The sequence below is a fragment of the Methylobacterium isbiliense genome (genome assembly GCF_022179325.1).
In the GTDB taxonomy this organism is placed as follows: Bacteria; Pseudomonadota; Alphaproteobacteria; order Rhizobiales; family Beijerinckiaceae; genus Methylobacterium; species Methylobacterium isbiliense.
Genome location: NZ_BPQQ01000058.1, coordinates 57672 through 115342, shown reverse-complemented (window position 1 = coordinate 115342; position 57671 = coordinate 57672). Strand labels below are relative to the sequence as shown.

Sequence of the window (57671 nt, the reverse complement as noted above, 5' to 3'; positions counted from 1 at the left end):
CCACGCTCGACGTGGCGACGAGCCGCCCGAAGGCGTCGCCCGCCGCCGCCCGTTCCGCCATGTGGCGGGCCGCCGCCTGGAAGGCGTGCACCACGCCGTCGAGGTTGATCGCGAAGGTGTGCCGCCACTCCTCGGGCTCGCGCTCCAGGAAGGAGCGGCGCCCGCCCCCCGCCACGCCCGCATTGGCGAACAGCCCGTCGACCCGCCCGAACCGGGCCAGCACCGCGTCGAAGGCGGCCTGCACCGCCGCCGCGTCCGCCACGTCGCAGACCCGGGTGTCCACCGCGGCGCCGGTCCCGGCGAGGCGGGCCGCCGCGGCGGCGTTCTTGTCCGGATCGCGCCCCCAGAGCGAGACCGCGCAGCCCGCCCGCGCCAGCCCCTCCGCCATCCCCAGCCCGATGCCGCCGTTGCCGCCCGTCACCACCGCGACCCGGCCGCTGAGATCGAACGCCTGCGCCATGCTGCCTCCCCGGGGCGCCCGTTCCCCCTCGTGCCGGGCGGGCGCGCGGCCACCCTCGGCCAAAGCCGCACGGGCCACAAGGGGACCGCGTTCGACGGTCCGGAATGGTCTTTGCGCCGGGGCCGAGGCGCGTCGGTCGAGCATCGGGTACGGCCTTGGAGCGTCGACGCGCGCCGTGCGCGCATGCCACACATGGCACCCGCGCGCTTGCACCGCGGCGCCCGCGACCGGATCTATGCACGCACAGGGGGAGCACCCGACCGCATCCAGGAGTCCCGGCCATGCCGCCACTCTCCGTCCTCGACCTCGCGCCCGTTCCGCAGGGGGCGACGCCCGGCGACGCGTTGCGCAACGCGCTCGACCTCGCGCAACACGCCGACCGCTGGGGCTTCACCCGCTACTGGGTGGCCGAGCACCACAACATGGTGGGCATCGCCAGCGCCGCGACCGCCGTGGTGATCGGCTACATCGCGGGCGGCACGCACCGCATCGGGGTGGGGGCGGGCGGCATCATGCTGCCGAACCATGCGCCGCTGGTGATCGCCGAGCAGTTCGGCACGCTGGCCTCGCTCTATCCCGGCCGCATCGACCTCGGCCTCGGGCGCGCGCCCGGCACCGACCAGCGCACCCTGCGGGCCCTGCGCCGCGATCCCGCCGCCGCCGACACCTTCCCGCAGGACGTGCTCGAACTGCAGACCCTGCTCGGTCCGCTGGAGCCCGGCCGCACCGTGCAGGCGGTGCCCGGCACCGGCACCGCGGTGCCGCTCTGGATCCTCGGCTCCAGCCTGTTCGGGGCGCAGCTCGCCGCGGTGCTGGGATTGCCCTACGCCTTCGCGTCGCACTTCGCGCCCGACGCCCTGATGCAGGCCCTGGAGGTCTACCGCGCGCGCTTCCAGCCCTCGGCGCAGTGCCCGCGGCCTTACGCGATGATCGGCGCCAACGTGATCGCGGCCGAGACGGAGACGGAGGCGCGGCGCCTGTTCACCTCGGCCCAGCAGAGCTTCACCAACATCTTCCGCGGTACCCGCGGGCTGCTCCCGCCCCCCATCGACGACATCGAGACCTACTGGTCGGGCCACGAGAAGGTGCAGGCGTCCGCCATGCTGGCCTGCTCGGTGGTGGGCTCCCCCGAGACCGTGCGCCAGGGCCTCGCCGCGCTTGCCGCCCGCACCCAGGCCGACGAGATCATGGTCGCGGCGGCGATCCACGACCACCGCGCGCGCCTGCGCTCCTACGAGATCCTGGCGGAGATCCAGCGGGCGCAGGCGCCGCGCGAGCCCGTCCCGGCCTGACGCCCGCGCGTTGACCCGGCTTTGCGCGCCCCATAGGGTGCGCGCCTCGTTCTCCTCAAGCCAGGACAGCCGCGCGCCCCGCGCGCCCCGCCGCGTTCATGCCCGCACTCCGCACCGACCCCACCCTCCTCGACGCCGCCGCGACCTCCGCGGCGTGGCCCTTCGAGGAGGCGCGCAAGATCGTCGCCCGGCTGGAGCGGAGCCCGAAACCCGAGGTGCTGTTCGAGACCGGCTACGGGCCGTCGGGCCTGCCGCATATCGGCACCTTCGGGGAGGTGGCGCGCACCTCGATGGTGCGCCACGCCTTCCGGGTGCTCACGGACGACGCGGTGCCGACCCGGCTCATCGCCTTCTCGGACGACATGGACGGCCTGCGCAAGGTGCCGGACAACGTGCCGAACCGCGAGAGGCTGGCCCGCGCCCTCAACCTGCCGCTGACCCGGGTGCCGGACCCGTTCGGCACCCACGACAGCTTCGGGGCGCACAACAACGCGGAGCTGCGCCGCTTCCTCGATTCCTTCGGCTTCGACTACGAGTTCCGCTCGGCGACCGAGTGCTACCGCGCCGGGCTGTTCGACGCGACGCTCCTGCGGGTGCTGGAGCGCTACGACGCCGTGATGGCGGTGATGCTGCCCTCGCTGCGGGCGGAGCGCTCGGCCTCCTACTCGCCGTTCCTGCCGCTCCACCCGGTCACCGGCCACGTCATGCAGGTGCCGATCGACGAGGTGAAGGTGGCCTCCGGCACGATCGTCTGGCGCGATCCCGCCACGGGCGAGCGCTACGAGACGCCGGTCACGGGCGGCCACGCCAAGCTGCAGTGGAAGCCCGACTGGGCGATGCGCTGGGTGGCGCTCGGCGTCGATTACGAGATGGCCGGCAAGGACCTGATCGATTCGGTCAAGCTCTCGGGGCAGATCGCCCGCGTGCTCGGGGCCGAGCCGCCGGAGGGCTTCAACTACGAGCTCTTCCTCGACGAGAAGGGCCAGAAGATCTCGAAGTCGAAGGGCAACGGGCTCACCATCGACGAGTGGCTGGCCTACGGCACGCCCGAGAGCCTCGCGCTGTTCATGTACACCAAGCCGCGCGAGGCCAAGCGCCTGCACTTCGACGTGATCCCCCGCCACGTGGACGACTACCTGTCGTTCCTGGAGAAGTTTCCCGGCCAGGAGCCGAAGCTGCAGCTCGGCAACCCGGTCTGGCACATCCATGCGGGCGCGCCGCCCGCGCCGGAGCGCGCGGCGGGCGGGGGGGCGATCACCTTCGGGATGCTGCTCAACCTCGTGGCGGTGGCCAATACCGAGGATCCGGACGTGCTCTGGGGCTTCATCCGCCGCTACGCGCCGGAGGCCTCGCCGCAGACGCAGCCGCGCCTCGACCGGCTGGTGCACCACGCCGTGCGCTACTTCCGCGACTTCGTGCGCCCGGCCAAGACCTACCAGGCCCCGGACGCGGCCGCCGCCGCGGCGCTGGCGGACCTCTCCGACACCCTCGCCCCCGTCGAGGGCTCGACGGACCCGGAGGCGCTGCAGGCCGTCGTCTACGAGGTCGGCCGGCGGCACTACCCGGACCTGTCCGGCAAGGCCAAGAGCCCGGACGGGCGCCCCGGCGTGGCGCAGACGTGGTTCACGACCCTCTACGCCACCCTGCTCGGCGAGGCCCGCGGCCCCCGCTTCGGCTCCTTCGTGGCGCTCTACGGCGTGGCCGAGACCCGGGCGCTGATCGCCCGGGCGCTCTCGGGCGCGCTCGCCCAGGAGCACGCCGCCTTCCTGGCCGGCCGCGAGCGGAGCGCGGCCGAGTAGGGGCGGCGCGCCGGCGCCGTCAGGCGGCCTTGCGGCGCGCGGCGAGCTTGGCGAGGTCGCGCAGGATCGCGGTCGTCTCCTTCAGCCGCTCGGCCACCGTGTCGAGGGCGCGGATGAACACCACGCTCATGTCCGGGCGCACCTTGGCGAAGGAGCGCTGCTCGGCGATGTAGGCGGCGAGCTTGCCCGGGTTGGCGAAGGCGCGGTCGCGGAAGTGCAGCACGATGCCCTTCGGCCCGGCCTCGACCTTCTCGACGTTGGTCTCCCGGCACAGGATCTTGATCGTCACGATCTTGAGGAGCTGCTCCACCTCCGGCGGCAGCGGACCGAAGCGGTCGATCAGCTCCGCCCCGAAGCTCTCCAGCTCCGCGTCGCTGTCGAGGGTGGCCAGCCGCCGGTAGAGGCCGAGCCGCACCGAGAGGTCGGAGACGTAGGCCTCCGGCATGGTCACGGGAGCGCCGAGCGCGATGGTGGGCGACCATTGCTCGTCGGCCGGCACCTCCTGGCCCGCCTTGAGGGCGGCGACCGCGTCCTCCAGCATCTGCTGGTAGAGTTCGTACCCGACCTCCCTGATGTGGCCGGACTGCTCCTCGCCGAGCAGGTTGCCGGCGCCGCGGATGTCGAGGTCGTGGCTGGCGAGCTGGAAGCCGGCGCCCAGCGTGTCGAGGGATTGCAGCACCTTGAGGCGCCGCTCCGCCTGGACCGTGAGGGTCTTGTTCTCCGGCGTCGTGAACAGCGCGTAGGCGCGGGCCTTGGAGCGGCCGACGCGCCCGCGCAGCTGGTAGAGCTGGGCGAGCCCGAACATGTCGGCCCGGTGCACGATCAGGGTGTTGGCGGTGGGGATGTCGAGGCCCGATTCCACGATCGTCGTCGAGAGCAGGATGTCGAACTTGCCCTCGTAGAAGGCCGTCATCACGTCCTCGAGCTGGCCCGCCGCCATCTGGCCGTGGGCGATGCCGACCTTGGCCTCCGGCATCTCGCGGTCGAGGAAGCGCTTGACCTCGTCGAGATGCTCGATGCGGGGCACGACGTAGAAGGCCTGTCCGCCGCGGTAGCGCTCGCGCAGCAGCGCCTCGCGGATCAGCAGCGGATCGAACGGGGTCACGAAGGTGCGCACCGCCAGCCGGTCCACCGGGGGCGTGGCGATGATCGAGAGTTCGCGCACCCCCGTCATGGCGAGCTGCAGGGTTCGCGGGATCGGCGTCGCCGAGAGGGTGAGCACGTGCACCTCCGCGCGCAGCGCCTTCAGGCGCTCCTTGTGGGCGACGCCGAAATGCTGCTCCTCGTCGATGATGATGAGGCCGAGATCCTTGAAGGAGATGGCTTTCGCCAGCAGCGCGTGCGTGCCGACCACGATGTCGATCGTGCCGTGGCTAAGCCCCTCGCGCACCTTCTTCAGGTCGGCGTTCGAGACGAAGCGGCTCGCCTGCGCGACGTTGACGGGCAGCCCTTTGAAGCGCTCGGCGAAGGTGCGGTAGTGCTGGCGGGCCAGCAGCGTGGTGGGCACCACCACCGCCACCTGCCGCCCCGAGATCGCCGTCACGAAGGCGGCGCGCAGCGCCACCTCGGTCTTGCCGAAGCCGACGTCGCCGCAGATCAGCCGGTCCATCGGCCGCCCGGCCGTGAGGTCGCCCAGCGTCGCCGCGATGGCCGCCTCCTGGTCCTCCGTCTCCTCGTAGGGGAAGCGGGCCGCGAACTCGCCGTAGGTGCCCTCCGGCGGCTCCATCCGGGGGGCGGCCCTGAGGAAGCGCTCGGCCGCGACCTTGATGAGGGCGCCCGCCATCTCGAGGATGCGCCGCTTGAGCTTCGCCTTGCGGGCCTGCCACGCCCCGCCGCCGAGCTTGTCGAGGGGGACCTCGGCATCCTCCGAGCCGTAGCGGGTGAGGAGTTCGATGTTCTCCACCGGCAGCAGGAGCAGGCCGCCGGCGTACTGGATCTCCAGGCAATCGTGCGGGGCGCCCGCCGCCGTCACGGTCTTGAGGCCGAGGAAGCGCCCGATGCCGTGGTCGGCATGGACCACGAGGTCGCCGGGTTCGAGGGCCTGCACCTCCAGGATCACGTCCTGGGGCCGCTTGGCCTTGCGCTTGGGCCGCACCAGCCGGTCGCCCAGGATGTCGCCCTCGGCGATCACCGCGAGGCGGTCGATGGTGAAGCCGGCCTCCAGGCCCCACACCGCCACCGCCACGTCCGTCCCGCGCTTGAGCGCCAGGGCGTCCGACAGGCGGGTGATGGATTTGGGCTTGGGCAGGCCGTGGTCGGTCAGCACGCTGCAGAGCCGGTCGCGCGAGCCGTCCGACCACGCGGCCAGGATCACGTGGTGGCCAGCGGCCTGCAGGTCGCGGACGTGCTGCACGGCGGCATCGAACACGTTGACGCCCTCCTGCGCCCGCTCGGGCGCGAAGGAGCGCGCGGGCTCCGCCGCGGCATCGACCACGGGGCGCCCGGCGCCCTCGGGCACCGCGAAGGGGGTGAGGCGCACGACCGTCGCGCCCTCGATGCGCTTCGCCCATTCGGCGGGCGAGAGGTAGAGCGCGTCGGGCTTGAGCGGCTTGTAGGGCGCCACGCCGGCCTGGGGATGCTTCAGCGCCTCGCACCGGGCGTCGTAGTAGTCCTGCACCTGTCCCAGGCGCTCGCCCGCCGCGTCGTCGGCGTCGCGGTCGAAGACCAGGGGCACGCCCGCGAGGTAGTCGAACAGCGTGTCGAGCCGGTCGTAGAACAGGGGCATCCAGTGTTCGAGCCCGGCGGCGCGGCGGCCCTCGCTCACCGCCTCGTAGAGCCGGTCGTCGCGGGTGGCCGCGCCGAAGGCCGTGACGTAGCCCTGGCGGAAGCGCCGGATGGTCTCGGTGGTGAGCTGCACCTCGCTCATCGGCACGAGGTCGAGGGAGCGCAACTGCCCGATCGTGCGCTGCGTCTCGGGGTCGAAGCTGCGGATCGACTCGAGGGTGTCGCCGAAGAAGTCTAGGCGCACCGGGTTGGCTAAGCCGGGCGGCGACAGGTCGATGATGCCGCCGCGCACCGCGTACTCGCCGGTGTCGCGCACGGTGCCGGTGCGCAGGAAGCCGTTGGCCTCCAGCCACGCCACGATCTTGTCGGTGTCGAGCGCGTTGCCCACCGCCGCCGAAAACGTCTCGACCGCGATGCGCTCGCGCGCCGGCACCCGCTGCACCAGGGCGTTCACCGTGGTGAGGACGACGCGCGGGCGCTCCTCAGAGGAGCGCGAGCGGGCCAGCCGCGACAGGGCCGTCATGCGCTGGGCCGCGACGGCGGCGTTCGGCGAGACCCGGTCGTAGGGCTGGCAATCCCAGGCGGGAATGCTCAGGACCTCGACCTCGGGCGCCACGAAGGCGAGCGCGCCCGCGAAGGCCGCCGAGCGGGTGCCGTCGCGGGCCACGTGGACCAGCACCGCCGGCCCCTGGGCGGTCTGGCCGAGCGCGCGGGCGAGATCGGCCACCACCAGGGCGTCGAAGCCGTCCGGCACGCGCGCCAGCGTCGGGCTGTCGCCCCGCCGCAGCGCCTCGACGGCCCGGGTGAGGGCGGCGGATTTGGGAAGCGCGAACCGGGCGACCGGCGGCTTGGAATGGGTTGCCATCGACTGCGATCGAGAATCCGGGGGGCGGGGCCTCAAGGCCCGGCGGGGTTCGGGGCGGAGCCCCATGAAGCGGGGGCTTTTCCTCGCCGGAGGCGAGGCAGCCCCCGCGCCCTGCGCCGGAGGGCCTGCAGGCCCTCCGGACTCCCCTCAGGTGTGGATGGGGGCGCCGTGCTGGTGGAAGTCCTTCAGGCGGCGGTAGACGGGGGTGTCGTAGTTCGCGGGCGCCTCCTCCTCGCCGCTGATCCAGCGGAAGAGGTCGCGGTCCGGCACCTCGATCAGGCGCTCGAACGCGTCCAGCTCCTCCTCGGTGAGGGTTCCGATCTCGGCATCGGCGAAGCGGCCCATGATCAGGTCCATCTCGCGGATGCCCCGGTGCCAGGAGCGGAAGAGGGTGCGGCGGCGGCGCGGGTCGAGGTCGGCGCTGCTGCGGGTGGTGCCGGTCATCTCGCGTCTCGATGCAGGAGAGGGGCGTCACGCGCATGTAGGGCCCTCGCGCCCCGCGCGAAAGCCCGCGTACGGGCTTTCGCCCACCCTCAGGCGGCGTTCACGATCCGCAGGAACGAGGTCACCTCCTCGTCGACGCCCGACAGATCCCGGGCGAGCCCGCGGCTCGCCGCCAGCATGCCCGCCGCGGCGTCCTGCGTCTCCTGCGCTTCGCGGCGGACCAGCGTGATGCCGGACGCGACCACGCCGATGCTCTGGGCGGTCCCCCGCATGCTGCCGGTGATGTCCCGGGCCGTCACGCCCTGGCGCGTCGTGGCGGCGGCGATCCCCTGCGTGATCTCGTTCATCTCGACGATCACCCGCGTGATCGCCGCGAGGGCGGTCGCCGCCTCGCGGGTCTCGGCCTGCACCCGGGAGATCTGGCCCTCGATCTCCTCGGTGGCCCGGGCGGTCTGGGTCGCCAGCTCCTTGACCTCGGCGGCGACGACGGCGAAGCCGCGTCCCGCCTCGCCGGCTCGCGACGCCTCGATCGTGGCGTTCAGCGCCAGCAGGTTCGTTTGACCCGCAATGGCGTGGATCAGCCCCACCGTGCTGCCGATCTGCTCCGTGCGCGACAACAGGCCCCGCACGATGCCGTCGGCACGGTCCGATCCCGCGACGGCCTCTCGGGCGATGTCCGAGGAGCGGCCGACCTGCCCGGCGATCCCGTCCATGGACGCCGACAGACCTTCGGCCGCCGCGGCCGCGTCCCGGACGGCGGCACTCGTCCGGTCGACCACCTCGGCCGCGCTTCCGGATTGGCCGCAGGATCGCGTTGCGCCTTCGCTCACGCCCAGGGCCATCGCCTCGATCCGGCTCGCCGATTCCGCGAACCGGCAGAGCAGCGTGGCGATGCGGCCGCGGAAGGCCGCGACGGCCTCCTCAAGCTGGCTGCCGCGGCGCAGGCGCGCCTCGGCCCGTTCCGCATTCTCGGCGAGGAAGCGCTCGCGGGCCGCCAGAGCCTCTCTGAACACGCCGAGTGCGGCTTCCATGGCTTTCACCTCGGCGATGTCCGACGAGATCGCCAGGGATCCGTCCAGACGGCCCGCTGCGAGGTCGCTCATCCGGGCCGTCATCGCGGCGAGCGGAGCCCCGATGCCCCGCTGCAGGCGCCAAGCGGCCGCGAGCGCGACGATGAGCAGGGCGAGGAGCCCCGCGCCGCCCACCGCCGTCGCCCAGGTTTCGATCTCGTCGATCGGCGTGCGGTCGACCGCCATCGCGACGGCGCCGATCTCCTGGCCGGAGAAGTCGCGCAGCGGCGCGAGCTTCATGGCCCAGTGGCGCCCCTCGAAGGTGGCATCGCGCGGTCCCGCCCGATCCTCGGGGGCCGGCAGGGCCTCGGCCGGCAGGCTCGACGCGAACGGTTTCAAGGCCCCGCCCGGGTCCCGGAGCAGGATCGCGAGCCGTGCTCCCGTCCGGGCCGTGAACGCGTCCACGAAGGGCTGCCCGACGCTCACGCCCACCTCGACCGATCCGATCGAGGCGCCCTCGCGCAGGATCGGGACCACGCCCCGGATCCCGATCCCGGCCACCCCCACTTCCAGGCCCGACACCGGAGCCCGGTCCCGGTTCGCCTGCACCACCGTCCGGCGAAAGGAGGAGAGATCGTCGCCGAACTTCGCCGGGCTGTGCACGCGCAGGAACGAGGTCGCGGGCGGGAGATGGAACTGGAACTGGTCGATGCCCTCGCTCTTCAGGGTCTCGAAGACCGGCCGCATGAGGGCGAGAAGGCGCCCGCGATCCTGCGCCTGGAGGGCGTCCACCGCGCCCGGAACCGCCGCGGCCATGCGCGCGAGACTGAGCGCCCGCCGCGCCTCGCCGTCGATCGATCCAGCCACCTCCTGCGCCGCATCGCCCAGGCGCCCGTCGAGGTGATGCGCGATCAGCCGGCCGACGACGCTCCCGGCCAGCGCAGCCGACAGCATCCCCGTGCCCAGAACCGCCCCGACCATCCAGATCGAGAGTTTCGATTTCAGTCGCATGCCGATCGCCCGCGTCAGTACAGCCGCATTCCGCGGATCTTCGGACGATATCATTTTGATATTTAATACAATCTTACTTTGCGTCAATGCGCGAAGCCCAGCTCGGCATAACCCATAAGGCCTAGGCATCAACCCGACGCAACTTGCGTCAGCTACGCGGCGGGTTTGCACCCTATCGTTGAGGAAACGCGAGCGTGTATCCCATGCGCTTCAATCGAACGTGACAGGCGAGTTTACGTTCAGACAGTTCATGAGAGCTCTGAGGAAGAAAACGCGGCACGCAGACCCGCCGCTGCCTCGTGCCGCGCTGCAGCGGAGCCCCGCTGGTGTATACGGCGGCGGTCGCGTTCCTCACCCGCCCCGGCATGTCGCTGCGTCCCTCGCTCCTCGATCCGCTGTTCGCCCCCGCCGCCGTGCTCCCCGGGGCCGGGCCGAAGATGGCCGCGCTGCTCGACCGGCTGCTGGGCACGCCCGAGACGCCGGCGCGGGTGGTCGACCTGCTGTTCCACCTGCCGCACGGGGGCGTGGCGCGGGCGCTCAAGGGTTCGATCGCCGAGGCGCCGACCGGCGAGCCGGTGACGCTCGCCGTGCAGGTCGTGGCCCACCGGCCGCCGCAGGCGGTCGGCGGGCGGCGTCCCTACCGGGTGCTGGTGGAGGACGGGAGCGGCGACATCAGCCTCGTGTTCTTCAACATGCCCCGCGCGCGCCTGGAGAAGATGCTGCCGGTGGGCGCCCGCCGCTACGTCTCGGGCCGGATCGAGCTGTGGGACGGCTTCCGCCAGATGGTGCATCCGGCGCGCATCCTCGACGACAAGGGGTTTTCGGAGCTGCCCGCCGTCGAGCCGCTCTACGGGGCGACCGAGGGCCTGACCTCGCGGGCGATCGGCAGGCTCGCCCAGGGCGCGCTGGAGCGCCTGCCCGACCTGCCCGAATGGCAGGACCCCGCGTGGCTGGCGCAGAACCGCTGGCCCGCCTTCGCCGAGGCCCTGCGGGCCGAGCACCGGCCGGACAAGCCGCCCCCGGCCGAGGGCGAGCCGCCCCCCGGCACCCGCCGCCGCCTCGCCTACGACGAACTCCTGGCCTCGCAGCTCGCGCTCGCGCTGGTGCGCAGCCGGATGCGCCGGGCGCCGGGGCGGATCAACGCGGGCGACGGCGAGATGTCCCGCCGGATCGAGGCGGCGCTGCCGTTCCGGCTCACCGGGGCGCAGATCCGCGCGCTGGCGGAGATCCGCGGCGACCTGCGCTCCGACCGGCGGATGCTGCGCCTGCTCCAGGGCGATGTCGGCTCGGGAAAAACCGCGGTGGCGCTGCTCGCCATGGCGTCGGCCATCGAGGCGGGGCGCCAAGCCGCCCTGATGGCGCCCACCGAGATCCTGGCCCGCCAGCACGCCGAGCGCCTGCGCCCGCTCGCGGCCGCGGCAGGCCTCACCCTGGCGCTGCTCACCGGCCGCGACCGCACGGCCGAGCGCCGGGCGACGCGGGCCAGCCTCCTCGACGGCACGATCCCGATCGCGGTGGGCACCCATGCGCTGTTCCAGGAGGAGGTGGCCTTCCGCGACCTCGGCCTCGCGGTGGTGGACGAGCAGCACCGCTTCGGCGTGCACCAGCGCCTCGCGCTCGGATCGAAGGGGGAGGCGGTGGACATCCTGGTGATGACCGCGACCCCGATCCCGCGCACCCTGGCGCTGACCTGCTTCGGCGACATGGAGGTCTCGGTCCTCGACGAGAAGCCGGCCGGGCGCCAGCCCATCGCCACGCGCCTCGTCTCCAGCGAGCGGCTCGACGAGGTGGTGGCGGGGCTGGAGCGGGCGCTCGCCCGCGGCGACCGGGCCTACTGGATCTGCCCGCTGGTGGCCGAATCCGAGTTCATCGACCTCGCGGCGGCCGAGGAGCGCTGCGCGGATCTCCGGCAGCATTTCGGCGACGCGGTCGGCCTCGTCCACGGCAAGATGCCGGGGCGGGACAAGGACGAGGCGATGGAGCGCTTCGCCGCCGGCACCACCCGCATCCTCGTCTCGACCACCGTGGTGGAGGTGGGCGTCGACGTGCCGGAGGCGACCATCATGGTGATCGAGCATGCCGAGCGCTTCGGGCTCGCCCAGCTCCACCAGCTGCGCGGCCGGGTCGGGCGCGGGACGGGGGCCTCGACCTGCCTGCTCGTCTATCGCGGCCCGCTCGGCCAGGTGGCGCGGGCGCGGCTGGAGATGATGCGCGAGACCGAGGACGGCTTCCGCATCGCCGAGGAGGATCTGCGCCTCAGGGGCGAGGGGGAGGTGCTGGGCACCCGCCAGTCGGGGCTGGCGGCCTTCCGGCTCGCCCGGCCGGAGGCGGACGGCGACCTGCTGCGGGCCGCCCGCGACGACGCCCGCCTGATCGTCGAGCGCGACCCGGCGCTCAGGAGCGAGCGGGGCCGGGCGCTGCGCATCCTGCTCTACCTGTTCGAGCGCGACGCCGCCGTGAAGCTGCTCGGGGCGGGGTAGGGCCGTCACGGCTCTAACCTGCTCCGCTCCCTCGTGATGACCAGCATTGCGCCTCACTTAACGTCAAGTCATCTCGCGATTAAGGGACGATCAACCAGAGCTGCGTAGGCTTAAGCCCATGCTGTTCCGTGCTCGTCCTTCGGCCAGCCCGCAGATCGCGGTCGAGGCCGTTCCCGCTCCCGTCCCGGCGGCGCCCGCCCGGATAGATTCCGGCATCGTCGACGTGATCGAGACCGACGTGCTCTCGGCGATCGACGCGGTCGAGCGCTCGATCGCGGCCGCCCGCGCCGAGGTCTCGGCCATGCAGGCGGCCCTGGCGGAGATCCGCGCCCAGACGACCCGGCTCGCCGCCACCGCCGAATCCGCCGCGGGGGCGAGCGCGGGCTTGGCGGCGCGCACCGACGGCCTGTCGGCGACGACGGGCCGGATCGAGGCGGCGATGCAGGAGGCGGGGCGGCACGTGGACCAGGCGAGCGCCCGCGGCGCGCAGGCCGCCTCCCTGGTCTCGACGCTGGCCGAGGCCGGCAGCGAGATCGCCGGCATCGTCGACACCATCGCGGCGGTGGCCCGGCAGACGAACCTGCTGGCGCTCAACGCCACCATCGAGGCGGCCCGGGCCGGGGCGGCCGGCCGGGGCTTCGCGGTGGTCGCCAGCGAGGTCAAGGCCCTCTCGGTCCAGACCGCGCAGGCGGTCGAGGATGTGCGGACGCGGGTGACGCGCCTGCGGGAGGGCGCGTCGGCCTCCGGGGCGGCGATCGGCGCCGTGGCGGAGGCCATCGACGCGGTGCGGCCCTCCTTCGCCCTGGTGCGCAGCCTCGCCGAGGCGCAGGCCGGGACCGTGGCGGGCATCGTCGGGGAGGCGGCCCGGACCTCCGAGCAGGTCGCCGCCGCCCACGGCGAGGCCGAGGCGGCGAGCCGCGCGACCCTCCGGGTCGACGACCAGGCCGGCGCGATGGAGCGGGCCGCCGCCGCGGCCGGGGACGAGGCCGCGCGCCTCTCCCGGCGCTTCGTGGCGGTGATCCGCCAGAGCGAGGCCGGGGACCGGCGCCGGCTCGACCGCTTCCCGGTCGAACTGCCCGCACGGCTCCCGGACGGGCGGCGCACCCGCACGGTGGACCTCAGCGAGGGCGGGGTGCTGCTCGCCGCGCCCGAGGGGGATCCGATCCCGGCCGGTCGGGTTCTCCGGCTCACGCTCGAGACCGTGGGCGAGACCGAGGCCCGGCTCGTCGCGACGAGCCCGATGGGCCTGCACTGCGCCTTCGCCGGCATGGAGGCGCCCGTGCGCGAGCGGCTGCTCGCCATCCTGGCCGCCACCCGGGCCGAGTACGCGCCGCTGATCGCCCGCGCGCAGAGCGTGGCCGCCCGGATCGAAGCCCTGTTCGAGGCGGAGATCGCCGCCGGCTCGCTCAGCGAGGCCGTCCTGTTCGACACCCGCTACGAGCCGGTGCCCGGCAGCAACCCGGCGCAGTTCCGAACCGCCGCGGTGGCGCCCCTGGAGCGGCTGCTCCCGCCGATCCTCGAAGCCCCGCTCGTCGAGGACAACCGGATGCTGTTCTGCATCGTCACCGACCGCAACGGCTTCCTGCCGGTGCACAACCGCCGCTACTCGGCCCCGCAGCGGCCCGGCGACCCGGTCTGGAACAACGCGAACGCGCGCAACCTGCGCATCTTCGACGACCGCACCGGCATCACGGCGGCCCGCTCGACCCGGCCGGCCCTCGTGCAGGCCTACCGGCGGGAGGTGGGCCGGGAGATCGTCCTGGTGCGGGAGGTCGACGCCCCGATCCGGGTCCGCGGCCGCCACTGGGGCGCCTGCCGCACCGCCTACACGCTCTGACGCCGGCCGCCGCCTCGCCCGGAGGTCCGGGCGCGGCCGCCCCATTCGGGTCAGGGCGTGGGCGCACGATCCCGCGTCTCCGCGCAGGCCGCCAGCACCTCCTCCCCGAGGGCGCCGGGGCCGACGCCGCGCGCGACGATCACCGCGCCCACCATCGTGGCGAGCCGCCGGATCGCCGCCGCCCGCGCCGCCGCGGCGTCCGTCCCGGGCGGCGCGGCCGACACGAAGCGCGCGATCGTCTCCTCGACGCCGCGGGCGAAGGCGGCGCACACCTCCGCGGAGCCGCGGCCCGCCTCCGCCCCGAGCGCGGCGACGGGGCAGCCCCGGTCCGGACGGGCGACGTGCTCGGGCGAGAGGTACTCCTCCACGTAGGCGCGCAGCGCGTCCTGCGCCCCCTGCGCCGCCCGGCGCTCCGCGAACCGCTCCGCATGACCCGCGAAGGCCGCCCCCAGGGCCGCCGCGACGAGGTCGTCCTTGGAGCCGAAATGCCGGTAGAAGCCGCCATGCGTCAGGCCGGCCGCCGCCATCACGTCGGCGATGCTCGTCGCCTCGATCCCGCGCTCGCGCAGCAGGCGCGAGGCCGCCGCGACGATGCGGGCCCGGCTCGCCGCCGCCGCCTCCTTGGATACGCGCATCGCCTCCCTCCGTCGTCGCGGCACCCCGTTGACATTTAGATGACGAGCGACATCATCGCAATTGGATGTCGAGCGACATCTAAAATGCCGGTGAGGTAGGCTCCCGATGAGGTTGGCTCCCATGTCACGCGCCGTTTCCCCGCAGGGGGGCTCCTCCGCGCTGCGCGACCGCTACGGACCCGCAGCCCTCGTGACCGGCGCGTCGGACGGGATCGGGCGCGCCTTCGCGCGCCGGCTCGCCGGAGCGGGTCTCGACCTCGTTCTCGTGGCGCGCCGGGAGGCGGTGCTCGCCGACCTGGCGCGCGAGCTGCAGGACCGGCACGGGATCGCGGCGCGGGTGCTGGCGGCCGACCTCTCCGATGCGGCGCAGGTGGAGTGCGTCGTCCGGGCCTCGGCGGATCTCGAGATCGGCCTGCTCGTCGCCGCGGCCGGGTTCGGTACGTCCGGGCCGTTCGTGGAGGGCGATCCGGGCACGGAACTCGCCATGATCGACGTCAATTGCCGCGCGCTGGCGCAGCTGACCCACACCTTCGCGCGCCGCTTCGTCGCGCGCGGGCGCGGCGGCATCGTCCTGATGAGTTCGCTCGTGGCCTTCCAGGGGGTTGCGCGCGCGGCCAACTACGCCGCCACCAAGGCCTACGTGCAGACCCTGGCGGAGGGGCTGCACGCCGAGTTGCGGCCGCGCGGCATCGACGTGCTGGCCTCGGCCCCCGGGCCGGTCCTGAGCGGCTTCGGCCAGCGGGCGGCGATGCGGATCACCTCGGGGGCGACGCCCGAGGAGGTCGCGGCGGCGACGCTGCGGGCGCTCGGCCGCAGCGCGACGGTGCGCCCGGGCCTGCTCGCCAAGGCGCTGGAGCTGTCCCTCAAGCCGCTGCCGCGCAGCGGCCGGGTGCATATGATGGGCCGGGTCATGGCCGGAATGACCGCGCGATGAGCCCCGACCCGGGGCCGCGGCGGGGTCGTGCCCGCTGCCGCAGGCGCGGCCTTCGGAACGCTCAGAATTCCGGCTCGTTGAGGACGCGGGTGCCGATGCGGCTCTGCAGGTCGATAGGGCTGCCGCTCTGGATATCGGCCCCGTCCACGACGATCACCGGCACGCCGGCGATCCGCATCTGCTCGCGCAGGCGCTCGGCCAGCATCCGGAAGGCGCTGTTCTCGCGGGGCGGCACATGCAGCAGGACGGCGGCGGGGCGCGGCATCATCGCCAGCACGTCGTCGGCGGCTTCGAGGGACGCCGTGACGCTGGCATAGCCGAGCTCGGCGAGCTCGGCCGACAGAGCCCGGTCGACGGCGCGATGGCCGTCATCGACGACGAGAACTTTTTGCAGCGCACCCATGATGCAGCGTTAGCCCATCGCGAGCCTTTCGTGAAGGCACCGCAGCAACAACGCCGATAGCCGCCGAAGGTTCACTTTGCGCGGCCGTGCGGGCGGGCAGGCGGGGTGAGGCGCCGGATCAAGAAAGGGCCGGAAGGGCTTGCCGCACCAGTACTTGTCGCGCAGGCGAGACGCCGCCGGTCAGGCCTCGGCGAGGGCGGTGGCGACGCCCGCGAACAGCGTCGCCCGGTAGCGGGAGGGCCGCCACTCATCCTGAATTTCCAGGGGGGCGATACCGCGGCGCAACGGATCGGCCGCGCTCGCCGGCCCCCGGAAGGCGATCCGGCCGTCCGGCTCGCGGCGCACCTGCATCAGGCCGCCGGTCCCGGCCCGCTCCGGCGCGGCCAGCACCAGGGCGACGTCGCCCGCGTCGCGCCGTCCGGCCACCAGCGCCAGCTCGTCGAAGGCGACCACGTCCACGGTGCCGACCCGCCCGGGCGCGCGCCCGGAGAGGCGGCCCGGCGCCTTGTGCACGTAGGTGACGCTGCGCAGGCGCGCGGTGAGCCCGGTGCGGGCGAGTCCCGCCTCCATCCAGGCCGGGGCGACGAGATGGGTCGGCCCCGGCCGCGCCAGGGCGGCCTCCAGGGCGTCGGCGCGGAAGACCGGATGCGATTCGAGGGCCGCCCCGGCGAGCAGGGCGGCGGCGAGCCCGGTGACGAGACCCTTGAGGTCGCTCTGCGGCAGCAGGGTGAGGATGCGGTCGCCCGGGTCGATCCGGGTCGGCACGAGGCAATGCGCCGCCGCCGCCGCGAGTGCGTCCGCGCTGCGGTGGACCGGCAGGAGCGCGCCGCCCTGGTCCGCGAAGGTGACGAGCCCCGCCGCCTCGCCGGACTCCCGGGGTTCGCCCCGGTGATCGAGGACGATGCGGTCGAGGCCGATGACGCCGTCCGGCACGTGCGGGCCGAAGGCGGCGACGAAGCGCAGCGGGAAGTAGCGCGCCGCGACGCGGCAGAGCCGCTCGGCGAGGCGCTCGGCGCCGAGCTGGCCGTGCGTGAGCACCGCCTGCACCTGCGCGGCCTCGACGGCCTGCAGCAGGCGCGCCTCGTCCCAGGCGGGGTGCAGGAGGCAGGGCAGGTGCCCGGCCTGTTCGACGGCGAGGAGCGCGAGGTGGCTCTCTGCCATGCTGGCCATGCAGATCCCGACCGTGCTGCGCGCCGGCAGGGGAAGCGAGGCGAGCCCCTGCGCCAGCCGCGCCGCGATCTCGCGGGCCGCCGCGAAGGTCCAGGTGATGGCCGGGCGCCCGCACCATTCGGGCTTGTCGGACTGGTCCACGAAGGCGATGCGCTCGGGAAAGCGGTCGGCGGTCGCGCCGAGGAGCGCGGCGAGGCCGAGCGTCCGCGCGGGCTCCGCGCCCGTCCCGGGCACCGCCCCGTCCCGTCTCGCCAGAAGAGCCGCCACCGCACACCCCATCCCCGCGAGCGCGATCCTCGGCCGACATGGTTAAGGGATTCTGAAGATCGGCCTCGCCAGGCAGGCGGTTCCTGGGCTATGGGGCCGCGTCCGGAGGTCATGTCTTCGCCTCAATCCGCGGGGAAGCAGGCGGCCGGAGGTCGAGCCAGGTCGCCGGCCGCGCTCCCCGCACTACGCCCAACCGCCGCATGCGCGGCCGAGGCTTCAAGAACCAAGCCGTTTCGAGGGGTTCCACCTGATGTTCTTCGCTGCTCGCTCCGCGCGCCCGCACCAGGCCGCCGCCTGCCTCGCCCTGGCCGGGCTCGGGCTCGGCCTCGCGGCCGGGCCGGTCTTCGCCCAGCCCAAGAAGCCGGCCGCTCCGGCCCAGCAGCCGGCCCAGCCCGCCCCGGCCCAGCCGGCCCCGAACGCGGCCGCTCAGCAGAACGGGCCGCAGGTGGTGCAGGTGAAGTCCGAGCCCTCCCAGGCCGAGTGGACCAAGGTCTGCGGCAAGGACCAGGCGACCAGTTCCGAGGTCTGCTACACCACCCGCGACTTCGTCTCCGAGCAGGGCCAGCCGGTCCTCGCCGCCGCGGTCTACGACCTCAAGGGCCCGCAGGGCAGCACCAAGATCGTGCGCTTCCTGCTGCCCCTCGGCCTGCTGCTGCAGCCCGGCATCCGCTTCACGGTGGACCAGGGCCAGGCGATGCCCGGCCGCTACGCGGTCTGCTTCCCCAACGGCTGCTTCGCCGAAGTGCCCGGCCTCAAGGACGACATGGTGGCGGCCATGAAGAAGGGCACCACCATGAACGTGAGCGTGCAGAACCAGGCGCAGCGCGAGGTCACCTTCGCGGTGCCGCTCGCCGGCTTCGGCAAGGCCTTCGACGGCGCCCCGATCGACCCGAAGGTGCTGGAGGAGCAGCAGAAGAAGCTCCAGGCCGAGCTGGAGAAGCGCAGCGAGGAGATGCGCAAGCAGCTCGAGGCGCAGAAGGGAGGCGCGCCCGCCCCGGCCGCCAACGCGGCGCCGAAGTAAGGACGGGTCCTCAAGCGGGATCGGGGGCCGGGCGGCGACGCCCGGCCCTTCTCGTCTGCGCGGCCGCTCGGCGCGGCTGTACCGCGGCTCGACGCGGCGGGCCGGCGCTCAGTTGGCGCTCTCGCCCCGCATCCGGTAGGCCCCGGTGGCGTCGCGCACGAAGAGTTCGGGGATGCGCGCGTGGCGCAGGGCCTCGCCCGATGTGTCCGGCAGGAGGTTCTGCTCGGACACGTAGGCGACGTACTCGGTCTCCTGGTTCTCGGCGAGCAGGTGGTAGAAGGGCTGGTCCTTGGCGGGCCGCACCTCCTCGGGGATCGCCAGCCACCATTCCTCGGTGTTGGCGAAGACCGGGTCCACGTCGAAGATGATGCCGCGGAACGGATAGACGCGGTGACGCACCACCGCGCCGATGTTGAACTTGGCGCTGCGGATCGCGACGGGCCCGGACGGGACGGTCGGGGGATTGGCGGTCGAGGGCATGGCGGTCGAACCGGCAGACGGGCGGGATTCCATCGCGCTCACATAATCCCGGCGGCGCGGGAATGCACGCCGCCCAGGCGCCGCAGGCATAATCGAGAGAGCCGCAGGCAAACAGAGAGCCGCGGCATAGAGCAGGCGAAGTGCGAGAGCCGCAGGCGGCGCGGGATGCCTGCGGCGCCCGCGCCGCGCCGCGGATCAGCCGAGCCCGTAGGTGCGGGCGAGGTCCGGGTCCTTGGCGGCGACGAGCTTGGCGAGGTTCACGATCACGCTCGCCTGCTTCCAGGTGGCGTCGTCCTGCATCTTGCCGTCGAGCATCACCGCGCCGGTGCCGTCCGGCATCGCCTCTAGGATGCGCTTGGCGAAGGCGACCTCGGCCGGATCGGGGGCGAAGACCGTCTTGGCGATCGCGACCTGGCTCGGATGCAGCGTCCAGGCGCCCGCGCAGCCCATCAGGAAGGCGTTGCGGAACTGCGCCTCGCAGGCCGCCGCGTCCGAGAAGTCGCCGAAGGGGCCGTAGAACGCCTTGATGCCGTTGGCCTGGCAGGCATCGACCATCTTGGCGATGGTGTAGTGCCAGAGGTCCTGCTGCACGCTCGCCCGCTCGGCCACCCCCTCGACCGGGTCGGCGATGACCCGGTAGTCCGGATGGCCGCCGCCGACCCGGGTGGTCTTCATGCCGCGCGAGGCCGCGAGATCGGCCGGCCCCAGGCTCATGCCGTGCATGCGCGGGGAGGCGCTGGCGATCGCGTCGACGTTGGCCACGCCCTCGGCGGTCTCCAGGATCGCGTGGACGAGGATCGGCTTGCCCACGCCCGCCCGGGCTTCGAGCTGGGCGAGGAGTTGGTCGATGTAGTGGATGTCCCACGGCCCCTCGACCTTGGGCACCATCACCACGTCGAGCCTGTCCCCGACCGCGCCGACGATCTCGATGAGGTCGTCGAGGATCCAGGGGCTGTTGAGCGCATTGATGCGCGTCCACAGGCCGGTCCCGGCCGCCGCGAAGTCGGTGGCCTGGGCCATCGCGATGAAGCCCTTGCGGGCCGCGAGCTTCTGGTCGGCCGGGACCGCGTCCTCCAGGTTGCCCAGCACCACGTCGACCTGGCTGGCGAGATCCGGCACCCGGGCGCGGACCTTGTCGTTGTGCGGCGGCACGAAGTGGATCATCCGCTCCAGGCGCACCGGCAGGTCCCGGAAGGGGGCGGGCGCGCCCGTGGCGAGCGGCTGGAAGAAGCGGCGCGGCAGTTTCATGGCGGGACCTCCGGAGGGGGCGGCGGCGCGAGCCCTGCGCCGCGCGGGGCGGGGAGGCGCGCACGCCGCCCTGGCACGGGCACGAGGGTTAGTGCAATGGCCACGCCAGCGTAAAGACGCCGCCGGTCCGCCAATGGTCGAGACCCGGCGGGCGAGGGGGCGGCGAGCGCGTGGAACTCCAGGGCCTGTTCGATCTTCTCAGCCCCTTCTTCGGGCTCATCGCGGTCGGCTGGGCGGCCGGGCGGCTGTTTCCGCGGCCGGAGGGCGCGGCGGGCTTCGCGTGGCTGCAATTCTACGTCATCTACGTGGCGTTGCCCTGCCTGTTCTTCCGCCTCGTCGCCGGCAAGCCCCTCGACGAGGTGATGAACGGCCGCTTCGTCGCCGCCACGACGCTCGCCACCGCGCTCGCCTTCGGGCTGGCGCTGATGGTGGGCCTGCGGGCGAGCCGCGGCGCCCTGGCGGAGGCCACGCTCCAGGGCATGGCCGGCGCCTACGCCAATGTCGGCTACATGGGACCGCCTCTGGTGCTGGCGGCGCTGGGGCCCGCCGCGGGCGCCCCGGTGGCGCTCGTCTTCGTGTTCGACAACCTGTTCCTGTTCACCCTCGTGCCTCTGCTGATGGCGCTCGCGGGCGCCGAGCGGCGGGGCTTCGCGGCGGCCGTCCGCACGGTCGCGATCCGGATCGTCACCCACCCGTTCAACCTCGCGGCGCTGGCGGGCCTCGCGGCGGGGGGCCTTCACCTGCGGCTGCCGACCGTCCTCGACAGGATCTCGGACTCGCTCGCCCAGACCGCGGCCCCGACCGCGCTGTTCATGCTCGGGCTGACGGTGGCGCTGCGGCCCGCCCGCCTGCCGCCGCCGGAGGTGGCGGCGCTCGTGGTCATCAAGCTCCTCGTCCACCCGCTGCTGGCGCTCGGCGTCCTCACGGCGTTCGGGGGCCTGCCCCCGGTCTGGATCGCCGCCGGCGTGCTGATGGCGGCCCTGCCGCCGGCCCTCAACATCTTCGTGGTCTCCTCCCAGTACGGGCTCGGCACCGAACGCGCCTCCGCCTGCCTGCTCGCCGGCACGCTGGCCTCGATCCTGACGCTCACCGCCTTCGTCTTCGCGGTGCGGGCCGGGTGGCTGGTGGCGGGGCTCTGAGCATCATCCGCCGAAGGGGCAGCCGGTTCGGTGGTGCCGCGAGAGCGGAGGCCTCGTTACGGTCAGGACCGACGAGGATGCGGGCCTTCGCGGCCGGCGAAGTGCGGCTGGCGCAATCACGCATGTCGGCCGCGCGGGCGCCATGCGAATCTCCGCAGGACCCGCCGGCCGGATCGCCCGCGGATATCGGGAGATCCCCATCCATGGGACCGGCTCCGGGCGGCCTGCTGCTGCCGGCTCTCGTCGCGGGGGCGACGATTCTGCTCTGGGCGAGCGCGCGCCTGCCCGAATACCTCACCGCGCTCCTGTTCTTCGCCGCCGCGATGGTGCTGCAGGCGAGCCCGCCCGAGGCGGTGTTCGCCGGGTTCCAGTCGGCGGCCTTCTGGCTGGTGCTGAGCGGCTTCGTCATCGGCACGGCGATCCGTAAGGTCGGGCTCGCGGAACGCGCCGCGCGCCTCCTCGCGCCGCGCCTCTCGGGCTCCTGGCCGCGCCTCGTCGGCGGCACCGTGGCGCTCACCTACGCGCTCGCCTTCGTGATGCCCTCCAACATGGGCCGCATCGCCCTGCTGATGCCGGTGGTGCTGGCGCTCGCCGACGCCTGCGGCCTCTCGGAGCGCGGGCGGGTCGCGCTGGCGCTGGCGGTCGGCTTCGGCACCTTCCAGCTCTCGGCCAGCATCCTGCCGGCGAACGTGCCGAACCTCGTCATGACGGGGGCGGCGGAGAGCGCCTACCACCTGCGCGTCTCCTATCTGTCCTACCTCCTCCTGCACGCGCCCATCCTCGGCTTGGCCAAGGGGGCGGTGCTGGCGGGCTGCCTCTGCGTGCTGTTCCGCGACACGCCCCGCCCGGTCGCGGCGGAGCCCCTGCGGCCCGTGACGGCGCAGGAGCGCCGCCTCGGGCTCCTGCTCGCCGCGACCCTGGCGCTGTGGGCGAGCGATGCGCTCCACGGCATCCAGCCGGCCTGGATCGGGCTCGCCGGGGCCTGCCTGTGCCTGCTGCCGCGGATCGGCTTCCTGACCGGCGAGGACTTCGCCGCAGGCGTCAACATCCGCACCTGCCTGTACATCGCGGGCGTGCTGGGGCTCGCCGCGGTGGTCGCCCGCTCGGGCCTCGGCGATGCGATCGGGCGGGGCCTGATCGCGGTGCTGCCGCTCGACCCGGCCCGGCCGGCCCTCGGCTTCGCCTCCCTCATCGGCGTCGCCCTGGCGCTGAGCGCCGTCGTCACCGGCAGCGCCGCCCCGGCCCTGTTCACCCCGCTCGCCCGCGTGCTGGCGGAGGGGACGGGCCTCCCGCTGGCGACCGTGGTGATGACGCAGGTGATCGGCTACGCGACGCCGCTGCTGCCCTACCAAGCCGCCCCGATCGTGGTGGCGATGGGCATGGCCGGCGTGCCGGCCCGCGACGGGCTGCGCCTCTGCCTCGCGGTCGCCGCCGTGACCCTCCTCGTCCTGGCGCCCCTCGACTTCGCGTGGTTCCGCCTGCTCGGCTGGATCGGCCCGGCCGCGCCCTGAACCCCCGGGCGGTCAGCCGGCTCAAAGTTTTCGTCAAGACCCCCGCAAGAGTTGAAGTCCGCCCCTGCGGCCGGTTGATTTGACCGCCACCGCAGCGTATCGTCGATGACTGCGCGGAAACTGGATTCATCGACGCCAGGACCAGACCAATCGGCCGTCAGAGGGGCTGGCGGGTGCGTTTTCGCACCTGCGAACGGGGTCGGCGGAACGGCGCGGGGGACCCGACGTTGACGCAGTGAGGCGGGCGGCGGAGGACTACGACGATGTCGGGATCGTTCCGGCGGCGGGGAATGCCCTGCGCCGCAACCCTTCTGGCCGGCCTGTTCCTGATCCATCCGGCGCTCGCCGGCCCGGCGCCGGACCGCGCGCGGAGCACGGCCCGGGTGGAGTTCACGGCGGCCGACCTCGCCGCCGCCAAGCCCGAGGGACTGCCCGCGAGCGTGCGCCTGGCCGGCGACGACCCGCAGGCCTACCGCGCCTTCCTGGCGGCGGCCCCGCAGGCGGGCGCGGCGCCCTGGCTCGCCCTCTCGGGCGGGGGCGAGAACGGCGCCTTCGCGGCGGGCCTGCTCAAGGGCTGGTCGCAGGCCGGGACCCGGCCGGACTTCGGGGTCGTCACGGGCGTGTCCACCGGCGCGCTGATCGCGCCGTTCGCCTTCGCCGGCCGCCGCTACGACGCCGCCCTGCAGCAGGCCTACACCGAGGTGAGCGCCGCGGACGTGTTCGAGTTCGGCGGCAGCGGCGAGAGCCTCACCGACACCTGGCCGCTCAAGCGCCAGATCGAGCGCAGCGTCACGCCGGCGCTCCTCGCCGACGTGGCGGGCGAGCACCGCAAGGGCCGCCGCCTCCTCGTGGTCACGACCGAGATCGACAGCGGCCGCCCGGTGCTGTGGGACATGGGGGCCATCGCGGCCGCGGGCGGACCGTCCGCCCTCAAGCTCTTCCGCGAGGTGATGCTCGCCTCCGCGGCGATCCCGGGGGTGTTTCCGCCGGTCATGATCGACGCGGAGGGTCCCGGGGGCAAGCGCTTCCAGGAGATGCACGCGGACGGCGGCACCACGGCCCCGTTCTTCGTCGCTCCCGGCCGCGCCATCCTGGGGCAGGATCCCGAGGCCGGAGGGCTGCCCGCGCCCGAGCTCTACGTCGTGGTCAACAACGGGCTCACCCCCGACTTCCAGGTCACCTCGCGCACGATGCTGAGCATCCTCGGCCGCTCGCTCTCGGCCGCGATCCGGGCGCAGACCGCCGGGGCCATCGCCCTGACCAAGGGCTACGCCGCCCGGACGGGGCTGCCGCTGCACGTCGCCTTCATCGACCAGCGCTTCGGCCGCACCTCCAAGGCGCCCTTCGACCGCGACTTCATGCGGGCACTCTTCGCCCACGGCGAGCGCGTGGGGCAGGCCGGCACCGCCTTCGACTGGAGCGCCGACGCGATCACCACCAGCACCGTGCGGGCCGAGGCCGAGGGCCGCCGCGCCGCCATGCGCTGAGCGGGACCGCCGCCAGCGCGGCCGTTTGACAGGCGACCGGCGCCCGCCCAAGACCCCCGGGAACCGGAGCGGGGCAGAGGATGGCGCCTGACACCGAACGCGCCGAGGGCGTCGCCGACGTCCTCGCGGACAAGCTCGCCGGGCGCCGCGCCCTGATCGGCATCGTCGGTCTCGGCTATGTCGGCCTGCCGCTCGCGCTCGCGGCCGTGCGGGCCGGTTTCCCGGTGCTCGGCTTCGACACCAACCCGGAGCGCGTGGCGGCGCTCAACCGGGGCGAGGGGGCCTTCCACCACATCCCGGGCGAGGCGCTGGGTGCGGCCCTGCGGGCGGGGGCCTTCGCGGCGACAGGGGATCTCGCCCGCCTCGATGAGCCCGACGCGGTGCTGATCTGCGTGCCGACCCCGCTCACCCGCCACCGCGAGCCCGACCTCTCCTACGTCGAGGCGACCGCGGGGGCGGTGGCGGAGCGCCTGCGGCCGGGCCAGCTCGTGGTGCTCGAATCCACCACCTATCCGGGCACCACCGCGGAGGTGATGCGCCCGCGCCTGGAGGCGGGGGGCCTGCGCGTCGGGCGCGACGTCTTCCTGGCCTATTCGCCGGAGCGCGAGGACCCGGGCAATCCGGACTTCGCCACCAGCCAGATCCCCAAGGTGGTGGGGGCGGACGATCCTGCCTCGCGGCGCCTCGCCGGGGCGCTCTACGGGGCGCTCACGGTCGAGACCGTGCCGGTCTCGACCGCGGCGACGGCGGAGGCGGTCAAGCTCACCGAGAACATCTTCCGCTCCGTCAACATCGCCCTCGTGAACGAGCTGAAGCTCGTCTACGACGCGATGGGCATCGACGTCTGGGAGGTGATCGCGGCGGCCGCCACCAAGCCCTTCGGCTTCATGCCGTTCTATCCCGGACCGGGCCTGGGGGGGCACTGCATCCCGATCGATCCGTTCTACCTCGCCTGGAAGGCGCGGGAATTCGACGTGCCGGCCCGCTTCGTCGAACTCGCCGGCGAGGTGAACACCCGGATGCCCCACCACGTGGTCGAGCGCCTCGCCGCCGCCATCGACCGCACCGGCCGGCCCGTGTCGGGCGCCCGCATCCTGGTGCTGGGGCTCGCCTACAAGCGCAACATCGAGGACACCCGCGAGAGCCCCTCGTTGCGCCTGATGCGCCTGATCGAGGCGCGGGGCGCGACCGCGCTCTACCACGACCCCCTGGTGCCGGTGCTCCCCGCCACCCGCGAGCATCCGGAACTGGCCGGCCGCCGCTCGCAGCCGCTCACGGCCGAGACGCTGGCCGGGGCGGATGCGGTGCTGATCGCCACCGACCACGACGGGGTCGACTACGCGCTGGTGGCGCGCCACGCGCGGCTCGTGGTGGACACCCGCAACGTCATGGCCCGGAACGGACTGGCGGGGCCGACGATCGTGAAGGCGTGAGGCCCGCGGCCCTCATTCGCTCGTGCGGGTGGTCCAGGTGGCGTGCCGCACGCCGGGCTCGCTCCCGAGCTTGGCCACCACCGCGTCGATCTCCTCCGGCTCCACCGCGGTGCTGACCAGCGTCGCCACGAGTTCCACCTCGCCCTCGCCGCGCTCCTCCACCTCGACCTCGCGCACGGGATAGTGGGCGGCCTCCAGCTGGTCGGTCAGCCGGTCGCGCGCGGTGCCGAGGCGGTCCGCCTCGGTGGTCAGGCGCACCTCGTAGGTCGCCTCCGCGGCGCGCTCGTCGATCGGGATGCGGTTGATGGCGTTGACGAGCGGACGCAGCAGCGTGTTGCCGGCCAGCACGGCGAGCGCGACCAGAACGGCCTCGCCGAGAAGGTCGGCCCCCGCGAAGGCCCCGGTCGCGGCCGATCCCCACAGGGTCGCGGCGGTGTTGAGGCCGCGCACGTTCATGCCCTCCTTCATGATCACGCCCGCGCCGAGGAAGCCGACGCCCGAGACCACGTAGGCGGTGATGCTGACCGCGCCCGGATTGCCGTTCAGCCGCATGCCGAGGTCCACGAAGGCGGCGGCGCCCACCGCCACCAGCACCGCCGTGCGCAGGCCCGCCGTGCGCTGGCGGTACTGCCGCTCCGCCCCGATCAGGGTGCCGAGCGCGAAGGCGACGAGGAGGCTCAGGCCGGTGTCGAGGAACGGGCCGGGCTGGAACGCCTGGAGGGCCGTCATGCGGGCGATCCCGGTTGGCTCTGGGGAAGCGGGGCGAAGCGCGACCGGTCTTAAGCATCATTCGCCGCCGCGTTCCAGCGCCCGACAAGACGACCGGCCGATCAGCTCCGGCCGAGGGGCGCTTCGCCTTGCGACACTCCCCCCGAAAGGGATCGATTCCCGGACAAGTCCCCGCAAAGTTATCCCCAGCGCTGGTCAAGCCCGGCCGCGCCGTGGCAAAAGGCCCTGGCGTGCGGGCAGGGGGCGTTCACATGGGCCGTCTGGGGGTCTTTCCGTTCTTCAAGGACGCGGGCGTCGACCTCGCGCCCTACGAGACCCGCTGCATCTGGCGGCGCTTCGAGCCGAACGAGGTTCTGGTCGACTTCGACGATGCCTCGACCGACGTCTACTTCCTGGCCGCGGGCGAGGTGCGCATCCTCAACCGCACGCAGTCGGGCAAGGAGGTGATCCTCGGCGAGATGCGCGGCGGGGAGTTCTTCGGCGAACTCGCCGCCATCGACGGCGTCAGCCGCTCCGCCAACGTCACGGCGCTCACCCGGGGCGAACTCTGCGTGGTGCCGGCCGCGGTCTTCCGCCAGATCGTCTTCGCGGCCCCCGCCATCGGCGACCGGCTGCTGCGGCTCCTCGCCAAGCGGGTGCGCGCCCTCAACGGCCGCCTGATGGAGCACGCCGTCCTCGACCTGCGCCACCGGCTCTACGCGGAGTTGCTGCGCCTGTCCTCGCCGCGGGCGGGCTCGGACGGCGAGCGGGTCGTCACCCCGCCGCCCTACCACCACGTGCTCGCCGCCCGCATCGGCTGCCGCCGCGAGCAGGTGACGCGCGAGTTCACCGTGATGGCGAGCGAGGGCCTCGTGGACCGCACCCGCGGCGCCCTGATCCTGCGCCGCCCGGACCTGCTGGAGGCCCGCGTGGCGGAGGCGCTGCGCGAGGACGGCTGAGGTGGCCGCTCGAAGGGCCGTCCATCCGGCCTGACCGGGCCGATCGGCCTCGACGGCGGGCGGACCGCCCGCCTGCGGCGCCCCTGATCCGCATCCGCGGCCGTGGCGTTGTGCGCGTTCTCACCGTCCCGGCCTCGTCCGCCGCCTATCCTGCACGAGGCCTGACTCATGGGCTTTGCCTCTCAAGGAGGAGCAGAGATGCAGATGGCGAAGGACGGCCGGACCGCTCGGATGGACGAGCACGCCCAGGGCGAGCTTGCGGATGCCGAGCTCGATCGCGTCTCGGGCGGCGTGGTCAACATCCAGTTCAGCTTTCCCGGCATCGTCTTCCGGGTCGGCAAGGATGCCAACGGCACGAGCTTCATCTCGGCTCACACCGACACGAAGGGCGTGACGGTGCGGGGGAGCGACTAAGCAGGTTCCGCCAGAGTGGGTGCCGGTTTCGCGACAGCAATCCGCGACACGACAAGGGTCTGAGCGGACCAAGCGTTGGCCTGCCAGCGCTTGGTCCGCTTGGAGCATCGTCCGACGAAGCGGACACCGGTTGCGCGTCGGGCCTAGATCCCGACGCCGCCTGGGGATCGGGCCGGGATCGTCGCGGCACGGCCGGATCGGCCCGAGGATCCCGACAAGCGCAGCGCCGCCAACGGCTTGTGCGCTCATGCTGAGGCGATCCGCGAGATCCGGCAGATGGCCCGGCGCCTCCGCGACCGATCGGCATTCCCGTGTCCCGCCAGGATGTTGAGGCGCTGTCCTCAAGGGCCGCACCAGGGCGCGGCCCGCCGTTGACTCCCCGCCCGCGTCAAGCTTTCGTTCAGCCCGTCCCGCCACACTGGGGCGGTTGGCGCGAAGGCGGCGGGCTCGAACGGGCGTCAAGGCCGCCGCGCCGGAGCGTTGCGTAACGGGGCGGTCGCGAACGATGGCGGGATCTTCGAACGGCGACGGTGCGTCCGACCGGGCCTCCGGGTCGGGCGGCGGGGGGCGGTGGGCCGGTGCGGCCCGGCTCGCCGCCGTGGCGGGCGCGGCGCTGCTGACGGCCAATTGCGCCGGCTCGCCCCCGCCCGGCATGACCGCCAAGGCCGGCCGGCAGGTCGATCCGAAATACGGCGTCGCCCCGAGCCCCCGGCTCTACGGCGAGAACGACCCGATCCCGAAGGGCGGCGGGCGCGCGATGGTGGGCAAGCCCTACGTGGTGGCCGGCCACACCTACGTGCCGCGCGAGAACCCGCGGGGCTACGTCCGCGAGGGGCTGGCCTCGTGGTACGGCACCGCCTTCCACGGGCGCCTGACCGCCAACGGCGAGGTCTTCGACCGCTTCTCGGTCGCCGCCGCCCACCCGACCCTGCCGCTGCCGAGCTACGCCCGCGTCACCAACCTCGCCAACGGCCACTCGATGATGGTGCGGGTGAACGACCGCGGCCCCTACCATGCCGGCCGGCTGATGGACGTCTCGCAGAGCGTGGCCGAGGCCCTCGACTTCCGGCGCCAGGGCACCACCCGGGTGCGGGTCGAGTATGTCGGCAAGGCCTCGGTGGCCGGCAGCGACGACCGCAAGCTGATGGCGACGCTGCGCACCGACGGGCGCCCGGCCGGCGCCCGCAGCATCATGCTGGCCGAGGCCGGGGAGGAGGCGCGTCCCCAGGCCCTCGCCGAGACGCGTCCCGAGTCCCGCGCCGAGTCCCGCGCCCTGGCCTTCCGCCGGCCCGAGCCCCTGCCGGAGCCGGTGCCCTCGGTGGTGGAGCGCCCGCGGCCCGCACCCCTGCGCGTCGCGGAGGCGCCGCGTCCTGCCCCCCTGCGCCTCGTCGAGGCGTCCCGGCCGGCGCCCGCCGCGTCCCCGCGTCTCGCCGCACCGGCTCCCGCCGCCGGCCCGAAGGACCGCAACGGGCTGGCGCAGGCGATGCTCGCCGCCTCGGGCGCCCGGCCTGCGGCCGGTCAGGCCCCGGCAGGCTCCGCCGCACCGCGGCCTGCGGCCCCGCTGCCGCTCTCCGCGCCCCTGCGGCTCACCGGCGCGCCGCCGCATCCCGCCGCCGGCCGCAGCCGGACCGCGACCGTCGAGAGCGCGCCGGAGCGCAAGGCCGCCGGCCCGCGTGCCAAGGTCGCCGGGATGCTCTGACGCCCGCCGGGCTGCGACGATGGCCCCTAAGCCGTTGCCGCACCGTGCGAACGGACGGGGAGGCGGCATCCAGGCCGCCTGAACGGAGGCCGCCGCGGTTGCACCGCACAGCCCGGGGCGGCAGAGTGCCCCGGCAACCCGGATGGTGACGGCATGGCGGCAAGAGCGAGGCAACGCGCAGGGCGGGCGGGACGGATCCTCGCGCGGGTCGCGGCGGGTCTGCTGGCGGTAGGGCTCGCCACCGCGGCGCGGGCGCAGGGCTTCCAGACCCAGGCGCCGCACGCGATCCTGATCGACGCGGATTCCGGCTCGGTGCTGTTCGAGAAGGCCGCCGACGAGCTGTTCTCGCCCGCCAGCATGGCCAAGCTGATGACCGTCGAGGTGATCTTCGACGAGCTGCGCAAGGGCCGGCTCACCCAGGACAGCGAATTCCCGATCAGCGAGAACGCCTGGAAGCGGGGCGGCGCGGGCGGGGGCGGCTCCTCGATGTTCGCCCAGCTCAACAGCAAGGTGAAGCTGCCGGACCTGCTGCGCGGCATCATCGTGCAATCGGGCAACGACGCCTCCATCGCGGCCGCCGAGGGCATCGCCGGCACCGAGGAGAACTTTTCCCAGATCATGAACCGGCGCGCCCGCGAGATCGGGCTCACGCGCTCGACCTTCCGCAACGCCACCGGCTACTCGGCCCCCGACCAGAAGGTGACGGCCCGCGACCTCGCGCGCCTCTCCATCCACCTGATCGAGGCCTACCCGGACGAGTACAAGCTGTTCTCCGAGCGCGAGTTCACCTGGAACAAGATCCGCCAGCAGAACCGCAACCCGCTCCTCACCATGGAGGTCGGCGCGGACGGGCTGAAGACCGGCTACCTGGAGGAATCGGGCTACGGGCTGGCCGGCTCGGCGGTGCAGAACGGCCAGCGCCTCGTCCTCGTGGTGAGCGGCCTCAAGACCGCGCGCGACCGCGCGGCGGAATCGCGCAAGCTCATCGACTGGGGGTTCCGCGCCTTCGAGGCGCGCCAGATCTTCGCCGCCGGCGAGGCCGTGGCGGAGGCCGAGACCTATGGCGGCGCCAAGGGCCGGGTGGCGCTCGTCGCCAGGAAGCCGGTGCGGCTCCTGCTGCCGCGCGGCTCGGCCGACCGCATCACCGCCCGGGTCGTCTACCAGGGGCCGCTCGTCGCCCCGGTGGCGGCCGGCAAGGAGGTGGCGCGGCTCAAGGTCAGCCGCGGCGACCAGCCCGTGCTCGACATGCCCCTCTACACCGCCGAGGAGGTCGCCCCCGGCTCCATGACGCAGCGCGCCCTCGATGCGGCGCTCGAAGTCGGCACCGGCTGGGTGCGCGGCACCTTCGCCAAGCTGACGAACCGCTCGTGAGCGGGGCATCCGGACGGGGCGTGTTCGTCACCTTCGAGGGCGGGGAGGGCGCCGGCAAGTCGACGCAGGTCGCCCGCCTCGCCGAGCGGCTGCGCCGGGGCGGGCGGGAGGTCGTCACCACCCGCGAGCCCGGCGGCTCGCCGCGCGCCGAGCAGATCCGCACCGCGCTGCTGGCCGGGGCGGCCAAGCCCTACGGCCCCTTCGCGGAGGCGCTGCTGTTCTCCGCCGCCCGGCTCGACCACCTCGACACCCTGATCCGCCCGGCGCTGGCGCGCGGCGCGGTGGTGCTGTGCGACCGCTTCGCCGATTCCACCCGCGCCTACCAGGGCGCGGCGGGCGGGGTCGACCCGGAGGGCGTGGCGGCGCTGGAACGGATCGTGGTCGGGCGCACCCGCCCCGACCTGACCCTCATCCTCGACCTCCCGGCGGAGGCGGGCCTCGCCCGCGCCAGACGGCGCGACCTCGGCAGCGCCCGCGGTCCGGACCGCTTCGAGGCCGAGGCCCTGTCCTTCCACCAGCGCCTGCGCGAGGCCTTCCGGGCCATCGCGGCGGCCGAGCCGCGGCGCTGCGCGCTCATCGACGCGGCGGGCGATCCGGACGCGGTGGCGGCCGCCGTCCGGGCGACCGTCGCCGGGCGCCTGCCCGGCCTCCTGCCGCAGGAGCGCAGCGATGCCGCCTGAGACGCGCGCCGAGGACCTCGAACCCGGCGAGGTTGCCGGGCTGCGCCGCCCGCGCGAGGAGATGCGCCTGATCGGCCAGGAGCCCGCCGAGGCGGCGTTCCGGGCGGCGATCGGCTCCGGGCGCCTGCACCATGCGTGGCTGATCGGCGGCCCGCGGGGGATCGGCAAGGCGACGCTCGCCTTCCGGGTCGCCCGCCACCTCCTCGCCTGCGGCACGGGGCGGGGGGAGCCCGACACGCTCGCGGTGCCGCCCGACCACCCGGCCGCCCGGCAGGTGGCGACGCTCGCGCACCCGAACCTCGTGCTGCTGCGCCGCCAGCGGGCGCCGGGGGCCAAGACGGTGCCGACGCAGATCACCGTCGAGGCGGCGCGGCGCGCGCTCCACCTCTTCGCCGAGACCTCGGCGGATGCGGGCTACCGGATCTGCATCGTCGACTGCGCGGAGGAATTGAACCTCGCCAGCGCCAACGCGCTCCTCAAGGTGATCGAGGAGCCGCCCGCCCGCTCCCTGTTCCTGATCGTCAGCCACGCGCCGGGCCGGCTCCTGCCCACCATCCGCTCCCGCTGCCGGCGGCTGGCGCTGCGCCCGCTCGCGCAGGCCGACGTGGCCGCGGTGCTGCGCGGCCTCGGGCCCCCCTGGTCGGCCCATCCGCCCGAGGTGCTGGCCCGGGCCGCGGCGCTCGCCGAGGGCTCGGTCGCCCGGGCGCTCGGCCTCCTCGATCCGACCACGCTCGCCCTGGTGGACGAGGTCGAGGCGCTGCTGGCCAGCCCCGACTGGCGCCGGGTGCTGGCCCTCGCCGAGCGGCTGAGCTCCCGCGAGGCGGAGGCCCTCTACGAGACGGCGTTGGACACGGTGCAGCGCCACCTCGCCGCCGAGATCGGCCGGCGCCTCGCCGAGCCGCCCGCGCGCCTCGCCGCCCTCGCCGAGGCGAGCGAGCGCATCGCCCGCAGCGCCCGCGAGGCCGCGACCTACAACCTCGACCGGCGGCCGGTGATCCTGTCGGTGTTCGAGGAGGTGGCGGCGGCGCGGTAGGGTCGTCACACCAACGGTCGTTGAAGACGACCTTTGGTTCCGTTCTCGACGTGTCGCCAAGCCTCTGGCTTGGCATCGACACGTCGCGATGGCTCAACGGCCCCGTCGATCCCGGGCCTGCCCGGGATCGAGATCGATGCATCGGCATCCTGGGCCGTTGGCGTCAGTCCGAGGGCTCGTCGGTCTCACCCCAGAACGCGGCCGGCTCCGGCTTGCCCTCGTAGCGCGCGATCAGGATCCGGCGCTCGGTGGGCGGCAACGCGTCGAGGGCGGCGAGGGCCGCCGGCAGCGCATCGGCGTTGGAGAGGGCCGCCAGCACCGCCGCCCGCGCCGTGGTCTGCGTCGAGGACAGCACCCTGTGGAGGCGCAAGAGGCGCGCGATCCGCTCGTCGGGGTCGAGCCCGGCCGCGAAGGGACCGAAGTCGACGAGAGTGTCGCCATCGTCCGGCACGCGCACCTCCGCCGTGAGAACCGTGCTCTGGTCAGGGAAGGGCACGCATAGCAAAGCCGACGCGGCCCGTCTTGCGGGCGTCCGGCTCGCTGCCGGCTCCCGCAGGCCGGCGTTGAACGCGACCTTCAGGTCCGGCAGGTCGGAGCCGCCAGTGCCGGCCGGGTCGCCGGTCCGGGCCATGACGCCGTCGATGACGCCGTGGAACGGCACGCCGTCGGAGGAGCCGCGCTCCGCCGGACGGCGGCTGGCGAACGAGCGTCGGCCCTCGATCGCCTGACGCGAACGATTCACCCTCCCTCTCCGGCGACAGGAGCAGGCGGCGCGTGCGCGGGTGGGACATCGGCAACCGAGAAGAGCGCCGGGATGCCCTAGAGACGGAATCGCCATGGAGACTTTCCGCTAGGACACGCGACATTCACGCCAGGGAATCCATCACGGTAAATCTTTGTCAGTCATTTCGATCCACGTTTACTCCCAAAGGGAAGTGACGACAATGGCACCATTCCTCAGGCGGCTGCGCGCAGGCGATGCATCGGTTTCCTCTCCGGCCGAAGAGGAGCCGCGCCGAGCTCCGGACCATATAGGCTTTCTGGAAGATCTCTGCGCCGGAGAGTATACGAACCGGCTCGATGGTGACGACCCGATGGCCTTGATGCTGAACCGGCTCGCAGAGAGCCTGGCATCGGGCGCCACGAAGGACCTCGATCGCGCCGTCGCCATCAGCATCCGCAACTGCGAGACGGCGATCGTCGCGGCCCGCCTGATCGAGGCCTCGGATGCGATGGCGGGCCGCACCACCGCGCTCTCCCGGGCCGGGGCTGACCTCGTGAGCACGATCGACAGGGTCCGGGCGGAAGCACAGGAGACGGTGCGGGACGCCGACCAGATGCAGGCGGCCCTGAGCCACGGTCACGCGCGGGCCGGCGAGACGATCGAGACCATGAAGGACCTCTGCGCCCGCGCCGTCGCGGTCGAGGCGCGCATGGCGAAGCTGCGGGAGGCCTCGACGGCGATCGATGCCATCATCGGTTCCATCGACGGGATCGCGAGGCAGACCAATCTGCTGGCGCTCAACGCGACGATCGAGGCGGCGCGCGCCGGCGAGGCGGGCCGCGGCTTCGCGGTCGTGGCCGGCGAGGTCAAGGCGCTCGCCCGCGAGACGCAGGACGCCACCAACGACATCCGCACGCGCATCGCACGGCTGCAGGGCGAGATCGGCGACATCGCGGTCCTGATCGCCGACACGGTGCGGACGGCCCAGGCCGGCGCGGATGTCGTGGGCACGCTCGAACGCGACATGACCGCCATCGATCGCAGCGCGTCCGAGGTCGGCCTGCGGATGAAGAACCTCGACGGCGTCATCGCCGATCAGGTCACGACGACACAGACCATCTCCGACGACGTGAACACCCTCACCGAGCGCAGCGTCGCGAACACCCGGGAGGTCCACGGCCTGTCCAAGCTCTTGGATTCGGGGCAGGGCTTGATCGAGGAGCAGCTGAAGTCCCTCGCCGCCCTCAATCTCGGCGGGAAGATCCCGCGCCTCGCCAAGGCGGATCATGTCCTGTGGAAGAAGCGCTTGGCCGATATGGCGGTCGGCCGCGTGAGCCTGCGGGCCGACGAGCTCGCGGACCATCATTCCTGCCGGCTCGGCAAATGGTACTACGGCGAAGGCTCGGCCGCCTATCGGGGCAACCCGGCCTTCGTCGCCCTGGAATGCCCGCACGAGGCCGTGCACCAGCACGGCAAGGAAGCGGCGCGCCGCTTCGCGGAGGGCGACATCGCCGGCGCCCTCCGGTGCATCGACGCCGTCGAGACGGCATCAAGCAGCGTCCTCCGGTACCTGGACGAGCTCTGCGACGGTCATCCGATCCGGTAGCGGCGAGCGCGCCCGCCGCGGAGGCCGCCCCGGCGGCGCGGCGCGGCCTGAACTGGGCCTCGCGCGCCCGGCCCCTGGCGGGAGGGCGCGCGAGGGGGTGTTCCCCCCCGACCCGAAAGTGCTCTAAGGCTTGTGGAGAGCGGGCGCTGCCGCCCGCACCCCTCGAACTGTCTCGGGAACCCAGGCGTGGCGGGCGAACGCTTCACCATCACCACCGCGATCTCGTATCCGAACGGGGCGCCGCATATCGGCCACGCCTACGAGGTGATCGCCGCGGACGCCATCGCGCGCTTCAAGCGCATCGACGGCTACGACGTGTTCTTCGTCACCGGCACCGACGAGCACGGGCTCAAGATCCAGCAGACCGCCACCAAGGCGGGGGTGAGCCCGCGCGCCTTCGTGGACGGGATGGCGCCGCGCTTCCGCACCATGGCCGAGACGCTGAACTGCGCCTTCGACCGCTTCATCCGCACCACCGACCCGGACCATCTCGTGTCGAGCCAGGCCCTGTGGCGGCGCATGGAGCAGGCGGGCGACATCTACCTGTCGAAATACGCCGGCTGGTACTCGGTGCGCGACGAGGCCTATTACGACGAATCCGAACTCGTGCTCGGCGAGGACGGGGTGCGCCGCGCCGAGCGGACCGGCACGCCGGTGGAGTGGGTGGAGGAGGAGAGTTACTTCTTCCGCCTCTCGGCCTATGCGGAGCGGCTGCTGGCGCATTACGCCGAGAACCCCGACTTCATCGGGCCGGAGACGCGGCGCAACGAGGTGGTGAGCTTCGTGCGCTCGGGGCTGCAGGACCTGTCGGTGAGCCGCACCACCTTCGACTGGGGCATCCCGGTGCCGGGGGCGCCCGGCCACGTGATGTACGTCTGGGTCGACGCGCTCACGAACTACATCACGGCCTGCGGTTTCCCGGAGGAGGCGGATCCGCGCTGGCGCCACTGGCCGGCCGACCTCCACGTCATCGGCAAGGACATCATCCGCTTCCACGCGGTCTACTGGCCGGCCTTCCTGATGTCGGCCGGCGTGCCGCTCCCCAGGCGCGTCTTCGGCCACGGCTTCCTCCTCAGCCGCGGCGAGAAGATGTCGAAGTCGCTCGGCAACGTGGTGGACCCGATCGAACTCGCCGGCCTCTACGGGGTCGACCCCCTGCGCTACTTCGTGCTGCGCGAGGTGCCCTTCGGCCAGGACGGCAACTACTCGCACGAGGCGATCGTCAACCGCACCAACGCCGACCTCGCCAACGACCTCGGCAACCTCGCGCAGCGCTCCCTCACCATGATCGCGCGCAATTGCGACGGGGCGGTGCCGCAGCCCGGCGACCTGACGCAGGCCGACCGCGCGCTGCTGGCCGCCGCCGACGCGCTGCCGGCGGCCGCGCGGGCGGCGATGCGGGACTACGCGCTGCACCACGCGCTCGCCGAGATCTGGGCCGTGGTGGCGGAGGCCAACCGCTACTTCGCGGGCCAGGAACCCTGGACCCTGCGCAAGACCGACCCCGCCCGGATGGCCACCGTGCTCTACGTGACGGCCGAGGTCCTGCGGGCGATCGGCATCCTGGTGCAGCCCTTCGTGCCGGCGGCGGCGGCCACGCTCCTCGACCTCCTGGCGGTGCCGCAGGAGGCGAGGGGGCTCGCCACGGTCGGGGAGGGGCAGCGGCTCACCCCCGGCACGGCGCTGCCGGCCCCGAGCCCGATCTTCCCGCGCTTCGTCGAGCCGGAGGCCTGAGGCGGCATGCTGGTCGACAGCCACTGCCACCTCGACTTCCCGGGCCTGTCGGAGCGGCTGCCCGAGGTGCTGGCCCGCGCGCGGGCGGCGGGCGTCACCCGCATGCTCACCATCTCGACCCGGGTGCGCCAGGCTGCGGTCTACCGGGGCCTCGCCGAGGCGCATCCCGAGATCCTGTTCACGGTGGGCACCCATCCGCACCAGGCCGCGGAGGAGCCGGACGTCCCGGCCGCGGAGATCGCCGCGCTCTCGCGCCACCCGCGCTGCGTCGGGATCGGCGAGGCGGGGCTCGACTACCACTACGACAAGGCGCCTCGGGACGTGCAGGCCAGGGTCTTCCGCACCCACATCGCGGCGGCCCGCGAGACCGGCCTGCCGCTCGTCATCCACGCCCGCGACGCGGACGACGACATGGCGGCCATCCTCACCGAGGAGATGGCGCGCGGCCGCTTCCGGGCGGTGCTGCACTGCTTCTCGTCGGGGCGGCGCCTCGCCGAGATCGGAGTCGAGCTCGGGCTCTACGTCTCGTTCTCCGGCATCCTGACCTTCCGGCGCTCGGAGGAACTGCGGGCGATCGCCGCGAGCCTGCCCCGCGACCGGCTGCTCGTCGAGACCGACGCGCCCTATCTCGCGCCGGAGCCCCACCGCGGCAAGCCGAACGAGCCCGCCTACGTCGCCCGGACCGCCGCGGTGCTCGCCGGGACGCTCGGGATGACCCCCGACGACCTCGCGCGCCTCACCACCGCGAACTTCTTCGCGCTGTTCGACAAGGCCCTGCGGGCGCAGCCCGCCGGGGCGGACGCCGCCCACGCGGACGCCGCCCACGCGGGCTGCGCCCACCCGGAAGCCCCCATCGCATGAGGACCGGATGGCCGCGCTGACGCTCCGCATCCTCGGCTGCGGCTCCTCCGGCGGCGTGCCGCGGGTCGGCTACGGCTGGGGCGCCTGCGACCCCGCCGAGCCGAGGAACCGCCGCCGCCGCTGCTCGCTCCTCGTCGAGGGCCGGCGCGCCCCCGGGGACACCGCGACGACGGTGCTCATCGACACCTCGCCGGACCTGCGCGAGCAGCTCCTCGACGCGGGAGTGACGCGGCTCGACGCGGTGCTGTTCACGCACGCGCATGCCGACCACACCCACGGCATCGACGACGTGCGTCCCCTGGTGATCCACATGCGCCGGCGCATCCCGGTCCATGCCGACGCGGCCACGCGGGCGCTGCTCACCGCGCGCTTCGGCTACTGCTTCGCCTCGCCCCCCGGGAGCCTCTACCCGCCGATCCTCGACCTGCACGAACTCGCCGACGCGGCGCCGCTCACCCTCGACGGGCCGGGCGGCCCGGTCACCGCCATCTCGTTCCGGATGGCGCACGGCAACGAGGAGGCCCTGGGCTTCCGCTTCGCGGACGCGGCCTACGCGCCCGACGTCAGCACCATGCCGGACGCCGCCAAGGCGGCCCTGCGCAACCTCGACCTCCTGATCATCGACGCCCTGCGCGACACGCCGCACCCGACGCACTACTCGGTCTCGGACGCGCTGGCGCTGATCGAGGAGGTGCGCCCGCGCCGGGCCATCCTCACCAACCTGCACACCGACCTCGACTACGAGACCCTGCGCCGCCGCCTGCCGGAGGGCGTGGTGCCGGCCTATGACGGGCTCACCGCGACCGTGGAGGCCTGATCCGGGCCGAGATGCACGGCGAGCCAGACCGTCGGCGCCTCGGGGCTGGTCCAGGCGACGCGGTGGCGGCGATGCGCCGGGATCAGCAGGTGGTCGCCGGGGCCGAGCACCCGGTCCGCGGGCTCGCCGTCGAGCCGCAGCCGCGCCGCGCCCGCGAGCACCAGCACCCATTCGTCCTGCGGCTGGTCGTACCAGAAGCCCGGCGGACTGGCTTGCCCGGTCGAGACGATGCGCTCGATGCGCAGCCCCGGCCGCGCCAGCAGGGTCCGGATCTCCTCGTCCGGGGTGCCCGGCGGCGGCAGGCCGGCGAGGAGGTTGAGGGGTCGGTCGGTCATGGCGGGCTCCGGAGCGGATTCCGGCAGCCTAACCGCTCGCCAGCCGGGCCGAGACGTTCCCGGCACCGCTGCGTGCCGCTCACCGGCGCCGGACCGGTTATCGCGCGCGTGGAAGCGGCCTGTGGCCTGGGCGCCCAGGCTGACTTCCTGCCGGAGGATCAGAGGACGGATGGGCCGGTCGGCAGGCCTCCCGGATGAACCATCCGCTGTCTCAGGTTCCATAATATACCTTATGCGAATCGGGCTCTGGTCCGGAAGTGGAGACCTCCCCTCGTCGTGCCCGGCCGATCCCGGCACCGGCACGGCATGACGTCGCCCTCGCTCGGCGTCCTCGCCGCGGCCGCGTCGGAGCCTGTCCCTGACCGCGGCCGCTCCGAGCCGGATCGGCACGACCGATCGGCCGAGCCGCGTCGCCGCGCGATCCGATACCCTCAGGGCTCGACGAGCTTGTTCCTGACCGCGTAGCGGACCAGGGCCGCCGTCGTGCTCAATCCCAGCTTGTGCATCGCGGCGGCGCGATGCGTCTCGACGGTCTTGAGGCTGATGGCGAGCGTCTCGCTGGCCTGCTTGCTCGATTGGCCCTCGGCGATGAGCTGCACCACCTCCCGCTCGCGGGCGGTCAGAACGTCCATGTCCGAGGGCTGGCCCGGATGGGCGAGGTAGTGGGCGAGCAGCGCCTCGTTCACGCGGCTGGTGAAGTAGGTCTGGTGGCGCGACAGGGCATCGACGGCGGCGACGAGCTGCTGGTCGGCATCGGACTTCAGGAGGTATCCCCGTGCGCCTGCCGCGAGCACGTCGCGCACCAGGGCCTCGCTCTCGTGCATGGTGAAGACCAGGACCTGGGTCTTGGGGCTCGCCTCCCGGATGCGCCGGGTGAGCTGAGACCCGTTCATCACGGGCAGCGCATAGTCGATCACCGCGACGGTGGGCTTGTGCGCCGCGGCCAGGTCGATGGCCTCGGCCCCGGTCGCCGCTTCGGCGACGACCTCGACGCCGTCATGCGCTTCCAGGATGGCGCGAACGCCGCGCCGGATGGCGCCGTGGTCGTCCACGATCAGGATGGTCACCGGCATGCGTTCCGGCCTCCCAGACCCCGGCCACGCCGAGAACCCGGCGCCCCGGGGCGGGCACCGGACTCGACTCCCTCTTGCACCGTGAGAAGCATGCCTCCGACAAGGTTCCGCGTCTCGGCCGCGATTCGGCAATAGGGGGAAACCCGCATTCAGGCGGGCGAGAACCCCGATGTCAGGAATGTGCAGCCGCCGGTGGGAAGCCGCACATCCTCCGCGGGCCGCAAGCTCGGCGCTGGTTGCCAAGCCTGGTCATTCGGTGCTTCTTCTCCGAGGCGGCCCGGAGACAGCGGCAGACGGCCGGGCGAAGGCCGCTCGGCCGGCGACCGAGGACGCCCCATGACGACCATCCTCATCGTCGGCGCCGGCCCGGTGGGCCTCACCCTGGCGGCGGAGCTCGCCCGCTACGGGATTGGCGTGCGCCTGATCGACCGCAGCCCGCGCGCGACCGAGACCTCGAAGGCGCTCGTGGTCTGGTCGCGCACCCTCGAACTCCTGGACCGCATGGGCTGCACGCGCGGGTTCCTGGAGGCGGGACTGCGCGCCCACGGCGCCTCGATCCGCAGCGGCGCGACCGTGCTGGGCCGCCCCCGCTTCGACGACATCGCGAGCGCCTACGACTTCGCCCTGATGATCCCGCAGCGGGACACCGAACGGCTGCTCGCCGACCACCTGCGTTCGTTCGGCGTCGCGGTCGAGCGCGAGGTGGAACTGGTCGGCTTCACGCAGGCGGACGATCGGGTCGAGGCCCGCCTCAGGCACGCGGACGGGCGCGAGGAGCGCGTCGCCACCCCCTGGCTGATCGGCTGCGACGGCGCCCACAGCACGGTGCGCCACGGGCTCGGCGTCGCCTTCGGCGGCGCGACGCAGGGCGACGACTGGCTGCTGGCCGACGTGCGCCTGGAGGGGGCCGAGGCACCGCCGCCCGACGAGATCGCCACCTACCTGCACCGGGACGGCCCGTTGGTGGTCTTCCCGATCCCGGGCGGACGCGCCCGCATCGTCGCGACGCGCGGCCGGACGGACCCGGCGCAGCGCCGCCCGGACCCCACGCTCGCGGACGTGCAGGCCCTGGTGGATCGGCGGGCCGGCGGGGGTTTTCGCGTGGCCGATCCGGTCTGGCTGACGAACTTCCGCATCAACGAGCGCAAGGTGGACGCGTACCGCCGCGGCCGGGTCTTCCTGGCGGGCGACGCCGCGCACATCCACAGCCCGGCCGGCGGCCAGGGCATGAACACCGGGATGCAGGACGCGATCAACCTCGCCTGGAAGCTGGCGATGGTCGAGCGCGGGCAAGCCGCCGCGACGCTGCTCGACAGCTACAGCCCGGAGCGGACGGCGGTCGGCGACATGGTGCTGCGCAATGCCGGGCGCCTGACCGACATGGCGACGCTGGCGCACCCGGCGGCGCAGGCCGCCCGCAACCTCGCCCTGCGCGTCCTGCTCGGGCTCCACGCCGTGCGCGAGCGGATGGCGACGACGATGAGCGAGATCGAGATCGCCTATGCGGACAGCCCGCTCTCGCGCGGGCCGGGAGCCGGCGCGCGCTGGGACCCGCAGCAGGATGCCGGCCCGCCGCCGGGGAGCGGGCGCGAGCCGCTATTCGTGCTCTACGCCGCCGATCCGGCGCGCGGGGCCGCGCTGGCGGCGCGGTTCCCCGCGCTGCTCGAACCCGCGCCGCGCACGCCCCCGGATGGCTCAATCCTCGTCGTCCGGCCGGACGGCTATGTCGGCCTGTCGGCCGCAGGCGAAGCCTGGGACGAGGCGGAGCGCTACCTGCACGCACTCGCAGCCGTTCCCGGCTGAAGCCCGAGCGGATGGCGCAGCGATTTGGCCGTCGGGGCGATACCGGGGTCAGCCCGCGACCTGATGGTTGCCCGCGATCTCCAGGGCGCGCACCAGCGCCGAGTGGTCCGCGCCCCCGAGCCCGTTGGCCACGCAGGCCGAGAACAGCTGCTGGGCCAGCGCGGTGGCCGGCAGGCTGAGGCCGAGGCTGCGGGCGCCCTCGAGCGCGAGGTTGAGGTCCTTCTGGTGCAGCGCGATCCGGAAGCCGGGATCGAAGCGGCGCGCGATCATGCGCTCCCCGTGCAGCTCCAGGATCCGCGAGGTGGCGAGCCCCCCGGTGATGGCCTCGCGCACCTTCGCCGGGTCGGCGCCGGCCTTGGCGGCGAAGAGAAGCCCCTCGGCCACGGCCTCGATGGTGAGGGCCACGATGATCTGGTTGGCGACCTTCGCCACCTGCCCGGCGCCGCTCTCGCCCACATGCGTGATGGTCTTGCCCATCAGCCGGAAGAGCGGTTCGGCACGGGCGAAGGCGGCCTGCGACCCGCCGACCATGATCGAGAGCGCGGCGTTCTTCGCGCCCACCTCGCCGCCCGAGACCGGCGCGTCGAGGTAGTCGCCGCCGAGCTCGCCGATGCGCCGGGCGAAGTCCTTGGTGGCGATGGGCGAGATCGAGCTCATGTCGATGACGGTCTTGCCGGCCGAGGCGCCGGTTTTGCCGGCCGACAGCCCCGCCGCGACGCCGCCCTCGCCGAAGAGCACCGCCTCGACGTCGGGCGTGTCGGGCAGCATCAGCACCACCACCTCGGAGCGCTCGGCCACCTCCGCGGCGCTGGCGCAGGCGGTGCCGCCGGCCGCCAGCAGGGCCTCGGGCACCGCGCGGCGGCTCTTGAGAAAGAGGCTGTGGCCCCCCGCGATGAGGTGTCCGGCCATGGGGGCGCCCATGATGCCGAGCCCGATGAAACCGACCTGCATGCTGTCCTCCTCGATCCTGGTCGTCGCCTCACGCCCCGCGGAAGCGGGCGGCGAGCGCCTCGGCGCTGCGGGCGAGCAGCCCCAGATCCGAGCCGACGGCGGTGAAGCGGGTGCCGGCCGCGATGTAGCGCCGCGCCAGCTCCTCGCTGGGGGTGAGGATGCCGGCCGCCTTGGCCGTGCGCCCGATGCGGGCGATCGCCTCCTCGATGGTGCGCACCACCTCCGGGTGGTTCTGCTGGCCGAGATAGCCCAGGCTCGCCGAGAGGTCGCCGGGGCCGATGAAGACGCCGTCGACGCCCTCCACCGCCGCGATCGCCTCCAGATTGTCGAGGGCGCGGCGGGATTCGACCTGCACGAGGACGCAGATCTCCGCGTTCGCCCGGGCGTGGTAGTCCGGGATGCGGCCGAAGCGGGCCGCGCGGGGGCTCTGCGAGAAGCCGCGGAATCCGGCCGGCGCATAGCGGGTCGCCGCCACGACGCGGCGCGCCTGGTCGGCATCCTCGACGTTGGGGACCATCAGCGACTGCGCGCCGGTGTCGAGGATCCGCTTGATGATGACGGGGTCGTCGCTCGGCACCCGCACCACGGGCTGCGCCGTCCCCTCGCCCATCGCCTGGAGCTGGCCGTAGATGTCGCGCAGGTCGTTGGGCGAGTGCTCCATGTCGAGGAGCAGCCAGTCGAAGCCTGCGCCCGCCGCCACCTCGGTGGAGATCGGGCTTCCCAGGCTCGTCCAGAGCCCGATCTGCTGGCGGCCCGCGCTGAGGCCGGCCTTGAAGCGGTTCGTCAGGATGTCCATCGCGTGTCTCCGGGCGGTCGGGTGGTCAGCGGACCAGGCAGGGGCGCTTGGGATCGAAGGCCCAGCCGGGGATGAGGGATTGCATCGCCGCCGCGTCGTCGCGGGCGCCGAGCCCGTGGCGCTGGTAGAGCGCGTGGGCGGCCTCGACCGCGCGCCAGTCGATCTCGATGCCGAGCCCCGGCCGGTCCGGCACCCGCACGAGACCGCCGCGGATCTCCAGCGGCGCCTTGGTCAGGCGCTGGCCGTCCTGCCAGATCCAGTGGGTGTCGATGGCCGTGACCTGCCCGGGGGCGGCCGCCGCCACGTGGGTGAACATCGCCAGCGACACGTCGAAGTGGTTGTTCGAGTGCGAGCCCCAGGTGAGGCCGTGGTCGCGGCAGGTCTGCGCCACGCGCACCGCCCCCGACAGGGTCCAGAAATGCGGGTCGGCGAGCGGGATGTCGACGGCGCCGAGCCGGAGCGCGTGGGTCATCTGGCGCCAGTCGGTGGCCACCATGTTGGTGGCGGTCGGCAGGCCGGTGGCGCGCCGGAACTCGGCCAGGATCTCGCGGCCCGAGAAGCCGGCCTCCGCCCCGCACGGATCCTCCGCGTAGGCGAGCACGTGCCCCTGCCCCCGGCAGAGCCGGATCGCCTCGGCGAGCGGCCACGCCCCGTTCGGGTCGAGGGTCACCCGGGCCTGCGGGAAGCGTTGGTGGATCGCCGTGACGGCGGCGATCTCCTCCTCGCCCGGCAGCACCCCGCCCTTGAGCTTGAAGTCGTTGAAGCCGTAGGCCGCGTGGGCCGCCTCCGCGAGGCGCACGATCGTCTGCGGCGTCAGCGCCTCCTCGTCGCGCAGGCGCCGCCAGCCATCCGCCGCCTCGGGCTCCCGGTAGGGCAGGCCCGTGCGGCGGCGGTCGCCGACGTAGAACAGGTAGCCCAGCATCTCCACCGCGTCGCGCTGCTGGCCCTCGCCCAGGAGCGCGGCCACCGGCACGGCGAGGAACTGGCCGAGGAGGTCGAGGAAGGCGGATTCGAGCGCCGCCACCGCGTGGATGGTGACGCGCAGGTCGAAGGTCTGGAGGCCCCGTCCCCCGGCGTCGCGGTCGGCGAAGCGCGTGCGCACCGTGCCGAGCACGCGGTTCCAGTCCCCGATCGGCCGCCCGACCACGAGGTCGCTGGCCTCCTCCAGCGTGCGGCGGATGCCCTCGCCCCCCGGCACCTCGCCGAGCCCGGTGGCGCCGGTCGCGTCGGTCAGCGCCACGAGGTTGCGCGTGAAGAAGGGGCCGTGCGCGCCGCTGAGGTTGAGCAGCATGCTGTCCCGGCCGGCGACCGGCACCACCCGCATGCCGGTGATGGTGGGGGTGCGCGAGAGGCCGCGCGCGGAGGCTTCGACGGATTCGGCCGGCATGGCGCTCTCCCGGGGTCGCGACCGCGTCTCGAGCGCCGTCTGCACCCCCGTTCTAGCCTCCTCCGGCAATGCCGGTCCAAGCCAAAGATGGCATCGATCGATGCGGGTCCCACATCGATGCGAGCCCCCTCACCCGGCCTCCGTCATCCCGTGCACGATCGCCGCGAGGCGGGCGATCAGGGGATCGGCCGGGGAATCGGTCTTGGGATCGTTGCGGTCCCGGCGCCACGCGAGGAAGAGTTCGGCGGGCCGCGGCCGGGCGAGGACGAGCGGGCGGAAGGCGACGTCCTCGAAGCGCAGGCGCTCGGCGGCCTGCGGCACCAGGGCGAGCCCGAGGCCGGCGCGCACCAGCGCGAGGATCGAGTGGATCTGCGTCAGCTGCTGCAGCACCCGGGGCTGCACCCGCGCCTCGGCGAACAGCCCCGCCGCGAGGTCGTGGAAGTAGCGCGCCTCGTCGGGCGCGTAGGCGATGAAGGGCTCGCCCTGCAGGTCGGCGGGCGCGAGGTCGGCCCGGCCGGCGAGCGGGTGCGCCTCCGGCAGGGCGGCGACGAGCGGCTCGGCCAGCGCCCGGATGGCGACGAGGTCGGGATGGGCGACGGGCGGGCGCAGCAGCGCCACGTCGATCCGGCCCGCGAGCAGGTCCTCGATCTGGGCGCGGGTCACCATCTCGCGCAGCGACAGCGTCACCTCGGGCAGCGCCGCCCGGAAGGCCGCGACGAGGCGGGGCAGGAAATCGTAGGCCGAGGCCGCCGTGAAGCCGAGCTTGAGCACCCCCGCCCGGCCGCCCGCCACCTGGCGGGCGACGTGGGCGGCGTCGCCGGCGAGGTGCAGGATGCGCTGCGCCTCGGGCAGGAAGCTGCGCCCCGCCGCGGTCAGCCGCACCGAGCGGCTGGTGCGGTCGAGGAGCTTGGCGTCGATGACGCGCTCCAGCACCTGGATCTGCCGCGAGAGCGGGGGCTGGGTCATGTTGAGGCGCGCGGCCGCCCGCCCGAAGTGCAGTTCCTCGGCCACCGCGACGAAGCAGCGGAGCTGGTTGAAATCGAGCATTTTTCCTCGCCCGGCGCTCACGATCCGGCGCCGTCGCGTCGGCGCCGCCCCGGTGTCGCAGGTTTCCGCCCCGAAATCCCGCCGGCCGTGGACGGGGCCGGCTCAGGGCGGCGGGCGCGGCGGCTGGTAGGCTTCCGGCGGCAGGTCGCGGCTGAGGCTCTCGCCCGTCGTGCGCCCCGGCGCCGGCTGGGGCATCAGGTTCGAGCCGGCGGGCGGCACGGGCTGCGGCAGCCCGTCCGTGATGAAGCGCTGCGGGCCGCCCGGGGGCGCGGCCTCGGAGCCGGGTTGCGGCACGGGCGCGGGCGCCGGTGCCGGGGGAGCGAGCGGCGCGATGTAGCGGCGTCCGCCCTCGCTGGTCTCGGACTGCGGGGCGGCGGGCGGGCGCGGCTGGGGCGCCCGCGCGGCCGGCTCCTCGGGCGCGGGCCGTGCGGGCTTGGACTGGGCGGGCCCGGCTTGTGCGGGCGCCGGGGCGGCGCGCGCGGCCGGGGGCGGTGCCGCGCGCGGGCGCGGTCGCTCGGGCCGGGCCGGCGCGCCTCGGGCCGGCACCGCGACCGTGACCGCGCCGGCCCGCCCGAGCGAGATCGTCAGATGCTGCACGGCGCGCACGAGGTCGGCGAGGCTCGCCTGCGCGGTGCGGCAGAGGCGGATGCGCAGCGACAGGGCCTGCCGGCCGGAGGGCGGCGGCGCCAGCGGCCCGAACAGGCCCCGGGGGGCCTCGCCGGCGAGGGCCGCGCGGGAGGGGCGCTCGAACCATTGCCACGCGTAGAGGCAGTCGGCACCGAGCGCGAGGCCGATCGGCCCGTAGGCGTTGCGGTGCGGAGTGGGCACGACGCGCATCACCTGGCCGGGGAAGCGCGCCGCCAGTTCGCCGGCGATCCCGAGCTCGTTCGGCTTGGCGAGGCGCGGCGGGAAGGCGAGCAGAAGGTCCCCGGTGTCGGTGCGCAGGCCGATCTCGGCGCGGTTGCGGCCGTCCCCGCCCCCGAAGCGGATGGCTTGGTCGAACCCGTCCCGGACCCGGAGTTCCTCGACGCCGGTGACCGGGCCGGCCCCGGGCAGCCGCAGCACCGGGGCCGGCTGCGCGTGGCCGAGCGCGGGCGCGAGCAGGAGCGCGGCCGCGAGCGGGCGGGCCGGGAGCCGGGACGGCGCGAGGCTCACGGATAGCCCCGCGTCTGCGGCACTGCCCGCTCGCTGGTGTCGCCCGCCGGGGCCGGCCGGGGCACGGAGAAGCGGTCGAGCCTCTCTGGCCCGGACGCGGCGCGGCCCTGCTCGGCCTGCTGCTCCTGCCACAGGGTGCCGGATGCCGGCGCGCGCAACCCCTCCGGCTTGTCGAGGCCGTTGTAGCCGGGCAGCAGCGCGTAGCCGTAGCGCTCGTAGGGCATCGCGCCCGCGCCCGGCACCCGCCGGGCGACCAGCGGCATGGCGGCCGGGCCGGGCTCCCTGGCGTAGGTGCCGGCCGGCACCGGCTCCGCGAGGGCGCGCTGCAGGGCGGCCGGCGGATAGCGCAGGGCATTGTCGCCCGCCAACGCGAGCGGGAATTCGTTGCGCTGCACGGCGGGCGGGCGCTCCTCGGGCTTGCGGCCGAGCGCGGCGTCGGGGCGCGGCACGCGCCCGTAGGCGGCCGACGGCTCCGGCTTGGAGGGCTCCGGCTTGGCGGCGGCCGGTGCGGGCCGCGCCGGGGCGGCGTGCACGGCCGGCGTCAGGCAGGGCAGCGGCGGGCCGTCGGGATCCTCCCGGAACACGAGGTCGACGACCTTCGGAAACAGGCCGTCGTAGCGGTTGACCACCTCCAGGAAGAGCCGCTGGCGCTTCAGCCGCTGCAGCGTCAGGGCGTAGCCGAACACGGTCGGCTCCCGCGGCAGCCACGCCACCGCCCGGCGGAACCATTCGAGCGCCGCGTCGAACTGGCAGGAATTGTAGGCGTACCACGCCAGCCCCTGGGCGCCCTCCCCCGAGCCGGACTCGACCACCACCTTGGCGTAGCGCTCGATCCGCGCCGGCTCGATGTAGGGCGGGCTCGCCAGCGTGAGCTTGCGCTCCAGGATGTCGATGAACAGGATCTCGTTGCCGACGAAGCGGTCGCGCCACGCATAGGCGACCTCCTCGGCCTCGCGCAGCATGTTCAACTCGCGCAGCGTGTGCGCGAGGCCGTGGGCCACCATCGCGTCGCCCCCGCGGGCGATCGCCAGCTTGAACCACTCCAGCGCCTCCCGGAACTGCTTGCGCTTGTAGGCGTACCAGCCCAGCAGCCCGGTCTGGCTCGGCTCCCCCGCGCGGCGGGCATAGGCCTGGAAGGCCGTGAGGTCGGCGAGCGTCGGGGTCTGCGCCGGGTCGTCGTGCAGGAAGGCCGCGATCCGCGCCCGGGTGATGTCGAGGCGGATCGCGTTGAACTCGGAGGTGCCCTCGGCGTTGAGGCGCCCGAGCGCGATCAGGCGCTCGGCCTGCTCCATCTTGAGATGGGCCATCGCCTTCTGGATCGTGGCGAGGCGCGCGCCCGCGTCGTTGCTCGCATCGAGCACCGACTTGTAGAGCAGGAAGGCGTCCTCGCTCGCGCCCGTGGTCGCCAGCGCGTCGGCGACCGTCCAGAGGCTCTCGATGTCGGTGGGATCGAGCGCGGCCGCGTCGGTCCGGAACAGGGCGACGATCTCCTCGGGACGCGTGCCGGCGGCGGCCCGGGCGCGGGTGCGGAACTCCGCCTGGCGCAGCTTGCGCGCCAGTTCCTCGGAGGGCTGCCAGGCCGGTTCGACCGAGCGCCGGGCGGCGATCGCCGCCCGCAGGTCCGCGAACCGCCCGGCCGTGAACAGGTCCCAGAGCGGCGCCTCCTCGGGCGGGCTCGGCTGCAGGCTGTCGAGGTCCGGCGGCTCGTTCCAGCCCGGATGCAGGCGCTTCAGCCGCGCGATCTCGGCCTTTACGCGAGCGGTCTGCTTCTGCGAGGCGTAGTAGCGCAGCGCGCTCTCGTCGACCATGCCGGACCCCCCCGACGTGTCGGGGGGCGCGATGATGGCGGGCGCGCGCACGCCGTCGCCGTAGAGGACGCGCGGCCCCGCCCCTGGCGACGGACCGGTCTGCGCCGGCAGCGGCGTGGTCAGCGACCCGACCAGGAGGCCGAGCGCGAGCGCCGGGCGCAGGGCGGGCCGGGGCCGGCGGTTCGGCGTGGGGCGCGGCCCGCGGTTCAGCGCGCGAGGCATGACGGATGGCGCAGCCGCGCCGCGATCAGGCTGAGGAGGTGCAGGGTGGTCGGGTAGTAGTTCTGGTTGGGCTGGACGCTCACCAGGCCCTCCGGCCAGGGGGTGCCCTCGGTCGCGCAGGCCACCAGGGCCGGAAGGGCGGCGTAGCCCGGCTCGGTGAGCCATTCCACCGGCCTGCCGTCGGTGGTGTCGACGATCGGCAGGCGCTCCCGGTCGATCCCGCCCCAGAGCCGGCGGAACGGCGCGAGATCCTCCGGCTGCCCGACGCCCGCGAAGGCGAGGTAGAGCGGGATGCGGATGGCGTTGTAGGAGAAGAGCGGCGGGAAGCCGTCGGCGGGGCGCAGCGCGTCGCCCTTCGCGGAGACCCATTCGGTCGGCAGGCCGGCCGGCCCGAACCGCGCTTGGCGCAGGAGCCCGACACCGCTGCGGATCACCGCCGCCCAATCGTATTCGGGCGCGACGAGGCCGAGGCGCTGGAAGGCCGGGAAGACCCAGTAGGACGGGTTGATCAGGGGGCCGTCGGCCCGCTCCTGCGCCGAGAAGCCCGACACGCCCGGCAGGATCAGCGGTCCGCGCGGATCCTTGAACAGGATCGTCTTGCGGCCGAACTCGACCGCGATCCGGCGGGCGGCCGTGCGCCAGGCGGGCTCGTCCCAGGTCTCGGCCGCCTCCGTCAGCGCCCAGGCCACCAGGATGTCGCCGTCGGTGGCGTTGTTCATGTCGGCGACCGCCGGGCGCTTGTCGGGCGCCCAGCGCCACGCCATCAGCGCGTCCCCCCGCACCATCAGGTTGGCCCGCGTCCAGCCCCAGATGCGCTCGAACGCCGCCCGGTCGCCCGCCGCGACCGCGAGCAGCATGCCGTAGCCCTGCCCCTCGCTGTGGCTGATCCGGTCGTTGGCGGTGTCGATCACCCGGCCCTGCTCGGTGACGAACTGACTCCGGTAGAGGCGCCACGCCCCCTGGTCGGCGAGGCTTCCGGCGAGGGTGGGACCAGCCTGCGGCACCGTTCGGCCCTCCGGGCGGGGGGAACTCGGGAGCGCGGTCGCGGGCGGCACCGTGGTGGGTCCGGGCGAGGGGCCGGGCTCTGCCATGCGAGGCTCGGGCACGCGCGATTCGGGCATGCGGGACTCTTGGGCCGAGGCCTGCAGGCCGAGCGCCGCCGCCGCGAGGGCGGCGAGGAGGCGGGCGCGCCGCCCCGGCTCCGGTCTCATCGGCTCCTCCTGCCGAGCTGCCGCACGAGGCTCGTCGTGGTGAGGCCGAGGAAGAGGGCCATCACCAGGGTCAGGCCCACGTAGATGGCGGGGTTGAGGGACAGCCACGCGGCCGAGACGAGGCGGATGTTGGCGAGCGACCAGCCCTGCGTCGCGATGATCCGGGTGCGCTCGGGCGTCACGATGGCGAGCGTGCCGTCGGAGGCGTCCAGCATGGCCGCGCGCCCGAGGAGCTGCGTCCAGACCACCGGATCGACGAGGCAGGACACCGAGGCCTTCAGCATCGACGGGTTGGGCGCCGTGACGATCACCGCCGCGTCGGCGAAGCCCTGGGTTCCGGGCGCCTCGGCGATGATCAGGGATGCGCGCGGGCTCACCTCGATCGCGGCCGGAGCCGCGGGCGCGCGCAGGCGCCCGAGCAGGGAGGACCAGACCTCGCCGGCCGCGCGGGTCGTGGTCTCCCAGGCGGCCGTCACGGAGGCGAGGACGGGATTGGGCGCCTGCAGGGAGGCGCCCCAGCGCGCCAGGAGGTCGCGCTCGGAGGGCGGCGGCGCGGCGCGCGGAGGCGCGGGCCGCGGGGCGGCGGGCGCGGCCACGCGCAGGGGCACCGTGGCGGGGGGCAGTGCGCAGCGCATCGGGACGTTGCGGCGCAGCCGGTCGAGGGTGAGGACGCCGGCCGCGCCGAACTGGCCTGGCGTCGCCACGCTCTCGGCGCGCGCCTCCCAGATCCGGCGGATCTGCTCGGGATCGAGCCCGGCGGATTCGAGGGTCCGGGGATCGAGCGCGCGGGCCGGGGCCACGATCAGGTTCGCGCCCCCTTCGCGCGCGTCGGTGCCGATCTCGAAGTCGATCACCTGCCGGGCCGCGATGGCGAGCCGCGCCGCGAGGGTCGCGGCGGCCTCCACCGAATCCCGGTCGGGGGCCGGCAGGACGAGGCGCGGCCGCCGCCCCGGGGCGACGAACGGGACCGCCCCGGCCTTGACCACGGCGAGGTCGGGGGAGCGGACCGCGCGCGCCAGCGGCGGCACCACGAGGCGGGTGCGGTCGAGAAACAGGAAGCGCGAGCGCTTGGCCTCCGAGGCGAGCGTGTCGCAGGTGGCGTCGGCGGCCACCGGCAGCTGGGCGGCGATCTCGACCCGGTTCAGCCCCGGCCGCCACAGGCTCAAGGGGAGCGGGATGGCGTTGTCGTGGAGGAGTTCGCCGCGGGCGGAGGGGAGCGGCAGGCTGGCGGCGTTCCGGCCGTTGATGTCGACGATGATCTGGGCGGTCGGCTCCAGGCCGGCCGCGTAGCCCCCCGCGAGGTGGAGCATCACCTTGCCGTAATCGGCCGGGACGAAATCGGCCGGGAAGCGCACCTCGAAGGCGATGCGCATCAGGCGGCCGCTGAACTCGTGGCTGACGAGGCCGAGCGTGTCGAGGCTCAGGGTCTCGTCGCCGCGCAGCTGGTAGCCGCGCGTCAGCGTCGCGAGCCGGGTTCCGGCCGGCGTCCCCGCCGGGGTCCCCGCCCCCTCCCCGGCCCGCGCCAGCTGCTCGATGGCCTGCCGCACGTCCGGGCCGGTCGGTCCCGTCACCACGAGGGTGGGCGCCCGCCCCGCCCGCGGGGCCAGGAGGGCGAGCTTCGGCCCGGTGATCGGCCCGATCTCCTCCAGCCCCTCCGTGCCCTGGATCTCCCGCGCGGTCCCGACCACCAGGGTGACGCCGGTGCGGCCGGCGAGCGGCGGCCCGACCGTCACCGCCGGCCGGGCGAGGCGGCCGACCAGCGCCACCGCCTGCACGGCGCCGACGATCCGCTCCAGGCGGTCGGGACCTGGCCGCTCGGCGAGCGCGATCCCCACCGGCAGCGCGCCGCTCTCGTCGGGTTCGAGGGCGGCGAGCGAGCGCAGGTCGAGGTCGCTCGCCGTCGGGACGACGAGGCCGGAGCGGGAGGGGTCGATCTGGGTCCACAGCTCGTAGGTCGCCCCCAGCGAGCAATCGACCCGGTGGCGCTGGCTCGCCGTGAGCGTCACCGCGTTGTAGCCCGGCCGCAGCAGGCCGTCGGGCAGCGCGAACTCGACGACCTTGACGGCGCCGGGCGCCTGGATCCGGGTCCAGCCCACCTTGGTGCCGTTCACGCTCGCGGTCAGGCTGGAGGCCTCGGGCGCCACCGAGATCGCCGACAGGTAGGACACCCGCAGCCGGGTCTGCCCGCGCGTCTGCGCCTCGGTGAGGAAGACCGGATACCGGAGCACGTCCTCCTCGCCCGCGAGGCGGAAGCCCTGCGTCCCGGCGGGGAAGCGGCGCGCGGCCTCGATCGTCGCGGGCACCGCCCCGCCCAAGCCCGCCGCGTCGCCCGCCGGCGGGCGCGCCTCCCGCGCAGGGGCGCTGGCCGCGGGCGGGCGCTCGGGCAGCGGCAGGGGCCGCAGCGCGTCCCCGCTCGGCGGCACGGTGAGGCGCTCGGCCGGGCCGGTGCCGAGGAAGCTCTGCGCCTGGGCGGGCGATCCGCCCAAGATGCCGGCGAAGGCAGCCGCGAAGAGGCCCGCGCAGACGCCAGCGAGCGCCGCGGCGAGCAGGATCGGGCGGGGGCGGCGGGGGGCCATGCGGTCAGGCCGTGCCCGCGTGGCGGCGCTCGCCCGACAGGAGGCGGTCGTTCTCGAACTCCACCATCAGGCGGACCCAGTCGCCCTCCTCCGGCTCGACGCGGTCCCGGCCCGCCTCCGTCTCCCGGCGAACCGGATCGCTCGCCGCCGGCTCGCCGCGGGCGGCGCCGTTCCCGGGCCGCACCCGCGCCGCGGCCGGTGCCGAGAGCGGCAGCGCGGTCTCGGCCCAGGCGGTCTCGGCCGGGACCGCCGCGCTCTGGGCGGAGGCGTCGAGGAGGGGCGCCGGCTCCGGCAGGAACAGGGTGCGGACCGCCCGCAGGGGCTCGACGAGGCCCCACCACGCGAAGTGCAGCAGGCCGGACAGCAGGTCCTTGTGCCGCCGCCGCCGGAGCTGGAAGCGCCGCATCGCGTCGCTGTCGCCGTACATCAGGCCGGCGAGCGCCGGGTAGTCCCGGCTGCGCAGCGCCCCGAAGGCGAGGCGGCACACGGCATCCTCGCGCGAGCGGGCCACCTGCACCAGGGTGACCGGCAGGCTCCCGCCGGGCCGCGCGCCCTCCACCGGCTCGACGGTGAGCTCGCCCGCCATCGGGCGGTGCCCGGCCCCCGGGGCGAGCAGCCCGGCCGCGAGGCGGATCGTGCAGCCCTCCGCCGACACGCGCTCGATGCCGACATCGAGGACGCGGCCCTCCAGCGCCAGCACGCCGCGCCGGCCGATCGGCAGCGAGGGGGCCTTCTCGCTCTGGCGCCGCTCCGCGCAGACGCCGAGGGCGGCCCCGGCGGTGAGGAGGTTGAAGAGGTTCCACAGGCCGACCACCAGCATCAGGTCGGTGACGCCCGGCTCGAACAGGTAGCGCCAGCCCGCGACCACGCCGCCCACGAGCAGGAGCCCGTAGACCGCGAAGAACGGCGCCGACACTGCCGAGAGGTGGTCGTGGTCGAGGCTCACGCCCTTGCGCGTCACGTTGAAGGTCGGCGTGCGGGGCGAGACCAGCACCGACACGATCGCCCTGAACAGGTACAGGCCCTGGATGTACTCGTAGAGTTCGGAGATCAGCGGCCAGCGGAACTTGCCGTACATGTAGTTCTGCATCATCAGGTTGATGACGATGTAGGTGGCCGTGTAGGCGATCGACTCCTCGATGCTGGCGACGAAGATCTTGAGATCGAAGAAGATGTGCAGCAGCGGCGCGAACATGAAGATCAGTCGCGGCACGGGGAAGAACCAGAAGGTCATGCTCGACAGGTAGGCGAGCCGCTGGATCGGCGTGAGCCCGCGCTGCCAGAGCGGGTTCTTCAGGAGCAGGATCTGGAACATGCCCTGGCACCAGCGCGAGCGCTGGCCGATGAGGTCGGCCAGGGTCTCGGGCTGCAGGCCGGCGATCAGCGGCTTGTCCACGTAGACGCTGTTCCAGCCGCGCGCGTGCAGCTCCAGGGCGGTCTCGCAATCCTCCGTGATGGTGATGCCGGAGAAGCCCCCGGCCTCGTCGAGGGCGGAGCGGCGCAGGAGCGCCGCCGAGCCGCAGAAGAACGAGCCGTTCCACTTGTCGAGGCCGCACTGCGTCACGGCATAGAACATCTCGTTCTCGGAGGGCATGCGCGCGAAGGTGCGCAGGTTGCGCTCGATCGGGTCCGGGTTGAGGAAGGCGTGGGGCGTCTGGACCAGGAAGAGGCGCGGATCCTGCGCGAAGTACCCGACCGTCTCGCGCAGGAAGGCCCGGAACGGGGCGTGGTCGGCGTCGAACACTGCCACGAGGTCGCCGGTGGCGTGGGCGAGCCCGTTGTTGAGGTTGCCGGCCTTGGCGTGCCGGTTGGTGGGCCGCGTGAGGTAGCGGGCGCCGAGATCGGCGCAGAGGCGCTGGAGGTCGGCGCGCCGCGCCTGCGCGGCCGCCCGCTTCTCGGGGTCGGGATCGGCGCACTTCTGGTCGGTGCCGCCGTCGTCGAGGAGCCAGACGGTGAGCCGGTCGGCCGGGTAGTCCAGCTGCCGGGCCGCCGCCAGGGTCAGGGCGAGGATCGAGGCGTCCTCGTTGTAGCTCGGCACGAACACGTCGACCCGCGGCAGGGCCTGCGCCGGGCCGAGCGGCGGCGTGCGCCGCCGCAGCGGCTCGGCGTTGATGATCAGGCTCAGGAACAGGATGAAGGCGCAGTAGAGTTCGCCCGCGAGCAGCAGCAGGCCGAAGCCGAAATCCACCGGGTCGCCGGGCGACGGCAGCGTGCTGGTGACGCGCCACAGCATGTAGCGCAGCACGACGAGGCTCCCCATCGCCAGGAAGACGAAGCGCGTCCGCGGGCCGTCCAGGAACAGCCACAGGCCGATCATCACCGCCATGGCGGCGAGGCTCATGGCGAGCTGGTTGAGCGTGCCGACCGGCTGGCTGAGGAGGAGAAGCCCTGCCGCCGTCGTGATCATCCAGGCGAGCCAGCGTACCGCGACCCCCACCCACACCACTCCCGTCTCGTGACCGCCGTCCGGAGAGCACGACGGCGTCGCTGCAAGGCTCGACTGACTCAACTCCGCATGAACGCTCAACTGTGGCAATTATCATGGCTTTATCAAGAACGCAGCGCAGACGGCGAGAAATCGTTCGCGCGTGATGCCGCGATCTATCGCTCAGTCAGGAGCGAATATGCATGAAATCGTGCTCGGTAACGAACAAGTATTGCAGACATGCTTGCGCGGGCCGGCCCAGTGACCGAAAATGGAACGCGGGCGGGGCGACCCTGCGCGGACGGCCACAATTCATGCGTGTGGCGAGCGAACGACTTGGAGCGGCGCGCGCCGCGGCCGGGATCCCGCCCATCCCGCCTCGCGCGGACGGATTGGACTTGCCCCGCCGCCGCAACGGCCGGGCGTCGCCCGTCCCGGTCAGAAGGTCGCGCGCGCCTCGACGCTCGTGTAGTAGCCCGACTTCTGCACGCGGTCGTTGACGTAGCCGGCCCCGACCGACATCCGGACCGGCCCGAAGCTGATGCCCGTCAGATGAGCGCCGATGCGGTACTGGCGGAAGAAGTCGTCGCCGAGGAAGAGCACCTCGGGGCCGATATAGGCGCCGTCCGCCACCATGTAGCCGACGCGGAAGCGGGAATAGTAGGCGTTGAACTTCGTCGAATAGCTTCCGTAGGCCGACACCATGGTGCGGTCGGTGGGCGTCGCGTAAAAATTCGCCGCGACCTTGAGGCCGACGCCGGTGCCCACCACCGGGTTGCCCGGATCCGGGACCGAGAGCTGGTTGCTGCGGACGTTGAAGCCGATGAAGCCCGCAAGCGCGGCGTCGCGCCAGATCCACTCGTAGCCGGCGAGCAGCGAGCCTTCCTGCTGGTAGCCGGTCACCCGGGTGGCGACCGCCTGCCCCGGATACGAATAGGTGCCGGCGAGCCCCTCGACCCGGATGCGCGCGCCGCTCTGCGTCCCCGGCCCGAGGGGCGCCGCCGTGACGGTGATCGATCCGAAGGCGGAGCTGTTCGAGGTGACGCTGGTCGAGCCGTCCACGGCGACCGCCCAGCTGTCGTCCACCTGCTGCTGCTCGGCGCCGGTGTACCAATCCGGCGCGGTGCCGCCGACGGGCGGGTCGGCGGCCACGGCCGGGGCCGCCAGGATCGGCAGGACCGCGAGGGAGGCCCGCAGGAGCGTCGAGAGCCGCCTGGCCCGATGTCCGGTGAATGTCCGCAAGGCCGCGGCCTCCACAAACTCGGTTGCCGATGCACGGATTTATCGGTTCCGAAGGTTAACAAGCCCTCAGCCGCAACTGAAAAATGCGAGGTCGAGATATCCGGTCACCGAGATGGACCAATGACCGGGCGCGATACGATTCCGGGTCGGGATGAATCTCGCGATGCGTCCGGGATCGATAGGAAATATGTGCCGATTGCGCACAGCCCCGGCGCGCCCGGTGGCTCGGCGGTGATCCGGGTATCCGCGTCGGCACGACGCCATGAGCCTGACCGTGCGAGCGTCGGTGTCCGGCCCGGTGCGGAAGCGGGCGATGCTCCCCGCACCAGGGCGGGCGTGGTAAGCCGCGCCGATGAGCGACATCGACCTGCACGCCCTCTCCCGGTGCTACGGGCGCGCGTTCGCCAGCTGCGCGTTGGTCGTCCCCGGCGTCAACCGGACCTACCGTCTCGCCGCCGGCGGCGACCTCTACTACTTGCGTCTTTATCGGCCTGTCGGTCGATCCGCCGCCGAGATCGCGTTCGAGTTGCGCTTGCTGCGCGAGGTCCGGCCACCGCCGGGCATCGACGTGGCGCGACCGATCCGCACCGTCCAGGGGGCGGATTGCGCGCAGGTTGCGTTCGGCGGCGTGGACCGCGTGGCCTGCTTGTTCCAGTCCCTGGAGGGTCGGCCGGTCACCGACGATCCCGACGACATGGAGCTGTTCGGGGCAGCCCTGGCGAAGCTGCATGGCGCGCTTGCGGGGATCGACGGCGGCGCGGTGCGGCCTCTCGACCCGGAGGCGCTCTGCCTGCGCGCCTGCGCGGCGCTGATGCGTGTTTCCGGCAGCGAGGCCGCTCGGCGCGCGATCGACCGGTCCCGCACGGAACTCTTCGGCGATCCGGCACCGCACGACCTGCCGTCGGGAAACTGCCACGGGGACGCTTGGTCGGCCAACGCTGTCGTCCAAGGCGGCACGGTCGGCTTTCTCGACTTCGATGATTGCGGCCACGGCCCCTACCTGCTCGACATCGGAACCGCAGCGTGGCACCTCGTCGTTCGGAAGCAGCCGCGCGCCGGGACGCTGATCGCGGCGCTGCTGGCGGGTTACGAGACGGGGCGCGCCCTGTCCGAGGCCGAGCGGCGCGCCCTGCCGCACTACGTCAAGCTCGCCGAAATCCGCGCCCTCCTGTTCCTGGCGGAGTTCTGCACGCTCGCAGACGGACTCTGGCCGCGCGCCCTCGACCGAGCGACGAACCTGCTGGAGCGCGAGGTGACGATCTGACGCCGCGCGATCAGCGCACGGGTGTCGGCTCTCCACCCTCGGCACCTCGTCCCACGGGCGAGCTGATCGGGTTCGGACCCAAGGCCACCGAGGACGCCAGGCCAACCGCAGCCCATCAGG

At 73.7% G+C, this 57671-nt stretch carries 44 protein-coding genes and 1 pseudogene (1 of these 45 only partly in view); 22 read left to right on the top strand and 23 right to left on the bottom strand.

Going from position 1 to position 57671, the window contains the following annotated elements; translation table 11 throughout:
• Positions 1-460 carry the 5' portion of an SDR family NAD(P)-dependent oxidoreductase gene (locus MFF61_RS22935; protein ID WP_238239343.1) on the bottom strand. The gene continues 323 nt to the left of window position 1, outside the view, so 460 of the gene's 783 nt are visible here — the first part of the coding sequence; the start codon lies at positions 458-460; the stop codon falls past the left edge of the window.
• A 281-nt stretch (positions 461-741) separates the two neighbouring features.
• Between MFF61_RS22935 and MFF61_RS22930 the strand changes: the two genes are divergently transcribed.
• Both MFF61_RS22930 and MFF61_RS22925 read left to right on the top strand, forming a co-directional pair.
• Positions 742-1752 carry an LLM class flavin-dependent oxidoreductase gene (locus MFF61_RS22930; RefSeq protein WP_238239341.1) on the top strand — a complete coding sequence of 337 codons (1011 nt, stop codon included), beginning with the start codon at positions 742-744 and terminating at the stop codon, positions 1750-1752.
• 98 nt (positions 1753-1850) lie between these two features.
• The gene (locus tag MFF61_RS22925; protein ID WP_238239339.1) at positions 1851-3551 is read left to right on the top strand and encodes a lysine--tRNA ligase; all 1701 of its coding nucleotides are present in this window, start codon (positions 1851-1853) and stop codon (positions 3549-3551) included.
• 19 nt (positions 3552-3570) lie between these two features.
• Here MFF61_RS22925 and mfd read toward each other — a convergent pair whose 3' ends face one another.
• The 3 genes from mfd to MFF61_RS22910 all read right to left on the bottom strand — a co-directional run bounded on the left by mfd (position 3571) and on the right by MFF61_RS22910 (position 9605).
• Positions 3571-7140 (bottom strand): transcription-repair coupling factor, encoded by a 3570-nt coding sequence (mfd, locus tag MFF61_RS22920; protein ID WP_238239337.1) that lies wholly within the window; start codon positions 7138-7140, stop codon positions 3571-3573.
• Between the two features lie 147 nt (positions 7141-7287).
• Positions 7288-7584, bottom strand: a complete 297-nt coding sequence (locus MFF61_RS22915) for an FAD assembly factor SdhE (RefSeq protein WP_238239334.1) — start codon at positions 7582-7584, stop codon at positions 7288-7290.
• An 89-nt stretch (positions 7585-7673) separates the two neighbouring features.
• Positions 7674-9605, bottom strand: coding sequence for a methyl-accepting chemotaxis protein (locus MFF61_RS22910; protein ID WP_238239324.1), 1932 nt, complete (start codon positions 9603-9605; stop codon positions 7674-7676).
• A gap of 365 nt (positions 9606-9970) precedes the next feature.
• On the opposite strand from MFF61_RS22910, the gene recG reads away from it, so the two are divergent.
• Both recG and MFF61_RS22900 read left to right on the top strand, forming a co-directional pair.
• Positions 9971-12085, top strand: a complete 2115-nt coding sequence (gene recG / locus MFF61_RS22905) for an ATP-dependent DNA helicase RecG (RefSeq protein WP_238239688.1) — start codon at positions 9971-9973, stop codon at positions 12083-12085.
• Between the two features lie 118 nt (positions 12086-12203).
• Positions 12204-13922, top strand: coding sequence for a methyl-accepting chemotaxis protein (locus tag MFF61_RS22900; protein ID WP_238239322.1), 1719 nt, complete (start codon positions 12204-12206; stop codon positions 13920-13922).
• 50 nt (positions 13923-13972) lie between these two features.
• Here MFF61_RS22900 and MFF61_RS22895 read toward each other — a convergent pair whose 3' ends face one another.
• Positions 13973-14557 (bottom strand): TetR/AcrR family transcriptional regulator, encoded by a 585-nt coding sequence (locus MFF61_RS22895; protein ID WP_238239319.1) that lies wholly within the window; start codon positions 14555-14557, stop codon positions 13973-13975.
• Between the two features lie 121 nt (positions 14558-14678).
• Here MFF61_RS22895 and MFF61_RS22890 point away from each other — a divergent pair, with 121 nt between their 5' ends.
• Complete coding sequence (locus tag MFF61_RS22890) at positions 14679-15491, top strand: SDR family NAD(P)-dependent oxidoreductase (RefSeq protein ID WP_238239309.1); 813 nt, start codon at positions 14679-14681, stop codon at positions 15489-15491.
• Positions 15492-15552: 61 nt separating this feature from the next.
• Here the strand turns inward: MFF61_RS22890 and MFF61_RS22885 are convergent, their stop codons facing one another.
• Positions 15553-15894: a response regulator gene (locus MFF61_RS22885; protein WP_238239307.1), complete on the bottom strand. Its 342-nt coding sequence runs from the start codon at positions 15892-15894 to the stop codon at positions 15553-15555.
• Between the two features lie 180 nt (positions 15895-16074).
• Positions 16075-17331, bottom strand: a complete 1257-nt coding sequence (locus tag MFF61_RS22880) for an AMP-binding protein (RefSeq protein WP_238239304.1) — start codon at positions 17329-17331, stop codon at positions 16075-16077.
• A 250-nt stretch (positions 17332-17581) separates the two neighbouring features.
• Here MFF61_RS22880 and MFF61_RS22875 point away from each other — a divergent pair, with 250 nt between their 5' ends.
• Complete coding sequence (locus MFF61_RS22875; RefSeq protein ID WP_238239303.1) at positions 17582-18352, top strand: invasion associated locus B family protein; 771 nt, start codon at positions 17582-17584, stop codon at positions 18350-18352.
• 108 nt (positions 18353-18460) lie between these two features.
• Here MFF61_RS22875 and hspQ read toward each other — a convergent pair whose 3' ends face one another.
• On the bottom strand, positions 18461-18832 hold the full coding sequence (gene hspQ, locus MFF61_RS22870; RefSeq protein WP_238239685.1) for a heat shock protein HspQ: 372 nt from the start codon (positions 18830-18832) through the stop codon (positions 18461-18463).
• A gap of 195 nt (positions 18833-19027) precedes the next feature.
• Positions 19028-20080: an HpcH/HpaI aldolase/citrate lyase family protein gene (locus tag MFF61_RS22865; RefSeq protein ID WP_238239300.1), complete on the bottom strand. Its 1053-nt coding sequence runs from the start codon at positions 20078-20080 to the stop codon at positions 19028-19030.
• 170 nt (positions 20081-20250) lie between these two features.
• Here MFF61_RS22865 and MFF61_RS22860 point away from each other — a divergent pair, with 170 nt between their 5' ends.
• The 4 genes from MFF61_RS22860 to MFF61_RS22845 all read left to right on the top strand — a co-directional run bounded on the left by MFF61_RS22860 (position 20251) and on the right by MFF61_RS22845 (position 25650).
• A complete protein-coding gene (locus tag MFF61_RS22860) occupies positions 20251-21219 on the top strand; it encodes an AEC family transporter (protein WP_238239297.1) in 969 nt (322 codons plus the stop codon).
• A gap of 203 nt (positions 21220-21422) precedes the next feature.
• Positions 21423-22730, top strand: coding sequence for an SLC13 family permease (locus MFF61_RS22855; protein ID WP_238239295.1), 1308 nt, complete (start codon positions 21423-21425; stop codon positions 22728-22730).
• A 263-nt stretch (positions 22731-22993) separates the two neighbouring features.
• Entirely contained in the window at positions 22994-24217 is a 1224-nt protein-coding gene (locus MFF61_RS22850; RefSeq protein WP_238239292.1) for a patatin-like phospholipase family protein, read from the top strand.
• Between the two features lie 80 nt (positions 24218-24297).
• On the top strand, positions 24298-25650 hold the full coding sequence (locus MFF61_RS22845; RefSeq protein ID WP_238239289.1) for a nucleotide sugar dehydrogenase: 1353 nt from the start codon (positions 24298-24300) through the stop codon (positions 25648-25650).
• Positions 25651-25662: 12 nt separating this feature from the next.
• Here the strand turns inward: MFF61_RS22845 and MFF61_RS22840 are convergent, their stop codons facing one another.
• Positions 25663-26379: an MgtC/SapB family protein gene (locus tag MFF61_RS22840; protein ID WP_238239277.1), complete on the bottom strand. Its 717-nt coding sequence runs from the start codon at positions 26377-26379 to the stop codon at positions 25663-25665.
• A gap of 251 nt (positions 26380-26630) precedes the next feature.
• Here MFF61_RS22840 and MFF61_RS22835 point away from each other — a divergent pair, with 251 nt between their 5' ends.
• From MFF61_RS22835 to MFF61_RS22810, 6 genes are all read left to right on the top strand, one after another.
• Complete coding sequence (locus MFF61_RS22835) at positions 26631-27317, top strand: Crp/Fnr family transcriptional regulator (protein WP_238239275.1); 687 nt, start codon at positions 26631-26633, stop codon at positions 27315-27317.
• A 198-nt stretch (positions 27318-27515) separates the two neighbouring features.
• On the top strand, positions 27516-27731 hold the full coding sequence (locus tag MFF61_RS22830; protein ID WP_238239273.1) for an intracellular growth attenuator family protein: 216 nt from the start codon (positions 27516-27518) through the stop codon (positions 27729-27731).
• A gap of 505 nt (positions 27732-28236) precedes the next feature.
• Complete coding sequence (locus MFF61_RS22825; RefSeq protein ID WP_238239271.1) at positions 28237-29430, top strand: septal ring lytic transglycosylase RlpA family protein; 1194 nt, start codon at positions 28237-28239, stop codon at positions 29428-29430.
• Between the two features lie 153 nt (positions 29431-29583).
• Positions 29584-30801 (top strand): D-alanyl-D-alanine carboxypeptidase family protein, encoded by a 1218-nt coding sequence (locus MFF61_RS22820; RefSeq protein ID WP_238239269.1) that lies wholly within the window; start codon positions 29584-29586, stop codon positions 30799-30801.
• A complete protein-coding gene (gene tmk / locus MFF61_RS22815; RefSeq protein ID WP_238239266.1) occupies positions 30798-31481 on the top strand; it encodes a dTMP kinase in 684 nt (227 codons plus the stop codon). The genes MFF61_RS22820 and tmk overlap by 4 nt, the downstream gene beginning before the upstream one ends.
• Positions 31471-32514, top strand: a complete 1044-nt coding sequence (locus tag MFF61_RS22810; protein WP_238239255.1) for a DNA polymerase III subunit delta' — start codon at positions 31471-31473, stop codon at positions 32512-32514. The genes tmk and MFF61_RS22810 overlap by 11 nt, the downstream gene beginning before the upstream one ends.
• Positions 32515-33073: 559 nt before the next feature.
• Here MFF61_RS22810 and MFF61_RS22805 read toward each other — a convergent pair.
• Positions 33074-33199: pseudogene (locus MFF61_RS22805) on the bottom strand (peptidylprolyl isomerase); the annotation flags it as partial.
• A gap of 409 nt (positions 33200-33608) precedes the next feature.
• Between MFF61_RS22805 and MFF61_RS22800 the strand changes: the two are divergent.
• From MFF61_RS22800 to MFF61_RS22785, 4 genes are all read left to right on the top strand, one after another.
• Complete coding sequence (locus MFF61_RS22800; RefSeq protein WP_238239243.1) at positions 33609-34844, top strand: methyl-accepting chemotaxis protein; 1236 nt, start codon at positions 33609-33611, stop codon at positions 34842-34844.
• Positions 34845-35030: 186 nt separating this feature from the next.
• Complete coding sequence (metG, locus tag MFF61_RS22795; RefSeq protein WP_238239240.1) at positions 35031-36578, top strand: methionine--tRNA ligase; 1548 nt, start codon at positions 35031-35033, stop codon at positions 36576-36578.
• 6 nt (positions 36579-36584) lie between these two features.
• A complete protein-coding gene (locus tag MFF61_RS22790; RefSeq protein WP_238239238.1) occupies positions 36585-37439 on the top strand; it encodes a TatD family hydrolase in 855 nt (284 codons plus the stop codon).
• A 7-nt stretch (positions 37440-37446) separates the two neighbouring features.
• On the top strand, positions 37447-38256 hold the full coding sequence (locus tag MFF61_RS22785; protein ID WP_238239235.1) for an MBL fold metallo-hydrolase: 810 nt from the start codon (positions 37447-37449) through the stop codon (positions 38254-38256).
• Here the strand turns inward: MFF61_RS22785 and MFF61_RS22780 are convergent.
• On the bottom strand, positions 38223-38591 hold the full coding sequence (locus tag MFF61_RS22780; RefSeq protein WP_238239233.1) for a cupin domain-containing protein: 369 nt from the start codon (positions 38589-38591) through the stop codon (positions 38223-38225). The two genes, MFF61_RS22785 and MFF61_RS22780, sit on opposite strands and share 34 nt — an antisense overlap.
• Before the next feature lie 431 nt (positions 38592-39022).
• Positions 39023-39664 carry a response regulator gene (locus tag MFF61_RS22775; RefSeq protein ID WP_238239230.1) on the bottom strand — a complete coding sequence of 214 codons (642 nt, stop codon included), beginning with the start codon at positions 39662-39664 and terminating at the stop codon, positions 39023-39025.
• 336 nt (positions 39665-40000) lie between these two features.
• Here MFF61_RS22775 and MFF61_RS22770 point away from each other — a divergent pair, with 336 nt between their 5' ends.
• On the top strand, positions 40001-41467 hold the full coding sequence (locus MFF61_RS22770) for an FAD-dependent monooxygenase (protein ID WP_238239227.1): 1467 nt from the start codon (positions 40001-40003) through the stop codon (positions 41465-41467).
• A gap of 48 nt (positions 41468-41515) precedes the next feature.
• On the opposite strand, the gene MFF61_RS22765 is transcribed toward MFF61_RS22770, so the two are convergent.
• The 10 genes from MFF61_RS22765 to bcsS form a co-directional block, all read right to left on the bottom strand.
• A complete protein-coding gene (locus tag MFF61_RS22765; RefSeq protein WP_238239225.1) occupies positions 41516-42418 on the bottom strand; it encodes a 2-hydroxy-3-oxopropionate reductase in 903 nt (300 codons plus the stop codon).
• Between the two features lie 28 nt (positions 42419-42446).
• Positions 42447-43214 (bottom strand): HpcH/HpaI aldolase family protein, encoded by a 768-nt coding sequence (locus MFF61_RS22760; protein WP_238239211.1) that lies wholly within the window; start codon positions 43212-43214, stop codon positions 42447-42449.
• Positions 43215-43239: 25 nt separating this feature from the next.
• Positions 43240-44601, bottom strand: coding sequence for an enolase C-terminal domain-like protein (locus MFF61_RS22755; RefSeq protein ID WP_238239199.1), 1362 nt, complete (start codon positions 44599-44601; stop codon positions 43240-43242).
• A 129-nt stretch (positions 44602-44730) separates the two neighbouring features.
• A complete protein-coding gene (locus MFF61_RS22750) occupies positions 44731-45648 on the bottom strand; it encodes a LysR family transcriptional regulator (RefSeq protein WP_238239197.1) in 918 nt (305 codons plus the stop codon).
• Between the two features lie 102 nt (positions 45649-45750).
• A complete protein-coding gene (gene bcsN, locus MFF61_RS22745) occupies positions 45751-46803 on the bottom strand; it encodes a cellulose biosynthesis protein BcsN (RefSeq protein ID WP_238239185.1) in 1053 nt (350 codons plus the stop codon).
• A complete protein-coding gene (locus MFF61_RS22740; protein ID WP_238239174.1) occupies positions 46800-48833 on the bottom strand; it encodes a hypothetical protein in 2034 nt (677 codons plus the stop codon). Before MFF61_RS22740 ends, bcsN begins: the two co-directional genes overlap by 4 nt.
• Positions 48818-50044, bottom strand: a complete 1227-nt coding sequence (locus MFF61_RS22735; RefSeq protein WP_238239172.1) for a family 8 glycosyl hydrolase — start codon at positions 50042-50044, stop codon at positions 48818-48820. Before MFF61_RS22735 ends, MFF61_RS22740 begins: the two co-directional genes overlap by 16 nt.
• Positions 50041-52620 (bottom strand): cellulose biosynthesis cyclic di-GMP-binding regulatory protein BcsB, encoded by a 2580-nt coding sequence (locus MFF61_RS22730; RefSeq protein ID WP_238239170.1) that lies wholly within the window; start codon positions 52618-52620, stop codon positions 50041-50043. The genes MFF61_RS22735 and MFF61_RS22730 overlap by 4 nt, the downstream gene beginning before the upstream one ends.
• Before the next feature lie 4 nt (positions 52621-52624).
• Positions 52625-55027 (bottom strand): UDP-forming cellulose synthase catalytic subunit, encoded by a 2403-nt coding sequence (gene bcsA, locus MFF61_RS22725; protein ID WP_238239682.1) that lies wholly within the window; start codon positions 55025-55027, stop codon positions 52625-52627.
• A gap of 456 nt (positions 55028-55483) precedes the next feature.
• Positions 55484-56215, bottom strand: coding sequence for a cellulose biosynthesis protein BcsS (bcsS, locus tag MFF61_RS22720; RefSeq protein ID WP_373324786.1), 732 nt, complete (start codon positions 56213-56215; stop codon positions 55484-55486).
• Positions 56216-56639: 424 nt separating this feature from the next.
• Here bcsS and MFF61_RS22715 point away from each other — a divergent pair, with 424 nt between their 5' ends.
• Complete coding sequence (locus tag MFF61_RS22715; RefSeq protein WP_238239158.1) at positions 56640-57551, top strand: phosphotransferase enzyme family protein; 912 nt, start codon at positions 56640-56642, stop codon at positions 57549-57551.
• The last annotated feature ends 120 nt before the right edge of the window (positions 57552-57671 follow it).

Excerpts from the sequence above, each read along its gene's own strand:
- MFF61_RS22865 (WP_238239300.1), bottom strand. The coding sequence starts at position 20,080 with ATGAAACTGCCGCGCCGCTTCTTCCAGCCGCTCGCCACGGGCGCGCCC.
- MFF61_RS22840 (WP_238239277.1), bottom strand. The coding sequence starts at position 26,379 with ATGACGGCCCTCCAGGCGTTCCAGCCCGGCCCGTTCCTCGACACCGGC.
- MFF61_RS22785 (WP_238239235.1), top strand. The coding sequence starts at position 37,447 with ATGGCCGCGCTGACGCTCCGCATCCTCGGCTGCGGCTCCTCCGGCGGC.
- MFF61_RS22775 (WP_238239230.1), bottom strand. The coding sequence starts at position 39,664 with ATGCCGGTGACCATCCTGATCGTGGACGACCACGGCGCCATCCGGCGC.
- mfd (WP_238239337.1), bottom strand. The coding sequence starts at position 7,140 with ATGGCAACCCATTCCAAGCCGCCGGTCGCCCGGTTCGCGCTTCCCAAA.
- MFF61_RS22770 (WP_238239227.1), top strand. The coding sequence starts at position 40,001 with ATGACGACCATCCTCATCGTCGGCGCCGGCCCGGTGGGCCTCACCCTG.
- MFF61_RS22825 (WP_238239271.1), top strand. The coding sequence starts at position 28,237 with ATGGCGGGATCTTCGAACGGCGACGGTGCGTCCGACCGGGCCTCCGGG.
- hspQ (WP_238239685.1), bottom strand. The coding sequence starts at position 18,832 with ATGCCCTCGACCGCCAATCCCCCGACCGTCCCGTCCGGGCCCGTCGCG.
- MFF61_RS22730 (WP_238239170.1), bottom strand. The coding sequence starts at position 52,620 with ATGGCCCCCCGCCGCCCCCGCCCGATCCTGCTCGCCGCGGCGCTCGCT.
- MFF61_RS22915 (WP_238239334.1), bottom strand. The coding sequence starts at position 7,584 with ATGACCGGCACCACCCGCAGCAGCGCCGACCTCGACCCGCGCCGCCGC.
- MFF61_RS22855 (WP_238239295.1), top strand. The coding sequence starts at position 21,423 with ATGGGACCGGCTCCGGGCGGCCTGCTGCTGCCGGCTCTCGTCGCGGGG.
- MFF61_RS22765 (WP_238239225.1), bottom strand. The coding sequence starts at position 42,418 with ATGCAGGTCGGTTTCATCGGGCTCGGCATCATGGGCGCCCCCATGGCC.
- MFF61_RS22890 (WP_238239309.1), top strand. The coding sequence starts at position 14,679 with ATGTCACGCGCCGTTTCCCCGCAGGGGGGCTCCTCCGCGCTGCGCGAC.
- MFF61_RS22875 (WP_238239303.1), top strand. The coding sequence starts at position 17,582 with ATGTTCTTCGCTGCTCGCTCCGCGCGCCCGCACCAGGCCGCCGCCTGC.
- MFF61_RS22760 (WP_238239211.1), bottom strand. The coding sequence starts at position 43,214 with ATGGACATCCTGACGAACCGCTTCAAGGCCGGCCTCAGCGCGGGCCGC.
- MFF61_RS22830 (WP_238239273.1), top strand. The coding sequence starts at position 27,516 with ATGCAGATGGCGAAGGACGGCCGGACCGCTCGGATGGACGAGCACGCC.
- MFF61_RS22850 (WP_238239292.1), top strand. The coding sequence starts at position 22,994 with ATGTCGGGATCGTTCCGGCGGCGGGGAATGCCCTGCGCCGCAACCCTT.
- MFF61_RS22750 (WP_238239197.1), bottom strand. The coding sequence starts at position 45,648 with ATGCTCGATTTCAACCAGCTCCGCTGCTTCGTCGCGGTGGCCGAGGAA.
- MFF61_RS22885 (WP_238239307.1), bottom strand. The coding sequence starts at position 15,894 with ATGGGTGCGCTGCAAAAAGTTCTCGTCGTCGATGACGGCCATCGCGCC.
- MFF61_RS22810 (WP_238239255.1), top strand. The coding sequence starts at position 31,471 with ATGCCGCCTGAGACGCGCGCCGAGGACCTCGAACCCGGCGAGGTTGCC.
- MFF61_RS22925 (WP_238239339.1), top strand. The coding sequence starts at position 1,851 with ATGCCCGCACTCCGCACCGACCCCACCCTCCTCGACGCCGCCGCGACC.
- MFF61_RS22790 (WP_238239238.1), top strand. The coding sequence starts at position 36,585 with ATGCTGGTCGACAGCCACTGCCACCTCGACTTCCCGGGCCTGTCGGAG.
- MFF61_RS22800 (WP_238239243.1), top strand. The coding sequence starts at position 33,609 with ATGGCCTTGATGCTGAACCGGCTCGCAGAGAGCCTGGCATCGGGCGCC.
- MFF61_RS22780 (WP_238239233.1), bottom strand. The coding sequence starts at position 38,591 with ATGACCGACCGACCCCTCAACCTCCTCGCCGGCCTGCCGCCGCCGGGC.
- MFF61_RS22900 (WP_238239322.1), top strand. The coding sequence starts at position 12,204 with ATGCTGTTCCGTGCTCGTCCTTCGGCCAGCCCGCAGATCGCGGTCGAG.
- MFF61_RS22910 (WP_238239324.1), bottom strand. The coding sequence starts at position 9,605 with ATGCGACTGAAATCGAAACTCTCGATCTGGATGGTCGGGGCGGTTCTG.
- MFF61_RS22820 (WP_238239269.1), top strand. The coding sequence starts at position 29,584 with ATGGCGGCAAGAGCGAGGCAACGCGCAGGGCGGGCGGGACGGATCCTC.
- MFF61_RS22755 (WP_238239199.1), bottom strand. The coding sequence starts at position 44,601 with ATGCCGGCCGAATCCGTCGAAGCCTCCGCGCGCGGCCTCTCGCGCACC.
- MFF61_RS22715 (WP_238239158.1), top strand. The coding sequence starts at position 56,640 with ATGAGCGACATCGACCTGCACGCCCTCTCCCGGTGCTACGGGCGCGCG.
- MFF61_RS22845 (WP_238239289.1), top strand. The coding sequence starts at position 24,298 with ATGGCGCCTGACACCGAACGCGCCGAGGGCGTCGCCGACGTCCTCGCG.
- MFF61_RS22740 (WP_238239174.1), bottom strand. The coding sequence starts at position 48,833 with ATGCCTCGCGCGCTGAACCGCGGGCCGCGCCCCACGCCGAACCGCCGG.
- MFF61_RS22735 (WP_238239172.1), bottom strand. The coding sequence starts at position 50,044 with ATGAGACCGGAGCCGGGGCGGCGCGCCCGCCTCCTCGCCGCCCTCGCG.
- recG (WP_238239688.1), top strand. The coding sequence starts at position 9,971 with ATGTCGCTGCGTCCCTCGCTCCTCGATCCGCTGTTCGCCCCCGCCGCC.
- MFF61_RS22895 (WP_238239319.1), bottom strand. The coding sequence starts at position 14,557 with ATGCGCGTATCCAAGGAGGCGGCGGCGGCGAGCCGGGCCCGCATCGTC.
- MFF61_RS22835 (WP_238239275.1), top strand. The coding sequence starts at position 26,631 with ATGGGCCGTCTGGGGGTCTTTCCGTTCTTCAAGGACGCGGGCGTCGAC.
- MFF61_RS22930 (WP_238239341.1), top strand. The coding sequence starts at position 742 with ATGCCGCCACTCTCCGTCCTCGACCTCGCGCCCGTTCCGCAGGGGGCG.
- bcsA (WP_238239682.1), bottom strand. The coding sequence starts at position 55,027 with ATGATCACGACGGCGGCAGGGCTTCTCCTCCTCAGCCAGCCGGTCGGC.